The 57,135-nt window shown below is 47.4% G+C and carries 63 protein-coding genes and 1 tRNA gene (2 of these 64 running past the window's edge); 32 read left to right on the plus strand and 32 right to left on the minus strand.

Annotated elements, in window-relative coordinates:
• Both ACBZ72_01470 and ACBZ72_01475 read left to right on the plus strand, forming a co-directional pair.
• Positions 1-704, plus strand: the 3' portion of a protein-coding gene (locus tag ACBZ72_01470) for a molybdopterin-binding protein (protein ID XES77559.1). The gene continues 127 nt to the left of window position 1, outside the view; 704 of the gene's 831 nt are visible here — the last part of the coding sequence; the start codon falls outside the window, past its left edge; it ends in the stop codon at positions 702-704.
• A 69-nt stretch (positions 705-773) separates the two neighbouring features.
• A complete protein-coding gene (locus ACBZ72_01475) occupies positions 774-1,928 on the plus strand; it encodes a hypothetical protein (protein XES77560.1) in 1,155 nt (384 codons plus the stop codon).
• Between the two features lie 110 nt (positions 1,929-2,038).
• Here the strand turns inward: ACBZ72_01475 and metK are convergent, their stop codons facing one another.
• Positions 2,039-3,205 carry a methionine adenosyltransferase gene (gene metK / locus ACBZ72_01480; protein ID XES77561.1) on the minus strand — a complete coding sequence of 389 codons (1,167 nt, stop codon included), beginning with the start codon at positions 3,203-3,205 and terminating at the stop codon, positions 2,039-2,041.
• 219 nt (positions 3,206-3,424) lie between these two features.
• Here metK and ACBZ72_01485 point away from each other — a divergent pair, with 219 nt between their 5' ends.
• Both ACBZ72_01485 and ACBZ72_01490 read left to right on the plus strand, forming a co-directional pair.
• Positions 3,425-4,708 (plus strand): aminopeptidase, encoded by a 1,284-nt coding sequence (locus tag ACBZ72_01485; protein ID XES77562.1) that lies wholly within the window; start codon positions 3,425-3,427, stop codon positions 4,706-4,708.
• A gap of 96 nt (positions 4,709-4,804) precedes the next feature.
• Positions 4,805-5,458, plus strand: a complete 654-nt coding sequence (locus ACBZ72_01490; protein ID XES77563.1) for a DUF4443 domain-containing protein — start codon at positions 4,805-4,807, stop codon at positions 5,456-5,458.
• On the opposite strand, the gene ACBZ72_01495 is transcribed toward ACBZ72_01490, so the two are convergent.
• From ACBZ72_01495 to ACBZ72_01515, 5 genes are all read right to left on the minus strand, one after another.
• Positions 5,455-6,216: an ATP/GTP-binding protein gene (locus tag ACBZ72_01495; protein XES77564.1), complete on the minus strand. Its 762-nt coding sequence runs from the start codon at positions 6,214-6,216 to the stop codon at positions 5,455-5,457. The two genes, ACBZ72_01490 and ACBZ72_01495, sit on opposite strands and share 4 nt — an antisense overlap.
• Before the next feature lie 147 nt (positions 6,217-6,363).
• Positions 6,364-6,537, minus strand: a complete 174-nt coding sequence (locus ACBZ72_01500) for a hypothetical protein (protein XES77565.1) — start codon at positions 6,535-6,537, stop codon at positions 6,364-6,366.
• Between the two features lie 16 nt (positions 6,538-6,553).
• Entirely contained in the window at positions 6,554-6,859 is a 306-nt protein-coding gene (gene eif1A, locus ACBZ72_01505; protein XES77566.1) for a translation initiation factor eIF-1A, read from the minus strand.
• A 649-nt stretch (positions 6,860-7,508) separates the two neighbouring features.
• Positions 7,509-8,189, minus strand: a complete 681-nt coding sequence (locus ACBZ72_01510) for a hypothetical protein (protein XES77567.1) — start codon at positions 8,187-8,189, stop codon at positions 7,509-7,511.
• Positions 8,190-8,389: 200 nt separating this feature from the next.
• Entirely contained in the window at positions 8,390-8,947 is a 558-nt protein-coding gene (locus tag ACBZ72_01515; protein ID XES77568.1) for a helix-turn-helix transcriptional regulator, read from the minus strand.
• Positions 8,948-9,078: 131 nt separating this feature from the next.
• Here ACBZ72_01515 and ACBZ72_01520 point away from each other — a divergent pair, with 131 nt between their 5' ends.
• Both ACBZ72_01520 and ACBZ72_01525 read left to right on the plus strand, forming a co-directional pair.
• A complete protein-coding gene (locus tag ACBZ72_01520; GenBank protein XES77569.1) occupies positions 9,079-9,510 on the plus strand; it encodes a hypothetical protein in 432 nt (143 codons plus the stop codon).
• Positions 9,511-9,640: 130 nt separating this feature from the next.
• Positions 9,641-12,079 carry a plasma-membrane proton-efflux P-type ATPase gene (locus ACBZ72_01525; GenBank protein ID XES77570.1) on the plus strand — a complete coding sequence of 813 codons (2,439 nt, stop codon included), beginning with the start codon at positions 9,641-9,643 and terminating at the stop codon, positions 12,077-12,079.
• A 39-nt stretch (positions 12,080-12,118) separates the two neighbouring features.
• Here ACBZ72_01525 and ACBZ72_01530 read toward each other — a convergent pair whose 3' ends face one another.
• A complete protein-coding gene (locus ACBZ72_01530; GenBank protein XES77571.1) occupies positions 12,119-13,198 on the minus strand; it encodes a radical SAM protein in 1,080 nt (359 codons plus the stop codon).
• 338 nt (positions 13,199-13,536) lie between these two features.
• Here ACBZ72_01530 and ACBZ72_01535 point away from each other — a divergent pair, with 338 nt between their 5' ends.
• Both ACBZ72_01535 and ACBZ72_01540 read left to right on the plus strand, forming a co-directional pair.
• Positions 13,537-14,898: an RnfABCDGE type electron transport complex subunit D gene (locus ACBZ72_01535; GenBank protein XES77572.1), complete on the plus strand. Its 1,362-nt coding sequence runs from the start codon at positions 13,537-13,539 to the stop codon at positions 14,896-14,898.
• Between the two features lie 198 nt (positions 14,899-15,096).
• Positions 15,097-15,807: a hypothetical protein gene (locus ACBZ72_01540; protein XES77573.1), complete on the plus strand. Its 711-nt coding sequence runs from the start codon at positions 15,097-15,099 to the stop codon at positions 15,805-15,807.
• A gap of 125 nt (positions 15,808-15,932) precedes the next feature.
• Here the strand turns inward: ACBZ72_01540 and ACBZ72_01545 are convergent, their stop codons facing one another.
• Positions 15,933-17,234, minus strand: a complete 1,302-nt coding sequence (locus ACBZ72_01545; GenBank protein ID XES77574.1) for a coproporphyrinogen-III oxidase family protein — start codon at positions 17,232-17,234, stop codon at positions 15,933-15,935.
• Positions 17,235-17,404: 170 nt separating this feature from the next.
• On the opposite strand from ACBZ72_01545, the gene ACBZ72_01550 reads away from it, so the two are divergent.
• Positions 17,405-18,295, plus strand: coding sequence for a hypothetical protein (locus tag ACBZ72_01550; GenBank protein ID XES77575.1), 891 nt, complete (start codon positions 17,405-17,407; stop codon positions 18,293-18,295).
• 6 nt (positions 18,296-18,301) lie between these two features.
• Here ACBZ72_01550 and ACBZ72_01555 read toward each other — a convergent pair whose 3' ends face one another.
• From ACBZ72_01555 to ACBZ72_01575, 5 genes are all read right to left on the minus strand, one after another.
• Complete coding sequence (locus ACBZ72_01555) at positions 18,302-19,381, minus strand: radical SAM protein (GenBank protein ID XES77576.1); 1,080 nt, start codon at positions 19,379-19,381, stop codon at positions 18,302-18,304.
• Between the two features lie 105 nt (positions 19,382-19,486).
• Entirely contained in the window at positions 19,487-21,004 is a 1,518-nt protein-coding gene (locus tag ACBZ72_01560; protein ID XES77577.1) for a Kelch repeat-containing protein, read from the minus strand.
• Positions 21,001-22,632: a Kelch repeat-containing protein gene (locus ACBZ72_01565; GenBank protein ID XES77578.1), complete on the minus strand. Its 1,632-nt coding sequence runs from the start codon at positions 22,630-22,632 to the stop codon at positions 21,001-21,003. Before ACBZ72_01565 ends, ACBZ72_01560 begins: the two co-directional genes overlap by 4 nt.
• A gap of 118 nt (positions 22,633-22,750) precedes the next feature.
• A complete protein-coding gene (locus ACBZ72_01570; GenBank protein XES77579.1) occupies positions 22,751-24,088 on the minus strand; it encodes a serine hydroxymethyltransferase in 1,338 nt (445 codons plus the stop codon).
• A 94-nt stretch (positions 24,089-24,182) separates the two neighbouring features.
• Positions 24,183-24,374, minus strand: a complete 192-nt coding sequence (locus ACBZ72_01575; GenBank protein ID XES77580.1) for a hypothetical protein — start codon at positions 24,372-24,374, stop codon at positions 24,183-24,185.
• On the opposite strand from ACBZ72_01575, the gene ACBZ72_01580 reads away from it, so the two are divergent.
• A complete protein-coding gene (locus tag ACBZ72_01580; protein XES77581.1) occupies positions 24,366-24,509 on the plus strand; it encodes a hypothetical protein in 144 nt (47 codons plus the stop codon). The two genes, ACBZ72_01575 and ACBZ72_01580, sit on opposite strands and share 9 nt — an antisense overlap.
• Positions 24,510-24,676: 167 nt before the next feature.
• Positions 24,677-25,315, plus strand: coding sequence for a helix-turn-helix domain-containing protein (locus ACBZ72_01585; GenBank protein ID XES77582.1), 639 nt, complete (start codon positions 24,677-24,679; stop codon positions 25,313-25,315).
• Here the strand turns inward: ACBZ72_01585 and ACBZ72_01590 are convergent.
• Together ACBZ72_01590 and ACBZ72_01595 are read right to left on the minus strand one after the other, a co-directional pair.
• Complete coding sequence (locus ACBZ72_01590) at positions 25,299-26,018, minus strand: aspartate/glutamate racemase family protein (GenBank protein XES77583.1); 720 nt, start codon at positions 26,016-26,018, stop codon at positions 25,299-25,301. The genes ACBZ72_01585 and ACBZ72_01590 overlap by 17 nt on opposite strands.
• A 146-nt stretch (positions 26,019-26,164) precedes the next feature.
• Positions 26,165-26,560: a PadR family transcriptional regulator gene (locus ACBZ72_01595; protein ID XES77584.1), complete on the minus strand. Its 396-nt coding sequence runs from the start codon at positions 26,558-26,560 to the stop codon at positions 26,165-26,167.
• Between the two features lie 300 nt (positions 26,561-26,860).
• Here ACBZ72_01595 and ACBZ72_01600 point away from each other — a divergent pair, with 300 nt between their 5' ends.
• The 5 genes from ACBZ72_01600 (at position 26,861) to hcp (ending at position 33,129) form a co-directional block, all read left to right on the plus strand.
• A complete protein-coding gene (locus ACBZ72_01600) occupies positions 26,861-27,478 on the plus strand; it encodes a hypothetical protein (protein ID XES77585.1) in 618 nt (205 codons plus the stop codon).
• Between the two features lie 3 nt (positions 27,479-27,481).
• Entirely contained in the window at positions 27,482-28,291 is an 810-nt protein-coding gene (locus tag ACBZ72_01605) for a hypothetical protein (protein XES77586.1), read from the plus strand.
• A gap of 97 nt (positions 28,292-28,388) precedes the next feature.
• The gene (locus ACBZ72_01610) at positions 28,389-29,660 is read left to right on the plus strand and encodes a hypothetical protein (GenBank protein ID XES77587.1); all 1,272 of its coding nucleotides are present in this window, start codon (positions 28,389-28,391) and stop codon (positions 29,658-29,660) included.
• Between the two features lie 104 nt (positions 29,661-29,764).
• A complete protein-coding gene (locus ACBZ72_01615; GenBank protein ID XES77588.1) occupies positions 29,765-30,952 on the plus strand; it encodes a hypothetical protein in 1,188 nt (395 codons plus the stop codon).
• 548 nt (positions 30,953-31,500) lie between these two features.
• Positions 31,501-33,129 (plus strand): hydroxylamine reductase, encoded by a 1,629-nt coding sequence (gene hcp / locus ACBZ72_01620; GenBank protein ID XES78710.1) that lies wholly within the window; start codon positions 31,501-31,503, stop codon positions 33,127-33,129.
• 40 nt (positions 33,130-33,169) lie between these two features.
• On the opposite strand, the gene ACBZ72_01625 is transcribed toward hcp, so the two are convergent.
• The gene (locus ACBZ72_01625) at positions 33,170-33,745 is read right to left on the minus strand and encodes a flavodoxin family protein (protein XES77589.1); all 576 of its coding nucleotides are present in this window, start codon (positions 33,743-33,745) and stop codon (positions 33,170-33,172) included.
• Positions 33,746-34,181: 436 nt separating this feature from the next.
• Between ACBZ72_01625 and ACBZ72_01630 the strand changes: the two genes are divergently transcribed.
• From ACBZ72_01630 to ACBZ72_01650, 5 genes are all read left to right on the plus strand, one after another.
• A complete protein-coding gene (locus ACBZ72_01630) occupies positions 34,182-34,730 on the plus strand; it encodes a metallophosphoesterase family protein (protein ID XES77590.1) in 549 nt (182 codons plus the stop codon).
• 165 nt (positions 34,731-34,895) lie between these two features.
• Entirely contained in the window at positions 34,896-35,033 is a 138-nt protein-coding gene (locus ACBZ72_01635; protein XES77591.1) for a hypothetical protein, read from the plus strand.
• Positions 35,034-35,038: 5 nt separating this feature from the next.
• Positions 35,039-35,278, plus strand: coding sequence for a hypothetical protein (locus tag ACBZ72_01640; GenBank protein XES77592.1), 240 nt, complete (start codon positions 35,039-35,041; stop codon positions 35,276-35,278).
• Positions 35,279-35,319: 41 nt separating this feature from the next.
• Positions 35,320-35,991, plus strand: a complete 672-nt coding sequence (locus ACBZ72_01645; protein ID XES77593.1) for a dihydrofolate reductase family protein — start codon at positions 35,320-35,322, stop codon at positions 35,989-35,991.
• A 53-nt stretch (positions 35,992-36,044) separates the two neighbouring features.
• Positions 36,045-36,437, plus strand: coding sequence for a YkgJ family cysteine cluster protein (locus ACBZ72_01650; protein XES77594.1), 393 nt, complete (start codon positions 36,045-36,047; stop codon positions 36,435-36,437).
• Here the strand turns inward: ACBZ72_01650 and ACBZ72_01655 are convergent.
• Positions 36,434-36,601: a hypothetical protein gene (locus ACBZ72_01655; GenBank protein ID XES77595.1), complete on the minus strand. Its 168-nt coding sequence runs from the start codon at positions 36,599-36,601 to the stop codon at positions 36,434-36,436. The genes ACBZ72_01650 and ACBZ72_01655 overlap by 4 nt on opposite strands.
• 110 nt (positions 36,602-36,711) lie before the next feature.
• Positions 36,712-36,897, minus strand: a complete 186-nt coding sequence (locus ACBZ72_01660) for a hypothetical protein (protein XES77596.1) — start codon at positions 36,895-36,897, stop codon at positions 36,712-36,714.
• A 466-nt stretch (positions 36,898-37,363) separates the two neighbouring features.
• Between ACBZ72_01660 and ACBZ72_01665 the strand changes: the two genes are divergently transcribed.
• Both ACBZ72_01665 and ACBZ72_01670 read left to right on the plus strand, forming a co-directional pair.
• Complete coding sequence (locus tag ACBZ72_01665; protein XES77597.1) at positions 37,364-38,362, plus strand: adenylosuccinate synthetase; 999 nt, start codon at positions 37,364-37,366, stop codon at positions 38,360-38,362.
• Between the two features lie 86 nt (positions 38,363-38,448).
• Complete coding sequence (locus ACBZ72_01670; protein XES77598.1) at positions 38,449-39,609, plus strand: S1C family serine protease; 1,161 nt, start codon at positions 38,449-38,451, stop codon at positions 39,607-39,609.
• 15 nt (positions 39,610-39,624) lie between these two features.
• Here ACBZ72_01670 and ACBZ72_01675 read toward each other — a convergent pair whose 3' ends face one another.
• Genes ACBZ72_01675 through ACBZ72_01695 form a run of 5 tightly spaced genes read right to left on the minus strand, consistent with a single transcriptional unit; the run spans position 39,625 to position 42,216 of the window.
• Positions 39,625-39,969, minus strand: coding sequence for a hypothetical protein (locus ACBZ72_01675; GenBank protein XES77599.1), 345 nt, complete (start codon positions 39,967-39,969; stop codon positions 39,625-39,627).
• Between the two features lie 35 nt (positions 39,970-40,004).
• On the minus strand, positions 40,005-40,127 hold the full coding sequence (locus ACBZ72_01680) for a hypothetical protein (protein XES77600.1): 123 nt from the start codon (positions 40,125-40,127) through the stop codon (positions 40,005-40,007).
• Between the two features lie 47 nt (positions 40,128-40,174).
• Positions 40,175-40,507: a ferredoxin family protein gene (locus ACBZ72_01685; GenBank protein XES77601.1), complete on the minus strand. Its 333-nt coding sequence runs from the start codon at positions 40,505-40,507 to the stop codon at positions 40,175-40,177.
• Positions 40,508-40,566: 59 nt separating this feature from the next.
• The gene (locus ACBZ72_01690) at positions 40,567-40,854 is read right to left on the minus strand and encodes a ferredoxin family protein (GenBank protein XES77602.1); all 288 of its coding nucleotides are present in this window, start codon (positions 40,852-40,854) and stop codon (positions 40,567-40,569) included.
• Positions 40,855-40,866: 12 nt separating this feature from the next.
• Positions 40,867-42,216, minus strand: coding sequence for a PQQ-binding-like beta-propeller repeat protein (locus tag ACBZ72_01695; protein ID XES77603.1), 1,350 nt, complete (start codon positions 42,214-42,216; stop codon positions 40,867-40,869).
• Positions 42,217-42,313: 97 nt separating this feature from the next.
• On the opposite strand from ACBZ72_01695, the gene ACBZ72_01700 reads away from it, so the two are divergent.
• A complete protein-coding gene (locus ACBZ72_01700; GenBank protein XES77604.1) occupies positions 42,314-42,643 on the plus strand; it encodes an ArsR/SmtB family transcription factor in 330 nt (109 codons plus the stop codon).
• A 6-nt stretch (positions 42,644-42,649) separates the two neighbouring features.
• On the opposite strand, the gene ACBZ72_01705 is transcribed toward ACBZ72_01700, so the two are convergent.
• Entirely contained in the window at positions 42,650-42,991 is a 342-nt protein-coding gene (locus tag ACBZ72_01705; GenBank protein XES77605.1) for a hypothetical protein, read from the minus strand.
• 196 nt (positions 42,992-43,187) lie between these two features.
• On the opposite strand from ACBZ72_01705, the gene ACBZ72_01710 reads away from it, so the two are divergent.
• Positions 43,188-43,541, plus strand: coding sequence for a PadR family transcriptional regulator (locus tag ACBZ72_01710; GenBank protein ID XES77606.1), 354 nt, complete (start codon positions 43,188-43,190; stop codon positions 43,539-43,541).
• Here ACBZ72_01710 and ACBZ72_01715 read toward each other — a convergent pair.
• Both ACBZ72_01715 and ACBZ72_01720 read right to left on the minus strand, forming a co-directional pair.
• Positions 43,527-44,189 carry an ArsR/SmtB family transcription factor gene (locus ACBZ72_01715; GenBank protein XES77607.1) on the minus strand — a complete coding sequence of 221 codons (663 nt, stop codon included), beginning with the start codon at positions 44,187-44,189 and terminating at the stop codon, positions 43,527-43,529. The two genes, ACBZ72_01710 and ACBZ72_01715, sit on opposite strands and share 15 nt — an antisense overlap.
• A gap of 40 nt (positions 44,190-44,229) precedes the next feature.
• The gene (locus ACBZ72_01720; GenBank protein ID XES77608.1) at positions 44,230-44,760 is read right to left on the minus strand and encodes an Hsp20/alpha crystallin family protein; all 531 of its coding nucleotides are present in this window, start codon (positions 44,758-44,760) and stop codon (positions 44,230-44,232) included.
• Between the two features lie 430 nt (positions 44,761-45,190).
• On the opposite strand from ACBZ72_01720, the gene ACBZ72_01725 reads away from it, so the two are divergent.
• Positions 45,191-47,626 (plus strand): hypothetical protein, encoded by a 2,436-nt coding sequence (locus tag ACBZ72_01725; GenBank protein XES77609.1) that lies wholly within the window; start codon positions 45,191-45,193, stop codon positions 47,624-47,626.
• 56 nt (positions 47,627-47,682) lie between these two features.
• Here the strand turns inward: ACBZ72_01725 and ACBZ72_01730 are convergent.
• The 4 genes from ACBZ72_01730 to ACBZ72_01745 form a co-directional block, all read right to left on the minus strand.
• Positions 47,683-47,760 (minus strand) — tRNA-Pro (locus tag ACBZ72_01730).
• A gap of 102 nt (positions 47,761-47,862) precedes the next feature.
• Entirely contained in the window at positions 47,863-48,141 is a 279-nt protein-coding gene (locus ACBZ72_01735) for an ArsR family transcriptional regulator (protein XES77610.1), read from the minus strand.
• 204 nt (positions 48,142-48,345) lie between these two features.
• Positions 48,346-49,173: a UbiA family prenyltransferase gene (locus ACBZ72_01740; GenBank protein XES77611.1), complete on the minus strand. Its 828-nt coding sequence runs from the start codon at positions 49,171-49,173 to the stop codon at positions 48,346-48,348.
• Positions 49,174-49,192: 19 nt separating this feature from the next.
• Positions 49,193-49,978 carry a helix-turn-helix transcriptional regulator gene (locus ACBZ72_01745; protein XES77612.1) on the minus strand — a complete coding sequence of 262 codons (786 nt, stop codon included), beginning with the start codon at positions 49,976-49,978 and terminating at the stop codon, positions 49,193-49,195.
• Between the two features lie 178 nt (positions 49,979-50,156).
• Here ACBZ72_01745 and ACBZ72_01750 point away from each other — a divergent pair, with 178 nt between their 5' ends.
• The 3 genes from ACBZ72_01750 (at position 50,157) to ACBZ72_01760 (ending at position 51,995) form a co-directional block, all read left to right on the plus strand.
• A complete protein-coding gene (locus tag ACBZ72_01750; protein ID XES77613.1) occupies positions 50,157-50,399 on the plus strand; it encodes a hypothetical protein in 243 nt (80 codons plus the stop codon).
• 130 nt (positions 50,400-50,529) lie between these two features.
• Complete coding sequence (locus tag ACBZ72_01755; protein ID XES77614.1) at positions 50,530-51,324, plus strand: polysaccharide deacetylase family protein; 795 nt, start codon at positions 50,530-50,532, stop codon at positions 51,322-51,324.
• Positions 51,325-51,710: 386 nt separating this feature from the next.
• Positions 51,711-51,995, plus strand: coding sequence for a DUF3303 domain-containing protein (locus tag ACBZ72_01760; protein ID XES78711.1), 285 nt, complete (start codon positions 51,711-51,713; stop codon positions 51,993-51,995).
• Between the two features lie 193 nt (positions 51,996-52,188).
• Here the strand turns inward: ACBZ72_01760 and ACBZ72_01765 are convergent, their stop codons facing one another.
• On the minus strand, positions 52,189-54,645 hold the full coding sequence (locus ACBZ72_01765) for a PQQ-binding-like beta-propeller repeat protein (protein ID XES77615.1): 2,457 nt from the start codon (positions 54,643-54,645) through the stop codon (positions 52,189-52,191).
• Positions 54,646-54,802: 157 nt separating this feature from the next.
• Between ACBZ72_01765 and ACBZ72_01770 the strand changes: the two genes are divergently transcribed.
• The 3 genes from ACBZ72_01770 to trmY all read left to right on the plus strand — a co-directional run bounded on the left by ACBZ72_01770 (position 54,803) and on the right by trmY (position 56,763).
• Positions 54,803-54,958, plus strand: a complete 156-nt coding sequence (locus tag ACBZ72_01770) for a hypothetical protein (protein ID XES77616.1) — start codon at positions 54,803-54,805, stop codon at positions 54,956-54,958.
• A 171-nt stretch (positions 54,959-55,129) separates the two neighbouring features.
• On the plus strand, positions 55,130-55,930 hold the full coding sequence (locus tag ACBZ72_01775; GenBank protein XES77617.1) for a TrmB family transcriptional regulator: 801 nt from the start codon (positions 55,130-55,132) through the stop codon (positions 55,928-55,930).
• Between the two features lie 230 nt (positions 55,931-56,160).
• The gene (gene trmY, locus ACBZ72_01780) at positions 56,161-56,763 is read left to right on the plus strand and encodes a tRNA (pseudouridine(54)-N(1))-methyltransferase TrmY (protein XES77618.1); all 603 of its coding nucleotides are present in this window, start codon (positions 56,161-56,163) and stop codon (positions 56,761-56,763) included.
• Here trmY and thiL read toward each other — a convergent pair.
• On the minus strand, positions 56,753-57,135 hold the end of the coding sequence (thiL, locus tag ACBZ72_01785) for a thiamine-phosphate kinase (protein ID XES77619.1). The gene runs 628 nt beyond the window's last position; only the last 383 of its 1,011 coding nucleotides appear in the window; the start codon falls outside the window, past its right edge — the gene reads right to left on this strand; the stop codon is at positions 56,753-56,755. The genes trmY and thiL overlap by 11 nt on opposite strands.

Consider the following 57,135-nt stretch of genomic DNA (forward strand, 5'->3'; position numbering starts at 1 on the left):
TGGTTGCGGACGTCATTGACGAAATGTCGGCGGCGTTTCAAGAGGTTTTGGCACGCAAACCTAACTTCTTGGTAGTCACGGGCGGTTTGGGGCCAACATTTGACGACAAAACCTTAGAAGGCTTAGCCAAAGCGTTAAACCGAAAACTCACCTTGAACACGGAAGCTCTTGCTATGGTTCAGGCAAAGTACCTTGAATACACCAAAACCCGCAACATACCCCAAGGCAACCTGACTCCTGCTCAAGCTAAAATGGCAACCCTGCCCCAAGGCTCCACACCTGTTGTGAATCCAGTTGGAACAGCACCTGGCGTCCGCATCGATGTTGATGGCTCCGTTTTGTTTTCGCTGCCTGGTGTGCCGCGGGAGATGGAGGCAATTTTTGAGGCTTCAATTGCGCCTTTGCTGCGGCAAGCTGCGGGGGATGTGGGCTTCTTTGAACTTAGCATATACGCTGATGGCATTATGGAGTCTGTGTTGGCTCCTTTGATTGATGAAGTGATGCATGACAACCCGCTGGTTTACATAAAGTCGCATCCTAAAGCACGGGAAAGCAAACCTCACATGGAACTTCACTTATCAACGTCTGGGAAACCTTCGGATAACCCCTCGCAGTGGCTGGCTAAAGCTGCTGTTGAGCTTTCCGCTTTGATTGCCAAGGTAGGCGGCACCGTGACACGGTTAGAATCTCAAGGCATCGTTTAGTTTTCGGAAGCGGATTCGTAATTCGCAACGTCAATAAAGGATTCTGCGCTAAAGAAAAGGGGAGTTACCTTGAAAGCCCAACGTTTATCCTTGTTTACTACTGTTGCCTCTGTTTTGCTTTTGTTGGCTCTGTTTTCTTCGCTACCCGCTGTTCAAGCTCAAGATGTTAACTTGTCCTACAAACTGGTAAACATAGAGGATGGCACTTTTAGCTACAACCTCAACGTGGTGGTGCCCCAATCCCTCACCGAGCACTACAGTCAGAAAAATCACCTCGCCGTCTTTGATTCCTCTTTTCCCAAGTTCGTTACGCCTTCCGCGGTGGAGCCTCTTGCAGATTGCCTGCGGCAGATTTACCCTGACGATGAAGACTTCGTTAACGGTGTCCTTACGTTGGTCCATCAAATTCCCTACAAGGAAGTTAAAGAAGAATACTATCCTGTTGAAACTTTGGTCAGAGGCAGCGGCGACTGTGACTTGTTTTCGTTTCTTGCGGCGTCAATTCTGAAGGCGGGAGGTTTAGACGTTAGGCTGCTGCACTACACGGTCCAAGAGCACATGAATCTGGGGGTTCATTTGGAGCAGCCGCCAAATGATGCCCGAGGCGACTTATACTCGTTTGACAACGAAGGCAAAACCTACTATGTTGCTGAATGCACAAGTTCTAGTTGGCAAGACGGCTGGCGGGTGGGTGAATGCCCTGAGGAGCTCCAAAATGTATCTATGATTGTTATTTCCTTGGAAAATAGCGAGCCGACCTCGCCGGGGCATGTTTCAGCCAGTTTCACAAAGTTACAGTCAACCACGCTTCGTATGGGTGGGTTGCCGATTTTTGCCTCCAAAGGCACAACCGTTAAAGTCAACGGGCAAATTGTGCCCGCGTTGCCTAACCAAAACATCACTTTGTATTTGCGAACTGGCTTTTCTTGGAGAGTGCTGACCACAACCACTACCTCAGCAAATGGGCAGTTCACCTATGTTTGGGACTCTAACCTCACGGGGCTTTTTGGTTTACGGGCAAGTTGGAGTGGCGATGACCAATACGCGGGCGCTATAAGCCAAACCCAAAACACGCTAATTCTGCCCTTCTACTTCTTGGTTCTTGCCAGTGCCGCAACAGTTGCCGTGGGTGTTTGTGTTGTTGTTTTTGTGATAACCCGCAAAAGCCGACAAAAAACGAAAGTGCAACCTCCGCCGAAGGCTCCTGATTTCCACGAAGCCTAACCGACACAACAAACGTTACATCCACAAACGCACAGACTTCATGTGAGTATTGCAGAAAAGTGGCTAATCAACTGTTAGACTGAAAAGAAAATAAGATAGGCTGCTTGAGCCTAATTTGAAAGTGCCTTTTTCAGTTCTTCAGCTTTGTCGGTTTTCTCCCATGGGAACTCAATGTCGTCTCTGCCGAAGTGCCCAAACACAGCGGTTTTGCGGTAAATTGGCCTAAGCAACTGCAGGTGGTCAATGATTGCTTTGGGACGCATGTCAAAAGTTTTATGGACTGTTTCCAGAATTTTTTCGTCACTGGCTTTACCTGTGCCAAACGTGTTCACCAAGACGCTGATAGGCTGGGCAACTCCGATGGCGTAGCTGATTTGGATTTCACACTGATCCGCAAGACCTGCGGCGACAATGTTTTTGGCTATGTATCTTGCCATGTAGCATCCGCTGCGGTCAACTTTGGAGGGGTCTTTTCCGCTAAAGCATCCCCCGCCATGACTGCCAACGCCGCCATAAGTGTCAACGATGATTTTTCTGCCCGTAAGTCCCGAGTCGGCGAGGGTTCCGCCTATGACAAAGCGGCCCGTGCCGTTGATGATGATTTTCGTGTCGTCGCGGAGCAACTCTTTGGGAATAACGTATTTGATGACTTGTTCTGTTATGTCTTTTTTGAGTTCGGCGTCGCATTCTGAGCCGTTATTCTGCGCTGCGATGACCACTGCGGTTACGCATTGAGGTTTGCCGTCAAGGTAGTCAACGGTGACTTGGCTTTTGCAGTCAGGGCGCAGGCAGGGAATGATTTTTTCGTGTCTGCATTCTGCTAGTCTTTTCACCAGTTTATGAGCTAGTATGATGGGCAGGGGCATGAGTTCTTTGGTTTCGTTGGTGGCGTAGCCGAAGACCATGCCTTGGTCTCCTGCGCCTTGTTCGTGGCCTTCGGTTTCGGTGACGCCCACGGATATGTCTGGGGACTGCTCGGTGAGGGAGACCAGTACACCGCAGGTTTCCCAGTCTAAGCCGTCTTTAGCGTTGTCTAACCCGATTTCTTTGATGGTTTTGCGCACGATTTTCGGGATGTTAACGTAGCCTTTGGTGGTGATTTGGCCTGTGACGACGACGGTTCCCTGCATGACAAGGGTTTCGGCGTCAACGCGGGCTTTGGGGTCTTGAGCTAAAATTGCGTCCAAGATGCTGTCAGAGATTTGGTCAGAAACTTTGTCTGGGTGGCCTTCTCCGACTGATTCAGACGTAAAGAGATATCTACCGTCTTTTTTCATAGCAACATCCTTCAGGCTTTCGTATGATGAGAGTTTCTAATACGAAGTATTTTTCTTAAAAGCCTTTCTACCAAAACTGAACCCCAGCAAACGGGTTTTTTCTGGCTGAAAAGAAAACGCGACTTAATGCACCGTTTTTGATGATTCAGTGAGTTGAAAAACATTTGGGCTTAGAATAGCATACTGAATGCTTATCATTAGGCAATGACAATGTTTCAGATGGAGTTTACTTATATGGATGCCTCAACTGCTGCTCAAAACGCTCTTCAATGCGTGCTTCAAGCCAAACAGGGTGACCGCATAGTCATATTTTGCGACGACACCCGTGCTCCCATCGGGGAAGCCTTCGAAGCAGGCGCCCTCAACCTAAAGCTAGACACAACGCTCGTCCTGCTTGAAACCCGCCCCGACGTTTTCCGCACCGAAATTCCTCCGCAACTCCAAAAGTACCTCACCACGGAACGCGCCGACATCTACATCAACCTGTTCCGCGGCACCCACCAAGAAACCCCCTTCCGCATAAAGCTTATCCATGCCGAAACCGGCGACCACCACACCCGTTTAGGACACTGCCCCGGCGTCACGTTAGACATGCTGACCCAAGGTGCCCTCGCGTTGACAGCAGAGGAACACCAGAACATGCAGGGGTTCGCAAAGGAACTTATGGAGAAACTCACGGGCGCGGTCAAAATTGAAATCGCCACGCCCGCAGGAACCAAACTCAGCCTCAATGTCAAAGACCGCCCTTTCTACACTGACACGGCATTGGATTGGGCGCTTATGAAGTGGATGAATCTGCCCACGGGTGAAGTTATAGTGGCGCCAGTGGAGGACTCGCTGGAGGGTAAGCTGGTGTGTGATTTGGCAGTGGGCGGCATCGGACCCGTTGAGTCACCCGTAACCATTAAAGTGCACGCGGGAAAGGTGGAGGCGGTCACCTGCAAAAACCCCGATGTCCTACGCCAAGTGCAAAACGCGCTGCACATTGACGATATGGCAAAGGTGGTGGGTGAATTTGCGTTTGCCATTAACCCCAAAGCCCGTTTCGTCCAGGAGTTTCTTGAGGCGGAAAAGATGCTTGGCACGGTTCACATCGCGTTTGGCGCCAACTTGGACATGCCTGGCGGCAAAAACAACTCCGCCAACCACATGGATTTCATGATGGCTAAACCCACCGTGAAAGTCACCCTGCAAGATGGCTCTGTGGTTCCTGTGCTTGTGGATGGCGTGTTTCAATCCGCCGCGCCAGTACCGGAGGAGCCGTTGCCCATCAGTTCCTTCTACAAAGTCCTCGACTACGTCACTATATACAAGACGGATGTGTGGTGGGAAGCGGTTGTCGTGTTTGAGGCATACGGCAGACGCCAAGTCGGCATGTACCTGTGGCAAAAACGTGGCGACACTTGGAAACGTAAAAACAAGTTTGGCATCCGCAACCTTGACGAATGGGGCAAAATCAAAAACGCCGTCGAGCAACTCTTCCAAAAAATATCCGTCACATAATCCCTTTATTCAGGTTTCGTTCCTGTTATTTATGGAGTTGTGGGTGGTAAATTATAATAGTTAATTGGTTGAATAGAGAGTAAGGCGGATTAAGATATGGCGATGGTAACCTTAGAGTTTAAGAAATATGTCGAAAGTTTAGCCAGCGAGAAAGCTCCTGGACCCTCAACCACGTTTAGCATGTTCCACATCTACTACGCCCTTGAGCTTATGTCACAAAAACCCATCGGACGCAACCGCCTCGCCCAAAAACTCAGCGTCGGCGAAGGCGCCATACGAACCATCGTAAACCGCCTCAAAGACGAACAACTCATAGTCACCGCCAAAGAAGGCTGTCGCCTTACCCCAAAAGGCGTCGAAGTGTGGCAGAAATTTGAAGAACTCTTTCCACAACGCACCGAAGTCGAACAGACAGAGCTTACACGTTCACCGTTTAACTACGCGATTTTGGTGAAAAACAGCGGGCACAAAATTGGGTCAGGCATCGAGCAGCGTGACGCCGCCATCATGGGCGGAGCCAAACGCGCCTTAGCCATCGTCTCCAAAGAGGGGCACCTGATTATTGACTCGGTTAGCGGCAGCGTCGAAAAAGAGTTTCCCGAAGCCTCCGCCAAAATTCTGCACAACCTAACACCCGAAGAAAACGACGTCATTATAATTGCTGGCGCTGAAAACTTGGTGAAGGCTAAACGGGGCGCGTTTGCGGCTGCTTGGGTCCTCATCGGCGAAGGCAGCGAAAAACCCCGTTAGGTTGTGTATTTTTCTCCCTGCATCAAGATGCGTTCCAGCACCGTGTTTACGGCGATTAAGCCCTCGTTAGTTTTTGAGGAGATAGGCGTCAAATGGAACTGCAAACCCAACTGCAAGATGGCGCGCATCATGTTTTGGCTAAAAACCCGTTTGCTTTCCTCCACTTTACCCAGTATGGCGTCTTCTAAGGCGTGAGGGTTGCCTGACCACTCCACAATGTTTGAGGCGTCCTTTTTCGGAAGCAAATCTGTCTTGCTAAGCAGGTGCAGTTGTGGCTGGAAGAAACGGTTGTAAACGGCAGCGGAGAGGAACATGTTGCTGACGTAGTTGAAGGGGTTGGCGCTGAAAACCGCGTCAAACAGGTAAATTAGGGCTTTTGGCTCCGTGGTTAACTCTTGCACAATGTAGGGGCCGCTGGCGCGAAACGCAAACAACTCCATCTGCCCCGGCGTGTCGACAATAACCATGTCGGCGTGGGCTTCGTCTATGTCGCGGGTGAGGTTCTCAATTTCGTCTGCGATGAGGTCAGCAGCCATGATGGCGGCGCCGTTGGGTCCCAACCCATATTTTTCCATGATGTCGGTGGCGTCCACGTAATTGCGGACATCCACATCGGGTGAGTAGGGCAGTTTCAGGGCGCCGGGGTCTAAGTTGACTGTGGCGGTGTCCTGTTTGTTCATTTTAAGCCAGTCGCTTAGGGCGGCGGTGAAGAGGCTTTTGCCGCTGCCGGCGGTTCCGATGACAAATACAACAGGCACTTAAGGCATCTCCAATTGCACGCATTACCGCTTAGCAAGGTAAGAACGTTTCTGTGATGACCCTCCCCTCTATAGGTTCTGCATAGAATTGTTATTTGGATACTAATAGGCGGCAAATAGGTCTGTAGTTTTCTCGTTTTGCCCTCGTTAAAGTTCGCCTGCGTCTTCGTTTTGGTAAATAAATTCTTGAAGCTCGGCTCTTCCGTTTTTAACAATAACTTTGTAGTCTGCTTCACACACTGGGCAGGTCACTACCTCATCGTATGTTCGGCGGTCTTCAATTTTGAATGTGTTCCCGCACTCTAAGCATTTAACTATCATGGTAGCCACCCTTTAATTACATTGTAAGGTAATTGCGGTCTCGTAGCCACGTGACCTGATTTTGTCTGTATCGCCAGAAAATGTCGCCTCGAGTGTCCGACTGAAAATCCCACGGCGAAACTAAAACAACGTCGCCGTCACGTATCCATACACGACGCTTTAGTTTACCACGAATTCGACATAGCCTTTCGTTTCCGTCTTGGCATTTCACCATGATTCGGTCCGCGCCAAGCATCTTCACCGCTATACCTAGAACATCATTTTCAGTTGGCAACACCATCTGGTTAAATTTGCTTTCATGCGTAATTTTTCGTTTTCCCATATTTAACACTCGCGGGGTTGCATTTGCAGTGCCCAATAAATCAGAATAGTGGAGAAAAAGTGAAGCACCCTGTGCTTGAGCCTGTTGTCTCTTCCTCTAAAGATTCTAATCCTGCTAACAATGTCTGCGCTGCTATATAGGTGTACTGTGAAAAATTTGCAGTTGGAATGGTTTTCCAAAACTTTTGCCGTATTGTTTTTTTTTATAATTCTTGTGAGGATTTTATGAGAATTATTTTTTAAATTTAAAAACTGGTTTTTTAGTAAATGCGTTTATACTTGCAGTGCCCCATGTGCGTATGAAGAGTTTCTCTTGTCTGGAGTTTGGCTTCAGATTGCTGATTCTTTTCAAATACGCAAAGGAAGAAAACAAATTGTGTACGATAGGAACTAAGTTGAAAACTGAAGCTGCAGGTCTTAGATTAAATCTACTTGTACTGGAAAAACCTCACAAAGAAAAGGGCACGCTTGGACTACCTTTTTGAGGTGAATAAGAATGTTTAACCGACCTTTAGTTGGCTTCAAATGCAGAATCTGTAACGCTACTTTCGCCACCCCTGAAGAATTAAGAAAGCACAGGATGGAAAAGCATAAAGGATACATGTTGATAATCAAGCGCTAATTCTGTTAACGCCTTCCCATTCTTTGCCTTAAACGCAAACAGCTTTCTTCGTAGTTTCCCTGTTGTCTTCATTATGCTGCATAACTCTGGCAACTGGTAACTGTAGCACGCTAACTGTTCCAGTTTTTCCTATAAACACTTGCCTTTCCCCTCTGAAAGTTGAAACGGACGCATTCTTAATCTGTATGACCTCACCAACAGAAACCAATTTTGCCTGCTCATTCCACAAACAAAGCTTAACTTTTCCTGTTTCATCCGCTATACATGTGCTGCTTACCATTGCGCTGTTCCCATACCGAGTATGCACAAGTGCGGGTTTCGAAATCTCAAGAACGCGTGCTTCCAAGTTCACATTTTTCATTCCATGCCGCAGGTCTTGGATAAGAGTGGCGCATCCTGACCTTCTGGTTTGTCTTGCTATCTGTCTGCGGACGCGTTCAGTGTTCAACCAACTTTCGAAGTGGAGGTTTTTCCTACGCAGAAACTCTTCAGATGCGCGGAACTGCATTACCACAGTGTCCTCTTTGGTGATTAGTAATATTGCCTCTTTTTTTACTACGCCTCGAAACTCGATTTTCAGTTTTTCGCAGGTGGCTTCGCCATTTTCTCTCGCTAACACCATGGCATCAAAAAGTTCCGCTAAGTACACGTTATATTTCACCGAAATAAACGCGAGATTCTCAGTTAATACTGGTTTTTTCTGGTTCAATATCGTCCCTCATCTTTGTCAGAAATGTCCTGAAAGCGTTTTTTCGGGGGCTTTTTCTGAAGAATTCCGACAACGATAATACAATGTGTCTTTGCCTATTTAGGTTAGCTGCCGCGAACCCTCTTCCTCTCTATTCTGGTGTCTTTGAAGAAATTATCCGGTTCAACATCATCTATGCGCTACGTGGAAAATCTGTATCTTCACGTTTTTCGGTTTTGAGTTATCCAATCTGACAAAGTCACCTTTTTTGTGTTGTAATATTTTTCCACATTCACGATGCCTCTAGCCGCAAGCCTAACCAGCACTCGATGAGTCTTCACGCGGGTTAATCCAGCTTTCCAACGGATGTCCCGCTGAAGCATGGTTCCGTCTGGAGCGGCAGCTAAAACTTCAATTATCTTGCGTTCATCTTCGTTGAGAATGCGAAGCACAGCATCAAGCCTCTGGCTGCTGTCTTGCGCGGTGGGCTCTGAAGGCTGGGCAGGCGCAACAGGTAACGATGTTTGCTCTATGGTCTTAGGTGTTTTCTGGGTTTTTATCGGCGGAAACAACACGCCATAAACGGCAACAACCGCTGCAACAGCTAACGGAACAGCGAAGACCAAAAGCCACAATGAACGGGAAACTCCCGCGTCTGTTGTCATTTGTGCTCCGTGTCCTCTCCCGCTGCCAAAGTCCTCTGTGACAAAGTAGAGCGTTAACCCAACAAAACTAACAGCTAACAGCGTAACAACCACGACCACGATAGCTCTTTGCATGGAGGAATCCCTTGAAACAATACGTAAGGTGGGCTTATAAGCTGTTTCAGTTTCTGAAACGCCTGTTACAGCCAACAACTAAACCCCTGTTCAGCCCATTGGTTTCTCGTAGAAAATGGAGGTGAAAAAGAATGAAACTGAAAATGCTTCTGTTGGCTGGCGTCATAATTGGGCTCCTCGCAGTACCCCTTGCAGCTGCGGCTCCTTCGTTTGGGCAGGGAAAGACTCAGAACGGCGACACACTTCAGCTTCAAGACAAGCAGCAGCTTCAAACGCAGGATTGCCTAAACGCTGCGGACGACTCTGTGGAGCCTCTGCAGAGCCAAGACCAAAACCAAACACAGACCCAAGACCAACAACAACTCAGAACCCGAGACTGCAACTGTACGGACGCGTGTGGCGGCGACTGTAACCAAACTCAAACCCAGCAGCAAACTCGGACCTGTCTGCAACAGCAAGCTGGAGTCCAATCATCAACGGGCTACGGTAGCGGTGAACAAACCTGTAACTGCTATGCCTACATTCATGCACACCAGAATCGACAAGGCAACAAAACCCCATAAACCATCAGCAGCCCCACTTTTTTCTTATTTTTTTGCCCCTTGAGTCAGGAGTTAACCTGACGTTTAGGTTTTGTGGATCAAATGTTCTAAACCTGTAAATCGCTCAGTGTCTTTTACTGCTTTGATTTCTTTGCCTAAACCGAACACAGACCCCGACTCTTCACATGCTACGCAGACTGTAGCAGAGACGCTTACTGAAGCACAGATGGAAATGGGGTTAACTTCCGCGCAGGCACAACAGACGCTATTGGAATACGGGTTTAACGAGGTTCCCGAAAAGCGACCTAACCCTGTTTTGCAGTTTGCCAAAAAATTCTGGGGATTAACCGCTTGGATGCTGGAACTCATTATCGTGCTGTCGTGGTTTTTGCAAAAATACGCCGACGTCTACATTGTGCTGGGGCTGCTCATATTCAACGCCATCTTGGGCTTTGAGGAAGAATACCGCGCGTCAGGCGCCGTGGACGCCCTCAAAGACAAACTCCGCGTAAACGCCCGCGTTCTGCGTGATGGCATCTGGCGTCTTCTTCCCGCACGGGAACTGGTGCCCGGTGATGTGGTGCGCATCAGGGCAGGCGACTTTGTACCCGCCGACGTGCAGTTAACAGCGGGTGCTCTCGAAGTGGATCAGTCCGCGCTCACAGGGGAATCATTGACGGTGCAGAAACAGGCTGGCGAAGTGGTTTACTCGGGTTCTATTGTTAAGCGTGGCGAATCCAGCGGTGTCGTTTCGGCGACGGGCGTCAAAACCTACTTTGGGCGCACGGCACAGCTGGTTCAACTTGCAAAACCCAAACTGCACATTGAAAAGGTCATTTCCAGCGTCATACGGTGGCTGCTGGTTATTGACTCCTCTCTTATTGGGGTGGCGTTAGTTTTCTCTTTCCTGTGGGGCTTTGGCATCTTGGAAGTACTCCCTATCGTTCTGGTGCTCCTGATGTCGGCTATCCCCGTGGCTTTGCCCGCTATGTTCACCGTAAGCATGTCTATCGGCGCGAAGGAACTTAGCAAAAAAGGGGTGCTGGTCACAAGGCTTAACGCTGTTGAAGCCGCCGCCACCATGAACGTATTGTGCGCAGACAAAACTGGAACCATAACCATGAACCGGCTATCAATCGCCAAAGTTTTCCCCGCCGACGGCTTTACGGAAAGTGATGTGGTGTTTTATGGCGCTTTGGCGTCGCAGCAAGCAAACCAAGACCCCATCGACTTGGCTTTCCTGAACATGGCTAAAGAGCAAAAGTTGCCGCTTGATTCGTTTGTGCAACGAGCATTTGTTCCGTTTGACGCCAAAACCCGCAGAACCCAAGCCACCCTACAGCGGGGCAACGAAGAGTGCACGGTGACTAAAGGCGCAGTTAACACCATAGCCGAAGCCATCGGGCTCAAGGAGCATGAGCTTTCAAGTTTAAAGAGCCAAGTCGAAGCGTACGCAGCCAAGGGTTACCGCACCTTAGCAGTCGCCAAAACCCTCAGTGAGGGGCGTTTTCAGCTTGTGGGGTTGGCAGCGCTCTATGACATGCCCCGCCCTGACTCCAACCAGCTTATCCACGAGTTGCAGGAGTTGGGGGTCTCGGTGAAGCTGCTTACGGGCGATGCGTTGCCTATCGCGCAGGAAACCGCCAAAAGCGTTGAGTTAGGTGACAAAATCCTAAGTGCCGCGGAACTTAAAGACTACATTGAAGCGGACCCCATTGAGGCGCAGTTGCAGGCGGAAAAAAGTGATGGGTTTGCGGAGGTTTTTCCTGAGGATAAGTACACGATTGTGAAGAGTTTGCAGGCGGGTAGCCGCGTGGTAGGCATGACAGGTGATGGCGTGAATGATGCGCCCGCGTTAAGGCAAGCCGAAGTGGGTATAGCGGTGAGCAACGCAACTGATGTGGCTAAGGGCGCGGCGAGCGTGGTGCTGGTTGATGAAGGCTTAACAGGCATCGTGGACTTGGTCAAAAATGGCAGAGTAATTTATGAGCGGATAACGGCGTGGATTCTGGGCAAAATCATTCGAACCCTGCAGATTGCCCTCTTTGTGGTTTTCGCTTTCATTTTCACAGGTAACTACATCGTGACGGCGTACACGGTGGTTTTGTTCTTCTTTTTGACGGATTTTGTAAAAATTTCCATATCCACCGACAACTTCCGGTGGTCTCAAAAACCCGACACCTGGGACATCAAAGGCGCCGTGACAGCCTCCATGATTCTAGGCGTCGCAGTCACATTGGAGTCCTTCATCCTCTTGTATATGGTGCTTAACTGGTTCCACATAAACCTCAACGACCCTGCGCTTTACACGTTCACTTTCGAAATTCTCTTCTACTCAGCAGCGTTCCTGATTTTCAACGTCCGCGAAAGAGAACACTTCTGGGACTCCATGCCCAGCAAAACCCTGCTCCTCTCCAGCATCATCAGCATAATAACCGCAACCGTCATAGCCACAACAGGACTGCCTGGGTTAACTCCTGTTGCTTTCTGGCAAACCATGCTGGTGTTGGCGTTCTCCGCGTTGTTTGCCCTTGTCGTAAATGACTCCGTAAAGTTTGTTATGGTGAAGAAAGCAGGCATCAAATGGTAGAAACAACAAAAGTTGAAAAATGATGAGAGAAAAAATTGGTTACTGCTTTTTGAGGTAGTTGGGGTCCTCACGCAGAACTTTAGGCACGTAGTTGCACGCGGGGTCAGATTCAAACAAGTCGCCCGTGTAATATTCGGCGCGTGTCCGACAACCCCCACAAATTTCCCGGTACTCGCAAACACCGCATTTGCCTTTGATGTTGCTCTTGTCACGCAGCTTCAAATGCAACTCGCTGTGCTGAATTTCATCCCAGACTTGGGTTAGCTTCTTTTCTTTAACGTTGCCTAACCGGTAACCTTCGTGGAAGCCGCAACTGCGGAAGTCGCCGTTTTCGGTTATGCTGACATAGTTGCCGCCGATGGTGCATCTGCCTAAGTATCCGTTTTGGTACCAGTCCCAGAAGTCCACAGGGTTTTTCTGGCGCACAATTCGCGCGTAGAAGGGTGAGTAAACGTTGATTTTGACTTTGCCCATGAGTTTTCGTTGCAGGTCATAGATTTCGTCAAAAGCTGTTTCGTACTCTTCAGGGGTTGGAGCCAAGTCGGGCATGTTGCTGCCTGCTCTGCCCACAGGGACCAAGTTGTGGTATACAACCATGCGGGCGTTGTATTCTGCGCCTAACGCTGCAGGGTGCGCCATGTCTTTGATGTTGTATTTAGTCATGGTTGTGACGACGCAGTCTAAAATGTCGTTTTCCGACAGCTTCTTCATGGCGTAAAGCGCTTTATCATAGCCGCCTTTGCGCCTGATGATGTCGTTTGACTCGCGGTTGCCGTCCACACTAACAGCTGTATGTACTTCATACTTTGCTAGTTTATCCAGACGCTCTTGGTCAAACGCAAACCCGCTTGTGATAAGACTGACTTCCATGCCATACTCTTTTTCTGCGTAGGCAATTATGTCAAAAATGTCATCACGCACAAGGGGTTCTCCTCCGCTAATTCCAAACCATGGAGAACCAAAATCGTGAATCTCATCAACCATGTGATAAGCTTCTTTGGTGCTTAATTCTTTATCTTTGGCGTATTCTTTGGTGTAACTGCAGTACATGCAGCTACCCACACAATTTCTTGTACATCGCCACGTTACCATGTACAGGGGGGCTTTAGAGTTAGCCATCAAACTCACATGATGATTAGATGAGGCTTTACGATATAAAATTTCCTATTAAAAAAGAAGCCCCTTTTACTCTCCATTTTGACCTGTTTCTGTGCTTTTTGGATAAAAAACCCGTTTCAACACAAGAAGAACTAACACCTGAAGCTGCAAAACTTAACGAACTTGCCTGTGTGTTTACGTTCTCTTCAGAAAGGCGTTTAGCATTTTTTTGTTCAAACAACCCAATAATCGGCGGATAATTGCTTTAATGCTGGTACAAGCCTTTAATGTACTAGAAAATCTTATAAACCAAATGCCATAGAGCTTTTGGTCAGATTTCCAACAAAGGAGATTAGGAAATGTCTAAACCAAAAGAATACTCTTCCATGACTAAAGACAAACTGATGACATATACCTTCGTTGCTCTACTCGTACTCACCATCGTCACCATCGCTCTGTGGTCCCCCATCACCGTGATGCACATTGACGGCTCCCAAGGCTGGAACTTAGGCTTAACCCTTGCAGCATGCGCACTGGTCGCAGTGGGTGTTGCAGTCGGAATAGACGTGCTCTTCTACAAGCTGGTCTCTGATAGTCCTCTGAACATAATGTCCGCAGCAGTCTTCGGCTTAATTGTCACACTTTCATACTCTTACGGTGTACCTTTAATGAACACCGAAGCCGTATTGCCCGTAGAAGCCCCTGGCGCGCTAATTTTTGTTGCCGCAATCGCTATGGTCGGTATGGTTGTATTCAAGAAAGTTATGTCAGGTAGGAAACTTGTAAACCCCGCAGCCGCAGCAAAATTCCTCGTTTTGCTTCCCCTCCTCAACAGCGTCTTCCTCGCAGTAGACCACATGAAAGACAGCATGCTCGGTGTACCCGCCTTGGCTGGTCCAATTGGTCCAGGCTTAACACCCATTAATGGCAACGGCTTTGCCTCGTTCTCCAGTTACCTTCAAAGTTGCTTTGGCAATCCTACCATGGGCGTGGCACCTGCTGACATAAACTGGATTATGATGGTGGAGAAATTCCACGGGTGGGCAGGTGGTGCCTCAAGCATCGCCGTTATAATCGTCGGTCTTGCTCTCTTTGTCGTTGCACGTCGCTACATAAAATGGAGAATTACCCTCACATACTTTGTCGGCATCTCATTAATGTCCGTGTTAATGTCCACTATCTACGCAGACGGAGACCTATTCACACGACTCATCTTCGAAGTCTTCATAGGCAGCTCAATCTTCATGGCGTTCTTCATGGCCACTGACCCCGCAACAACGCCCATAACGCATACTGGACAAATAATCTTCGGCGCTGGCTTAGCCGTCCTGACAATCCTCATTCAGACATACATGAACTTCTTCGGAGGCGCCCTTCTTGCGTTGCTCATAATGAACTTGGTTACGCCAAAGCTTGACGGCATCGGAAAAGGCAAAGCAACAACTGAAACCAAAGAACCCAAGCTTCCAAAACCAAAAGCCTTCCCACCAGAGAAAATCAAAGAATACCCATGTATGCGTTGCGGTGCTTGCATGAATGTATGCTGCCACAAACTGAGCCCAATTCTAATTAAGCAGGCTTTCGACAAGCAAAACTTTGACGCTTTGATAAAACTGCACCCCGACTACTGCACTGGCTGTGGACACTGCACCTTTATCTGCCCCGCAAGAATCGACTTGCGAAAGAGCGTACTCCAAGCTAAGGGCGCGCTACGCGGTTAGTAGCCGTCCCCTTTTTTCCTTTTTTGTTAAGACACCCCGTTTTTGATGTGGCTGATTTTACCCGCGCAAGCAAAATCCCTGTTCATTCCTTCATTTTTTGGTTGAATCATTGTTCCTTTAGCCTTGTTCCGCTTCAGATAGGCATTAAATTTATAAACGCGCCCAAACGTAATAGTTGAATCAAAAGAGGGAAAACATTTGGAAACAGAGAAATTTAAACTAAAAGATATCGCTTACGGTCTCGTAGTACCAGTGCTTGTCGGCTTGATTATCATCGCTTTTCCCGCAATTCTCCGCCCTGCCTTAGACTCATGGTTCCCACCACCAGACATGATGACTGGCTCTGCTGGCTCCCCATACGCTTTCCTGACGGCAATTTTCACTCACGGTTTTGCTCAGATGGTCATATTCGCAATCCCGCTTATCCTCGGCTTAGTTTGGAACAAGTGGGCAGGCGGCGCTGCAGGCTTTCTGATGGGCACACTATACTATGTTGCAAACGCTGGCTACAACATTATGGTCAGCTCAATAACAGGTATACAAGTAGTGCAAGCCTTCGGCATTGAAGCGCTTGACGCAAGCTTGTTCCCGAATTTGTTTGCGGACCCAAGCTTCATCGGAAACTACATTGTCGGCGGCATACTTGTTGGCTACATCACTGGCTCACTCAGCAACGGCTCATACAGCTTTAAACGGATGTTAGGCGCTGGTCTCACTGCTGCAATCACTGTTGGTGTGCTCCAATTCATCCTGAACATGACAGTTGCATACGGCGCATGGATGTCACAAGGCGACCCATTCCAAGCATTCTATCTAGTTATGCTACCCATGGCAATCTTAGGCGTACTTGGACCAGTCATCGCAAAAGTAATGACTTGGTACGGTCTACAACCAGTAAAGCACTACTAAACCAACCTTTCTTTTCTCTTTTTCATTTTACCACAAAAGCTCGCAGCCCTTTCTGTTTCTGACAACAACGCCAGAATTATTAAAGCTGATTAGCCGTGTAAAACAAAAAAAGGAAGAACCTGCATTTAGCAGGGAGCGGTTTTCTGCGCGAATTCCCACGCGATGTTGCCTTTCCAAACTTCACCTTGCTTGGTCAGGCGAACTTCCTTGTCGTCAATTTCAATAAGCCCCTTCGCCTTGAGATTTTCAAGCTGTGGTGCGAAGACGTCTTCGGGAAGTTTGCCAAACTTCTCCATAAACTCTGCTTTACTAACTGGTAACCTGATATAGAGGCGGCTCATTTCCCGTCGCATCATGTCTTCATCAGAGGATTCAGAGAGCTTTTGGATGGGTAGCTTGCCTGACTGCACAATTGCCATGTATTCGTGGATGTCGTCGGCGTTGCTGTAGCTGAACCGCTGCAGGTAACCCATAAAGCAGCCTGCACCCGTAGTGAGGATGCCGCCCCATGGCCAACCGTTAAGGCAGTTTTCCCGCATATGCCACTCGTTGCGGCTAAAGCGGTCATGACCCACAGCTTTGTAGCCGGCATCCGTCAGGAGCTTGTAAGCAGCAAGATACATCTCTTTCTCAAAGTCCGCGTCGGCTTGTGGTGGCACCACACCTTTCTGAATCATCTTTTCCAGCGGTGTTCCGGGGTCAACGTGTAGAGAGTAGCAGTCAATTTCCACGTCTAACTCGACGGCTTTCTTGAGGGTTTCAATCCAGCTTTCCATGGTCTGCGTCGGGAAGTTATACATAAGGTCAACGCAGACACATAACTCAAGTTTGCGGGCGTGACGGATGGCTTTCTCCACATCTTCGGCGGAGTCGGGCAGGCACATCAGTTTTCGTAGCCTGTTGTCAAAGGTTTGGGCACCCATGTCCATTTGGTAGACGCCGTACTCAGCGAGTTTGTCAATTTTTGGCAGCGCCAACGTCTTGGAGGAGCCTGTGACTTTGATAAAGTACTCCTTGTTTAATGTAAAGTTGGCTTTACAGAAGTCAATGAGGTCAATCATTTGTTCTGCCGCGAGCACGCTCGGGGTACCGCCGCCTAAAACAATCTCGTCAAACACGCTGGTTTTGACGTACTTAGTTTTAGCGTACATTGCCAGCTCTTTTTTGAGTTGTTCCATGTAGGGTTCAATTTCCACCCTGCTGGTGGCGGTGGTGGGGAAATAGCAGAAAGCACATCGGCTATCACAAATTGATATCCAAGGTTGTAGCTCCATCAGCCTGCCAGAGGTGTTTTCGGTGTTTAGGAACTCCATGAACGCCTGGTAGGTTTCAGGTTTAATTTCTGGGTAATCCCGGTATGTGTGGGGGGGCCAATTTGCTCTTTCTTCATAAACGTCTGATTTACTTTGCGATGTTGCGTTTTTCATTTTTTTGAAGCCTCAAACGCCTGAATGGAAAAAACGTTTAATAGCAGATAAAGTTTCCGTTACCCCACGCAAGGTGCTTCTGCAATGGTTTTTTGGTGCAGGGTGTTCTTCTGAATAGTCTTAAGTACCTCTTCTCCTGAAACCACATATATTTGCAGCGGTGGACCGAGTTGAAGAGCACTTCCAGATGGGCATTCAAAGTGGGCTTATTTGCGGCGCTGGCAGTCTGGTTTGGCTCCTCCGCCGTTCAGGTCGGCAGAAGCCTCATCACTGGCGTAGCTGATCCCTTCACAGATATCCCCGGTGCCGTCGGGCTAAGCTTTCGCATCGCCGCCGCTTTTGTCGCCTTAGTTGCGGTGCTGTTTTACCTGGCAAAACGCGCATTTTCAGATGTTGAATTGATTACCACTTTTCGCTGGCTGGTTCTGCTTGAAGCAGCCTACTTTGTGCTGTTTTTGCCCTCCGCCGTTTGGGGCTTCCAATACAGCAGCGTCTTGTACTCCCGCGAATTCTTCATCATAGAAGCAGGTTTACCCTGCCTTGTTGAAGCCCTCATAATGCCTACCGTGCTGCTGATGTTCTTCTTTAAACTAAAACCCAACACGCCTGCCGCCCCCGTCATCAAATGGGGTCTGATAACCGCGTCTGCCTACCTTTTTGTCATCTGGTTTAATTACACGGCGCAGTGGTGGAGCGACATTTACCTTCATGGGCTGGGCTTCTTGGAGTCCAACCTGTACCTTTTCGAGTTTGCCTTAACCGTCGGCGGGCTGCTGCTTTTGGCAATCTACACGGTGGTTTACACAAAAAACTCAGTTGGGGCGCAAACTTTGGCGGGGCTGGATTTGCGGCGGGCAGGTGCCATCTTGACAGCGTTGGGCTTGTACTTTGATGTTTTAGTGGTTTTGTGGGTTCTGTTTGGCGACGCCAGTTTTGGCAGGTTAACCGTGTGGCCTGCGTTTTCGGTGCTTCACAACGTTGATGTCTGGATGGCGGCGTTGCCGCTGGTCGGGTTACCGCTTATGTTTTCAAAGAAAAGAAAAACTGCCCAAGAAAAATGATGAAGGTTACTGCGTTTTTTTGCGCAGTACTTCGGGTATGTAGGGGCAGGCGGGGTCGGATTCGTACATGTCGCCCGTGTAGGCGTAGGCGCGGTTTCGGCATCCGCCGCATATGTCGCGGTACTCGCAGACTCCGCATTTGCCCTTGAGGACGTTGCGGTCTTGGAAGCTCGTGTAGAAGGGTGACGCTTTGATTTCGTCCCACGCCGTCTGCAGGCTCTTGTTCCGGATGTTGCCCAGCTTCATGGGTTCATCGGGAGTCAAGTCAGTGTAGAAGCAGGGAATCAGGTCGCCGTTCTCGGTGACGCTCACGTAGCCGCCAAACGCGAAGTAGGTGCATTTGCCGTGGAATTTGTGTTCGTACCATTCATCAAAGTTGGGGATGTTACGTTGCTTGACGACGCGTGCAAAGTGGGGGCAGTGGACGTGGATTTCGAATTTGCCCTCGTACTTTTGGGTTAGGTCCCAGATGTGGTTAAGCGTCCACTCGTACTGCTCAGGCGAGGGGGCAAGCTCCATAGTAACTTTGGCTCTGCCGCTGGGCACCAAGTGGTTATACCAGACAAAGTTGGCGTGGTATTTGTCGGCGAGTTCGGCGACGTGGTCAAGGTGCTGGTAGTTAATGGTGGTGATGGCGCAGGCTAAGCCGTTAAGGATTTTGCCTTTGGATAGCTTCTCGATGGCGGCTAAGGCTTTTTTGTAGCTGCCTATGCCTCGGAGTTGGTCGTTGATTTCTTCTGGTCCGTCGATGCTTACTGACGTCCAGACCTGGTTTTTGACGAGGTTGTCGTATATGCTGCCGTCGACGAAGACGCCATTGGTAAGCAGGCAGACATTGAGGCCTTTGCTTTTGGCGTAGGTTACGATTTCAAAGATGTCGGGTCGAGTGAGGGGTTCGCCGCCTTTGATGCCGAACCACCGCACACCAAACTTGGTGACCTCGTCAACGAGGTGAAAGGCTTCTTTGGTTGTGAGTTCGTTGGGGGCTTTGGCGCCTGTGGCGTCGACGTTGCAGTATTTGCATCGGGCGTTGCAGGCTCCTGTAGCACGCCAAGAAGTCATAAGTAATGGACCTTTATGTACCATGAACAGAATTCCTCTTACATATGTCCTGAATGTGTTTCTAGTTTAGAGTTGTCAACCTAAAAAAGATTATGCGCTTCACGCTTAGCTGGAGGCTGCTTTGTTTTTTTACGGTTGACGGTTTTGGACGCATTTTCTCCGTGTAGCAATTGCTGTAGCCAAACCTGTTGCCGTAATCAAAGCCAAAACGGTGGCAGGCGAAAACTCTGGTACAGTCGGCGACGGCGTAGCGTTCTCAGTTGTTGATGTTGCTGGCGCTGACTCAGAAGACTGGATGTCGTCAGCAGGGGTGTATTGTGCAGTTACTGAGAACATGCTGTAATCCATGTAAACTCCACCAATCGCGTACAGTTTATCGTTTAAGCCCACAACTTCGGCGCCCCCAAAGTCACCTAAGCTGTTGTTTAGGGGAATTGGGGTTCCATTGGTCCACCGTTGGCTTGAGGGGTCGTAGATTTGGTTAAGGTTGCCGCTTATCACATAAATTTTCTTGGTCGCAGAGTTGTCTGTTGTGGTGGCGGCGCTTGCAAAGCTTACGTTGGCGTTGGGGATGGAGGGACCAATTTTCCAGGTGTCAGTTTCGATGTCATAAATCTGGTTTAATGCAGATTGCACCTGTGTTCCGTTTGGGCTACTTGTTACGCCTCCAATCACGTAGATTTTGCCGTCCACCACGGCTGAAGCATAATCGCTCACGGGAACCAGCATCGGCGCTTTCTGGGTCCACCTGTCCGTAGTGGGGTCATAAGCTTCATTTGCCTTGGTTAAGCCTGCGCTGTTTCTGCCACCTATCACATAGATTATTCCATCCACTACGTTTGCCATCGCGCCTGTCCGCGCCGTTGGCATGGATGTTCTGTTCTGGTTCCAAGTGTCCATCAAGGGATTGTACGTCCAAACTTGACGGGTCACTTTTCCCGTTGACTCTGGCCCTGAGCAGCCACCTATAACGTAGATTTCGTTCTCGTAAACTGCTGTTCCGAAATATGCCAACGTGTCGGGCATCGGTTTTTTCTCAAACCACTTATCAAGCGATGGATAATACTGCAGCACGTTTACGGTTGCGGTCTCGACGACGCGGTAACCTCCAAAAACATAAATTTTCCCATTAACTGCCGTGACTCCTTGTCCGTATCTCGTGAGGGGTGACGCTTTAGGTTCCCACGCTCCTTCGGAAGTGAACGTTGGAGTAACGGATGTGTTGTCGTACTCGGCAACCAACGTGTAATTTTGTACGTTTGTGGCGGTTATTTTTATTTCTACGTTACCCTGCACTTGCTCTCTGCCATTATGTTCCAATCCCACGCCCCACGTCATGTTCGCTATACCGTCACTGTCTGACTTTGACCCGCCTGATTGTGAACCAAAATAAATCATCAACTCCGCGGCTCCTGTGGAGACATAGTTGCCGCTGACTCGCCAATGCGCCTGAGTAGGCATAAACAAGTCTACAGTTTGGCTTTGATTGCCTGTTATTGTCTGGATATAAACCCACTGCGGCTCAGCTTGACCAGTAGGAAGAGACGGCGGATACCAGTATGGGTTTGCGGTTGTTATGGAACTTGCTGACGCAGCAAGAAGTACAGCCAAAGAAATCAAGGCAAACGCTGCCCTTTTGTTTTTCAATGTTGCCCCCTCCTTAGAGCAAACGCTGCACTTCCTACTGCGGCTGCCACAATCAACACGGCGAGAGGGCTGAATTCAGGAACTGTCGGAGATGGTGATGCCGCTAAACTCGGGTTTGGTGATGCTAAAACTGAAGCCTCGCTTGGCTTTGACGTCGACACGAGTGGACTTGAACCCGTTCCACTATAACCTATGGGTGTGTATTGGTCATTTACGGAGTAGTACGTTCCGTTTTCGCCTTTGAAGACGCCCCCTACAGCGTACAACTGGTCATCTACGCATGTGACGACTACGTCGGCAAAGTTCTCCATGCGGTTAGTCCTCTGCATGGGCGTAGCCAGCGTCCAGTTGTCCTCTGCGGGGTCGTAGACTTGGTTGAATCCTTTGCCCACAACGTAGATTCTTTTGGGCACCATAACACTCGACGTAGCTGCGGCGCTTAACCCGCTCACCGCGTTCGGAATCGGCGCTCCTAACTGCCAAGTGTCGGTTTTGGCGTCGTAGATTTGAGTCACGTTAACAAGGCTCAGTTTGGTGCTGTTGGCTGCCCGCGTTAATCCGCCAATTATGTATATCTTGCCGTCAACTACTGCCGAAGCGTAATCTGTAACAGGGGTCGGCATTGGCGCCTTTGTGATCCATGTGTCTGTGGCTACATCATATACCTGCGTTGTGTTGGTGACTTCGTATGTTAAGCCGTTGTTTATTCTGATTGCCTCGTTTGATGTGCCGCCCATGAGGTAGATTTTTCCGTCCACGGCATTTGCGTCCATCCCATATCTCTCTGTGGGCATGGGCGTCTTGCTTGTGTTCCACGTGTCGACTGTGGGGTTGTAGACCCAAACCGAGTTTGTACCACTTCCTGACAAAAACCATGACCCCCCAAAAACGTAAATTTCCCCCTCGTTAACGGCTACGCCTGTGCCTCCTCTCATGCTGGGCATTGCTTTTCTGGTGACCCAAATATCCGCGAGGGGGTCGTATTCTTGATTGAAGTCGCATGGAACGCCGCCTTGAATAAACAGGCAACCGCCTAAAGCGTAAATTTTGCCGTTAGCTACTGCGAGACTTACCGCGTATCTTGATGCTTGATAGGCTGCTTTTGTCTTCCATGAATCCTCCGAAGCCGTGGTTGTGTTTGTGGTTTCAGGTGTCAGGTCTAAGGTGAAGTAGACGGTTGAGTTGTTTCCTGTCCAAAACATCGTGCGGTTTCCCGGCAGCACAACGCCCAAAGAGTAGACGGTTAGGCTGTGGTTGCCTTGGGTGAAGTTTAGGGTTTCGGAGTAGCTGTAGTGGTCTACGCCTGGTGGTGGATAATGTGTGCAGTAATAGATACTTTTGGGAAGATAGCCGTCGATGGCGTAGCTGATGCTTGCCACCCCCGCATCAACGGGCAATGGCTGCTGGGGTTTACTGGTGTTGAAGCTAAACGGGATGCTGGCGGAGTGGTAGATTGTGTTGTTTTGGGGGCTCAGAAGCTCGATGCTGGGTGGAACCGTGTCGGGAATAGGTTCTACTTCGCTGAAGATGACCCATGGGTTAGCAGATGTCAATGGTGCAGCCAAGAGGGTAAAGGTTAGGGAAAAGGCTGCCAAAAAGCAAACTGCGCCCCAGTTTTTCCTGAGCATAGGCATCCATGTTTTATGGTGCCTGTTTTTGGGTAAAAGCGTTTTTGTAAAGGTTTATTGTGTAAAGAAAAACCTTGTGTTGTTTTCCTTGAACAAGAAAAGGGACGGGGGAGTGCCCTTATGCTTTTTTAATGTAGTCTAGGGCTTCTTGGGCGCTTTGGAACCCAAACTTTACGCCCACAAACTCTTGACGCAATGCCGTAACGTCTTTTTGCACTTCGGCAGGTTTGCGTTTGCCCTTGATTACTTGTAGCATGAGGTCGCAGAGGTGCTTGATGTCGCCTTCCTTGAAGCCCCTGCGGGTTACGTCTTGGAAGCCTATGCGCAAGCCTGAGGGGTCGCCTTTGCTGCTTTGGTCGTCGTAGGGCAGCAGGTTCTTGTTGCAGATGATGTTGGCGTCTTCGAGGTCTTGGGCGATTTTGTTGCCGCCGCCAAACGCTCGGATGTCTACGGCGATTTGGTGGCTGCGGGTGAATCCTTTGTGTTCACAGAGAACTTTAACGCCGTTCTCGTACAGGTACTGCCCCGCCGTCTGCGCGTTCTTAACAATCTGCGCCGCAAGCTCCTCACCAAACAGCTTCATCTCCAACGCGGCAACGCCCAACGCTGGAAGCCTGCCCAGATGTGTGCTGGAGGCGCTGAGGGGGAAGATGGCGTACTGGATTTTCTTCACCGCCTTATCCAGCCGAGCTCCATCCGTGTTGCCCATAACAACGCCGCCCTGTGGACCCGGGAAGGTTTTGTGGGTGGAGCTGGTGATGAAGTCTGCTCCTTCGCGGAGGGGGTCTTGGAACTGCTTGCCCGCAATCAACCCCAGAACGTGGGAGGCGTCGTAGGCAACGTACGCGCCTACTTCGTCGCAGACCTCCTTAAGCTCCTTGATGGGGTGGGGGAACAAGAAGAGGCTGCCGCCAAACGTGACGATGCCTGGTTTAGCGGAGCGGATGACGTCGGCGGAGCGGTCAACGTCGATGTTCATTTCGTCAATGTTATAGACGTGGCTGATGTTTTCTATGCCCAAAACGGCTCCTGCTAAGCCCGTGTAGTCATGGCTGATGTGGGCACCGCAGCTGAGTGGGGTGACGACCATTTTGCGGTTCTTCGTCGCCAAACTTAACCCCTTGAACGTGGCGAGGTTTGCGTGGGTGCCTGAAACCAAGCGGGTGTCTGCCCAGTTGCAGCCAAACAGGCTCTTCATGAGGTCCGTGGCGTAGTCCTCGATGGGCGACATGTACTTTTGACCTTGGTAGTAACGTTTTTTGACGTGTCCCTGCAGGTCGTTGTCGCCTTCCGCGTACCTGCCCTCCAAATCTGACGCTGCGGCTTGCATTTCTTTGACGGCGGGCGATTTGATGCCTTCGCTGGCAATCATGTTTATGCATTTTTGGTCGCGGTATTCTTCATGGTTACGGGTGGCTTCTGTTAGTTTCAGAAAGAGGTCGTAGAAATCTTCCATTCGTATCGTCCTCAGTGATTACCAATCGGTGAATGCCTTTGTTGTATTTAGCCCTTACTGGAATTGCCCACGGCATTGCGCCATGCATTTTGAGCTAGAGCGAGTCCGATTTTCCTTTGCGGTTTGTCCACTCCAAAACAAACGCGCCCACAGCAGCAAACGGTAAAATCATAAACAGCCACGGGACCGCTGACAAGGCATCATCACCCAAAGCGGCGGGCAACACATCCGCGTCTGTATCTTCTTTCGTGCCGTCGGATTGGGAGGCTGAGGACCCTTGAGCCAAAAACAGGGACAAAACCACCGCCATACAGGCGACGGCTACGGTTACGTAGATGGTTTTCTTTTTCCTGAAGCTTTGCGTTTTCGTTGTCTCTTCGCCAACCTAATACTCACCGCAATGTGGCTCCATGACTCTTAAGCCATTTTGTCAACTGAACTTTGGCAAATTGCAAAGCCTATTTGGCAACCCGCCTGCTTCTGGCTGTCCCGAAAACTCTCGGGAAACCAACAACACCTGCCTGCTCTCTGGGCTAGCTGCATAAGGGTCAAATAAGTTCGCGACGTAGTTTCTGTATTCTGATTAACATGAAGGACCATTGGAGCAAACCCTACCATGTCGTGTTGGAAGTGGAGAACCGCCAATGCGCCATAGCTAAACGCCTCGCGCCGTTGGGGCTAAAGCACGTTAAAGTCTCAGATATCCGTAGCTCCAACCCTGCCTCAGTCAAGCACCTCATCGAACTGGACCCCGCCGAAATACGGCAACTCCCCAACCCGCCCGCCGAACTCAAAGCTGCTGCCCACCAAGGCGAAGGCAAAGCATCCATCTGGATGGAAAGCGAAGGCTGCGGCGTCTGCCACACCATCCTATCCAGCGACGCCTTCTTAGTGTCGGGCAAAAGCATTGAAGGCTACACCATCATGTACAGCTTCATGGTGCCCAGCTTTGAAGCCTTCCAAAAAATCATGTCCAACCTACAGGCGGCAGGGCTTGAAGTGCGGGTTCTCAAAATGGGCAAATTCGAACCCAAAGCGGGCGTGTTGACCGAGAAACAGGAACGTATCTTCTGGTTGGCTTTGAAGGGCGGCTTTTTTGAGTACCCACGCAGAATTGACACCGCTGAACTTGCCGCTAAGCTGGGCATTAGTCCGTCAACGCTTTCTGAGATTACTCGGCGGGGCATGCGGCGCCTTTTGGAGAGCTACTTTAAGAGTGAAACCTGAAAACTTCAAACAGCCGTCCCAATTGCGGCTTAAAACTGCTGTCCAACGCCTTTAGGCTCGCCCACAGCGTTGCGGAGTTGCTGCTGACCACTGGCTTTTGCAGTTCCTCCTCCAGCTCCGTCAAAGCCTCAAACGTGGCAAAGTTGGTGCAGCTGACAAAGAGGGCTTCGGCGAAGTCAGAGTTGGCGCTTCGAGCAAGCACCGCCGCGTCCTCAGCGGTTAACCTGCCAATGTCAAGGTTGCTCTTCAAGTTAAACGAACGCAAGTTCACCACTTCAAAGCCGCTTTTCTCCAAAAACTCCACTTCCTTCCTGTTCACCTCCTCCAAATAAGGCGTAGCAACAGAGATGCGTTGAGCCCCAACATCGCTGAGGGCGTCAACCACGGCGCGCGAAGTCACCACCACAGGACGACCAGTCACTTTCCCAATTTTCTCCGCAAGGGCGGCGTCATGCCCCACGCCTTTGATGAGGCTACCCGACGTGCAAGCAAACACAACCGCGTCCACGTCTGCGTCTTTTAGGAGTTCCGCGGCGGCTTGGGTTTCTTTCTCCATGGCTGAGAGTCCTTTGACGGTTACGTCGCGCAGGGGGATGCGGGTGGTGTGCAGGCTGATTTGGCTGCCTTGAAGGGCGGCGGAGAATTCGGTTTCGACGGTAGTGTTTGAAGACGGCAAGATAACGCCTAAACGCGGCATAGTCATCAATACATTATGGTGCGTATTTCTTATTTTTGTTACGGAATAGGAGGAACTGTTCTTGTTTGCTCAATAAATGTGTTGATTAGGCAGTTTCTTTTTTTGCTGACAGATTAGGTCTGTGGAGTTGAGGGTTCGTCTTCTTTTTGCATTCACAGAATGTGCTGTTCTAATTGTTCCTCGGTAAGCGTTATCCTTTTTCTCTTACCTGCAGTTTTTTGGTTTATCAGCAAATCCTTGACGGATTCATTAATTTCCACAAGTATGACAGGCATCTTCTTCATGGTTTGTTGTCCTTGCTCTGTTAGGCTGTAGATTTTTCCTGACCTGCCCATAACATAGCCTGCTTGTCCTTGTTTTTCTAATGCGTAGAGTTTGGAGTAGATGGTGCTTGGGTTGAGCATGATTCCGGTTTGCTTGGTTATGGCTTTGTTTATTTCGTAGCCGCTCATGGAATGCTGTGCTAGCAGCCGAATAATTACCAAGTCTAAGAAGGCTTTCAGGACTCTTTCCCGAATGCTGCACCTGCACTCAGGTTCGAACTTCACAGCAAACACCCCATGTGTTTCCTGAGCTTTTTCAGCGTCAGTCTGTTTTGGTTGCAATTTGAATTAAAGCTTTTGGATAACTTATGGTTTACCAACTCTTGTGCAACACAGCCACATGTTCAAAAAAAGACTAACATTCAGAATAATAATATGAATCATATTCCACAAGAAACCCTATACCTAACTTCTGCCCATACACGCCAACCAGCCCGAACTACACTGTTCGGAGGCGTGTCACCGCCTTGCCCTAATCGAAGGACAGAAAGAGAACAAAAAATGGAAAAACAAGAGGTAAAATAAATGAAAAAAGGTAATCTCATAGCATACGTAGTGCTAATGATGGCGTTTTTTGCATTGTCTATGATGGCATTAACAACCTCAGAAGTCAAAGGCTTCTATGGTGAGTACACTATTCAACCCATGGAAGACGGGTCTGGCGTCGCTGCTTCTCGTTGTGACCACTTGATTCAACCTCCTTCTTATCAAGATGCATGGACAGCCACCGGTATCGGGGCTTATTACGATGAGGATCCTCCGCCAGCATATGACGGCGCAATATTCCACTTTGAAAGAGGCTATGGCGGCACAATTCAAAATCCACATACGTGGACGATTCGGAGTGATCCTCTCGATCCCCTGATCTGCCAATACCAATATGGTCCATACAGTTTTACTTACTATGACAACCGTACACCCTCATGGGGTAGTGGGGAATTTGGTCTTTACTATGCGTATTACCAAGATTTGCCCATAGACAAAGACCCGTTCTCGCCTTACCCTTACCGGCAGACTACCGTAGGCGCTAATGCACAGTCGTACTTCATAGAAGTAGCGGACCCAAGCAACCGAATTTACATTTCTTCACCTATCAACCCAAATGACATGTATGCGCCAGACCCCAATTGGAGGGATAGCTAGCAAATGAACGAAAAAACGGAGTCTCCAAATCCAAGAAAGGCTAAAGCTTCAAAAGTATTTGAATGGCGTACTTTGTTAACAAGTATAGTTATAGCGATCATAACTGTTGGCCTATTTTCTCTATCACCCATAAATGTACTTTCAGCGAATACTCCTGAAATAACGACCGCGGAATCACAGTTTAATTTAGATACAGCATATGCTTATGTGGGTCGAGGTGCCCCGAATGATACAGTTACTGATTCCAGAGGAACTTTGTTGTCTCCTGTAAGTCAGTATCCTTCAGCCGTATACTTTAACATTACACGACCAGCCGCTGAAAACTTAGCATGTGATGCTCTTATAGAGGTCTATAACATAACTATAGCATCAGACAAAGGTCCCGCCGAATACTTTGTCTTCTTCGCAGGAACTAATAATGACCCTTCTTTCTCAGATGCAGACTTAAACAAACTAACTGAAGGCATTTATGACTTGTTTGATTTAAACTCGTTCGATGGCGTTACTGGTAATTTCCGCTTTAATTGGACTAATGACGAGTCTGTTTTGAGCGCAAAAGTTGGATCCTATGGAATTTACACGAACTACATAAATGGGTTGGGGCTGTGGAGTGCTGGTAAACCGAACATGGTTTCTGTAACTTTTCATAGACTCGGCTACGTAACAATGACTAGCGGAGTTATTTCCGTTCAACCTGATACAATAAATGTCAACAACAAAACACAAGTTCAGCTACAAGAATTTGACGACGGTTTTCTTAAGAATACGATAGGTGAAATCACACAAGCAAACCGATTTCAACCAATAACATAAACTTCAATTACCTCTTTTTTTATATTTTTACACAGTTTAAAGTGGATTAAACACATATAAGGTGATCACTATATCCAAAAAAAAGCTGATGACATTTTTGTTATTAGCGATTTTCGCAATTTTACCAGTTACTATCTTGAGTTCTAACGCTCTTGCGTCTTCCTCACACTTAGAAGGATGGCTTCAAACATATGGTGGAACTGGAACTGGCCAGTTTTACGCCGAGGCATTTGTTCAAGCTTACGATGGTGGATTTGTTATAGCTGGTCTGACAGATTCGGGTACTTTACTTCTTAAAACCGATTCCTCTGGAAATTTGGAATGGAATCGAACGTATGAATCAGGTTCTGGTGTTGCTCATTCTTTGATTGGGACAAGTGATGGAGGGTATGCATTAGTTGCTGACGCACAGTTGGTTAAGTTTGATGCTTACGGTAATATAGAGTGGAACAGGACCCTTATTGAAGGAAATATGGCGTATTCGCTTATACAAACAAGTGACGGCAACTATGCTATTGCAGGTTCTTCCGGGGATGTAATGCTTAACAAAGAGGCTTTTTGGCTAGTTAAGACGGATGAGTTGGGATATACCACATGGAGCAAAACGTACGAAACAGTGATGCAGGGAGCAGCTCATTCGCTTATCCAAACCCTTGATGGTGGATACGCCCTATTAGGATCTAAAAGTCAGGGTCCAGATTTTTTGCTTATCAAAACCGATTCATCGGGCGAGTTGGAGTGGAGTAAAACGTATGGCAGTGAAGATATTGATTATGGTCGGTCCATAGCCCAAAATAGTGCTGGCGAATATGCGCTAGCGGGTACACTATGGAACCGTAGCGGCACTGGACACGGAGGACTAATAAAGACTGATTCAAGCGGGAACATATTATGGATGAGGAATTATCCAGGAGGGTTCCCATTGTTGATGGCGGCTACTGGTGAAGAAGGCTACATTTTATGCTCAAATTTAACGCTGTTTAAGACGGATTCAGAAGGCAACACATTATGGACCAAAGGTCTGGATCTGCCCACAAATTTTTATTATACGTCCGAATTTTCAATAATTCAGACCTATGATAGAGGGTATGCGATTTTGGGAGGTGCATCCTTGCCCGATACTGACGGTCAGAGTGGGATTTCTTATGTATGGCTTTTAAAAACAGATGCAGATGGAAACTATCTTTCGTCCCCTTCGTCTACGGTTGTTGCCAGTAATACTTCAAGTTCATCGCAAGCACTTCAGCCAACGATAACAACGTTGCCATCGCCAACAGTACCCGAATTGAAACCGATTCTAATTTTGGTTTGCGCTGTAGCAGCATGTTTTGCCGCTTTCATCTTCAGGAAAAAGCGTCTGCTGAAATAATCCGCTAGCTGTTCCAACAAGTTTGTTGACATAGTTTTTCTTTACAAAACAAATCTTTACAAACATGCTTTTAGGCAACTTAGGACGTTAGGTGAATGATTGCTATGGGTAAGAAAACTTGGGCAATCGTTGGCTCTTTGCTCTTAAAGCGTTTTTGCAAGGAAAAGTCGCGTTTAGTGATAGTTTTGTCGGTAGTTTTGCTGGTGCTGTTGCCCGTAGGTTTAGTTAGAGCCGATAGTGGGATTGAAGTAGCTCCTGTTTCCCCATCCATTGTGTGGCAGCGAACATTTTACCAAGGTACCTCAACCTCGGCTAGTTCAGTGACACAAACAAGCGATGGTGGATACGTTTTAGCGGGTACAGTGATTTTAAACTCCCTTGGCGAAATAGAATATTGGGTAACCAAAACAGATTCTTTAGGTAACCAGCAGTGGAGTATAAACGGACTCCAACAGCCCGGCTTTGGCCCCGCCAGCTCGATAGTTCAAACTCCAGACGGCGGGTGCGCTTTTGTCTGTAGCTATGGCGGTTTTTATGGTCCCTCTTACCTGATTAAAACTAACTCCCAAGGCGAAATACAGTACAATCAAAGCTACAGCAGTTTCAGCTTTAGCTCTTTGCAGATAAGCGGCGACGGCGACTTTGTGATGGCGGGTTACCAAAACAAGAGTTTCGCGTTAGCTAAAGCAAACTCCACTGGCAATATAGAATGGAGCCACACCTACGGCGACAGCGAAGACAACACGGTTGGGTTTGTATCACTGGTCACCACAAACGATGGCGGGTACGCCTTGGGAGGATGGATATGGCTACGCTCTAATGGCGGGGGGGCAAACAACGCCATAACAAAGACGGATGCAAACGGCAGCGAGCTATGGACCAGATACTTCGCTGGCGACGGCGCTCGTCAAATGATCAAGACAAGCAACGGCGACTTCGCAATAGCCACTTCCTCTGGCATAGTAAAGGTGGATGGTAATGGTAGTGAGCAATGGACAATAAGCAATTTACCCGCGCGTACCGCTTGCCTGGTTCAAACGCAAAATGACGGTTATGCCATTGCAGGCGAGATGCCATCTGGTGGCAGTAAGCCTTGGCTGGCCATTGTAGAAGCTGCAAATTCCAACCCAACAACTCAGCCTTCTGGGCTGCAGTCATCCCCACCAACTATGACGACCGCGTCGCCATCTCCATCAATTCCTGAATTAACACCTTGGGTGCCCTTGGCGTTAGCTGTTGTAGTTTGCGTTGTTGTAGTGGTCTTGAGAAGAAGGCTTAAGCTTGTGGGATGACCGCTTTAGGTGACAATCGTTTCGTCTTTAAAGTGGGCTTCTACAGTTTTTCTTTTTAGCAAATTGTTCTATTGCCGTGGTGTTTAGAGGGTTTTGCGTTCGGTTGCTGTTTTGTTTTGGCGGTTCAGGGTTGTAGGTGGTTACTTTCTGGGTTAGTGTTGCTTTTGTTGTCTGCTGTAGTTGTGGTTGTAGGCTGTCGAGTTTTCATCGAAGTCGTTTTGCATATGTGGAAGAAAACGGTTGAGTGTTCAACGTTCCTTCCTTGTTAGTTTATTTCTTTGGGGGATGTGTTGACGCTTCGCTATCGATGATGAGCAAGTGCTGGGCGTATAAATAGAAGCTATTGTTTTTGCCAAGCAAATAGCCCTTGCGCCTAAGGGCTGAACAAACCCTTTAAATCACGCGCGTTTCTCTCTTAATTAGGCAAACCGCTTCAACATCTTTTAAAAATCCCTGAAATGTTCGGGACAAACGCTATCTCTGCCCAAACCTAATTAACCCAACAGGTAAGGTGAACAAATATGAGTCAAACTCAACCTGAAACCGCCATGTTCTGTTGGCAATGTGAACAAACCGCCCAAGGCAAAGGCTGCTCCACCTTTGGCGTATGCGGCAAATCCCCTGACGTAGCCTGCCTCCAAGACCTCCTAATTTACCTGCTTCGAGGAACAAGCCAAATCGCCGTGGAAGCAAAAAGAGTCGGCGTAGCAGACGAACAAACCGACCTCTTCATAGCTGAAGCCGCCTTCGCAACCCTAACCAACGTCAACTTTGACCCAGACGACCTCATAAACCGCTACATCAAAAAAACCCTCGAGTTACGCGAAGACCTCAAAGCGAAGGTCAAGGCTGCAGGAGGAAAAATCGACTTCCAAGGCGCCGCAACCCTCATCCCCGAAGAGACCCTGGAAGGCATGGTTAAGCAGGGCAAACAAGTCGGCATCCAGGCAGACTCAGCCGACAACCCCGACCTGCAAGGGCTTCACTGGCTGCTCATCTACGGCATCAAAGGCGTCGCAGCCTACGCATACCACGCCTACCACTTAGGCAAAAAAGACCCCACAGTCTTCGAATTCATCGAACAAGGACTCGCCGCAACACTGGACAAATCTTTAGGCGTAAACGACTTTGTGGGTTTAGCCCTAAAATGCGGCGAAATCAACATCCGCGCCATGGAGCTCCTCGACGCAGGACACACCGAAACCTACGGACACCCAGTCCCAACCAAAGTGCCTCTGGGACACAAAAAAGGCAAAGCCCTTCTCGTCTCAGGACACGACCTTATGGACTTGGATGCGCTTCTGAAACAGACTGAAGGCAAAGGCATCACCGTCTACACGCACGGCGAAATGCTCCCTGCCCACGGCTACCCCCAACTCAAAAAGTACCCCCACTTCTACGGACACTACGGCACCGCATGGCAAAACCAAATCCGCGAATTCCCCCAATTCCCCGGCGCCATTCTCATGACCACCAACTGCATCCAAAAACCCGCCGAAAACTACAAAGACAACATCTTCACCGCTGGACCCGTCGGCTGGCCAGAAGTGACGCATATCCCCGACAGAGACTTCACCCCCGTAATAGAAAAAGCCCTCGCCATGCCCGGCTTTCCTGACGATGTGGAAGGCAAATCTGTAATGGTGGGCTTTGCCCGGAACGCCGTTCTCGGAGTAGCAGACGCGGTGGTGGGCGCAGTCAAGCAAGGCAAAATCCGACACTTCTTTCTGGTGGGCGGCTGTGACGGCGCAAAACCTGGACGCAGCTACTACACCGAATTCGTCGAGAAAGCTCCCAAAGACACCGTTATCCTAACGTTGGCATGCGGCAAATTCCGCTTCTTTGACAAAGACCTTGGTGAAATTGGCGGAATTCCAAGACTGCTGGATATTGGGCAATGCAACGACGCCTACTCAGCAGTTGTAATTGCGCAGGCGCTGGCAAAAGCCTTCAACGTAAGCTTAAACGAGCTGCCTTTGTCGATGATTCTGTCATGGTACGAACAGAAAGCATGCGCCATTCTACTATCCCTGCTGTATTTGGGCGTTAAAAACATCCGCCTTGGCCCCAGCCTACCCGCATTCATTACACCAAACGTGCTGCAAGTGCTTGTGGACAACTTCAACATCATGCCCATAAAAACCGCCGACGAAGACCTCAAAGCCATCTTGGGCTAAACACCCTCCTCCTTTTTTCGGTAAAAGGGGAAAGAAGTGGTTAGGCTTTTATTTTCTTAAGAAGCCACGCCATGTTTCTGCCCAAATCCTCCATGGTTTTCATGCCTTCCTCATCCGCAGTGATTTCGCCTTTTTTATGTCCAACCCCAACATTCCAATAAGACGAACCTGGAACAATCATCTCGTTAATGAAGAAGAAATGGTTTATCGCATCAAACGTGGGCATTCCACCCGCACGCCTAACCGCGACCACGGCAGCTCCAACTTTACGCCTCAGGATTTCAGGCTGCGCTCGAGCAACAAACCCTGCCCGGTCAATGAGCGCCTTCAACTCGGGCGTCATCATCGAAAAATACGTCGGCGAACCCAAAAGCACACCGTCAGCCTCCGCCATCTTTTGGATGTAAAGATTCACGTTGTCCTCCTCGATGATGCAGCGTTGGTTCATTGTTTCAAAACATTTTCTGCAGGCCGTACAGCCGCGGATTTGTTGTCCCGCAAGCTGCACCAGCTCGGTTTCGATGCCCTCAGATTCAAGAACATCTAGGACACGTTTAAGAAGCAAAGCGGTGTTTCCGTCTTTTCGGGCACTCCCATTAAAAGCTACAACTTTCACAACAACACACTCCAATAACTACAGCAATTCGCGCAAGGCATCATAAAAAAGTACCGTGCACCGTGCAACCACGTGTTAGTTTAAAAGTGTGGGTTAGTGGATCAGGCTGTTAAGAGCCGCGGGCTGAAAAATTTTTTTGGGGGATGAGGGGACTTGCTTCCGCGTCTTGTTAACGCCCGACCCACCAAGCTTCACGATGGCTTCAGGACATTATACTACTTCGTTTCAAGGCTTATAACAAGTTGTGACAACCTCATGTCTACAACACAAATTTAATACCTCAGCGCCGTCCTCTGCAGGAGACATAAACAATTAATTGCGAGCGTCACCTGACTCTGTAAATTATAGCCTTCGGCGATTTGGTCAATTTGAGACAAAAAACCCAAATAGCCAAGACACTAAAAAATAAATCGAAAACCCAAAAGGTTGCCTAACAATGGCGTTTGACCAAACACCGCTTCCCACAAACCTGCCAAAATCAAGAACAGTGAAAACCCTAGGTCTAATCAGTGACACACATATTCCCTCTCGCGCCAAAGCCCTTCCCAACGCGGTTTTCAGGGTTTTTGCAAACGTAGACTACATTATTCACGCTGGCGACATTGTCGAACTAAGCGTTATTGACGAACTGGAAAAAATCGCACCTGTGCTGGCAGTTCATGGAAACATGGATGGACCCCAAATTCAGAGTGTTTTTCCCAAAGTTAATTCCCTAAAAGTTGCAGATTGGAAAATCGGCGTCACCCATGACCCAGGTGGCTTTCAGGGTTTATGTAAGATGCGGGAACTTGCAAACCAAAACGGTTTTGATGTCGTGGTCTTTGGGCACACGCATATGTCTAAAGTGCGTTGGGAAGGTCAAACCCTCTTCATTAACCCCGGCAGCCCTACAAACCCTGAACCGCCTTTTCTGTGTAAACCTACGGTTGGCATTCTTAAGCTGACTGCCGATTCTATAATTCCTGAGATACTTGAAGTGACCTAAATCGACCCCCGTTGTCACCAAATTTTTCGGGTTAACTGATTGTGGCGGCACTTGGCAACGCACTGATTTTTCATTTTAACTGACCCCTCCCCAGTGCGTTGCAAAGTCTTTTCAAGAGGCGTTTTAAAAGCAACTTTAACAGATTGGCAGACAGGAGGCAAAAAAATGGAGCACTGTCAAAACCCATGGGAAGATAACTGCAACAGCGAAAACATAAAACTATACATAGTAGTGAACGGCGCTACGCTGCCCATCTGCAAAGAATGCTGGGCTAACATAGCCGACAAAGAAATAGAATGGTGAGCACCTTGGAAAGTTTTAGTTTAAACAGCGCAAAATCTTTCGTAGGAAAAAACGTAAACCTACACCTCAAAGATGGCTCGGTCATTATAAACATACATTTAGTTGGCATACGGAAAGGCGACTTCGGCAAAGGCAACCTAATCGAATACACACCGTATGGCTTTCACAAAGCAACTCTTATACCCCTTCGAAGCGTCGCCTGGGCTGAATTATTAAACATTAATCTACTGAGATTTGCCAACTAAGCAAGCAAAAAGAGGCGTTAAAAACCGCGGGAAGTAAAGCTATGCTGCCGAAAGTTATCATACATAACTCAATCAGTTTAGACGGGTCGCTGGTAAATTTTGTTCCCAACATGGAGCTACACTATACAGTTGCTGCCCGGTTCAAACCAGATGCTTATCTCGTGGGGTCAAACACAGTCAAAGTTGGCATCCAAATGTATGAAAACGGCGTTCCTGCTGAAGAAGAAAAAGATTTCTCAAAGCCAAACCGTGACAAAGCGTTGGTTTACTGGTTTGTTCCTGATTCAGGTGGAACCCTAAAGGGGTTACTTCATGTGTGCAGGCGGTTTGAATACTGTAAAGATGTAATCGTGTTAGTTGCAGAGCAAACCCCGTGCGACTACATAAAGTACCTTAAAGAAAGAAACTACGATTTCTTGATCGCCGGAAAAACAAAGGTTGACCTCAAAAGGGCACTCGAACTTATTGCCAAAAAATATGCTGCTAAAACTGTGGTGACGGATGCTGGCAGAGTTCTAAGCAACTTGCTGTTGGAGCAGCGATTAGCATCTGCAGTAAGTTTGTTGATTCACCCGTCAATAGTAGGCAGAGAACCCTGCCGCATTTTCGACCAAATCAGTGAAAGATTCGATTTGACCCTGAAAAGCAATGAGACATTAAACCAAAACTACGTTTGGTTGATTTACGCCGTAAATGGCAGTAACCCCACGTGACTTTCGCTTGCATTAAAATAAATCCTGATATATCGCTGGACCAGAATAAACCTATGCGCTGTAATAGATGTGGAGTCTGTTGCCAAGAAACCGACATGCTCCTTTGCTCCGCCGACATTGCACGTTTAGAAAAGCAGGGCTACAGCAAGGCTTCATTTGTACGGTTCGACCAAGAAGGTTACGCCCTTCTACGAAACCGTCAAGGGCACTGTGTCTTTTATAACCCTCAAGCGTGTCGCTGTGACGTTTACGCTTCTCGTCCTTTTGGCTGCCGCGTTTACCCCGTAATTTTGGATGAAGGAAATCGTGTGATTGTGGACGCTATTTGTCATGCTCAGGAGACGATTTCGGAAGAGGAAAAAGCTCGGCGTGGTGAAGTGGTGCGCAAACTCTTAGAACAAATCGATGAAGAAGCGGCAAGACGCAGAAAAGTTAATTCATTTTAAATTTGCTTGGCTTCTTTACAGTTTTGGCAAAGCACTTTTTCGTTTCTTTTGTTCTCAATTTCTGTTAGAAGCATTAATCGACCGCCAATCAACCTGCCGCATTCATCGCATATGACTCGAACTTCTGCAACTCGACTGTTTGAATCCATAATTTGATACGGCATAATAGAGCCTCCTTAATTCCCTGTGAGTGTGTATTGTGTTGGAGCGCTTTGATTATGCTGAAACGTAACGCATGCATACTTTTTAACGGTTGAACCGCTTTTGGGTGCTATTATGTTTTTTGTTTGTCGTCTTTTTCTAGTAGATAATTGATGTATTCTGGTATGGTGCGGTTAGTTTCTTTGGCTTTTTTTTGAACGTTCTGGTAAACTTTGTCGGTGACGCATATTGTTCGGTACCCTTTGCGCGGCAACTCTTGGAGTCTCCTGTTATGTTTCCGTACTTTACGGTACTTCAAGATATAAACATTTATTGATTTGCATAAACTCAAAAATCTTGTCCGAAGCCGTCATAAGAACGTAGACTCGCGTCGCATTTCAAGTTAAACCTTAAATATCGAAGTTCCGTACAATACGAGATGTAGAGGGGACATTCAACGCCAAAAAGTGGATTCAAAAGCATTACGGTAAAGGCAGAAATCTACGACTACTTCTACAACGAATGGCTAACCGTTAAAGAAGACTACACCATAAAAAAAGGCATCCGAAGCTTCTCAGCATACGTCACCTACCGCCTATCCCAACTAATGAACGACGACAAAAGAGGCAACCTAAAGGAGTAACCTAACAATCAACGCACCCCGTTGTTGGAAGGTACCTTGTGTCTCTCCTTTTTTAAGGCACAGTCCCCACAAGCGTTGTTGCTGGTTTAGGTGCCAACAATTTTAAATAAGTCCTATTTGACCCTTAAAAGGGTGAACTATCATGCCATGCAAAGTTATTGTCGGCGCATTTTGGGGCGATGAAGGCAAAGGAAAAATCATCAGCTACCTCGCCCTCAAAGATAACCTTGATTTTTGTGTACGAACGGGCTCCGTTAACGCTGCGCATACCGTTTGGTTCGAAGGCAAAAAATATGCCTTGCACATGGTTCCAGCAGCGTTTGTAAACCCAAAAACCCGTCTGCTTGTCGCGGCAGGCGCAAATGTTCATGTCGCCAAGTTTTTTGAAGAACTGGAACTAACCAAAGTTCAGGGCCGCGTCGCAATCGACATGAACGCATCAATAATTGAGGAAAAACATAGTGCTGCTGACAAAGCCAGCGCCGTTAACAAAGGGATAGGCACCACCGGTTGGGGTGTAGGACCCGCAATAGAAGAACGCGTAAGGCGCACGGCAAGACTTGCAAAGGACCTTCCCGAGCTTAACCCGTACCTCGCTGACACCATAACTGAAATTAACGACGGCATTGACCAAGACAAACAAGTTCTGCTGGAAGGTACACAAGGCTTTATGCTCTCCCTATTCTTAGGCGGTGACTACCCATACGTGACGGGGCGCGACACAGGTGCTTCAGCAATCGCTTCCGAAGCAGGCGTCGGACCCACCCGTGTGGATGATGTGCTCATTGTTTACAAGAGCTTTATAACTCGCGTCGGAGCTGGACCCTTACCAGGCGAAATCAGCCGAGACGACGCACTTTCACGGGGTTGGTTCGAAGTTGCCGCAGGAACTGGCCGCGAGCGTCGCAGTGCTCCTTTCGATTTTGATTTAGCCAAAAAAACCGCGCGAATTAACGGGGCAACTCAAGCTGCTTTAACAAAACTTGATGTGCTCTTCCCTGAATGTCAAGGGAAACGAAGTTTTGATGACCTTTCGGATAGGGCAAAAGCGTTTGTTAAAGAAGTTGAGGCTCGAACGGGTGTGCCTGTGACCTTAATTGGCACGGGACCTGATGCGTTGGACATCGTTGACCGCCGTTAACGCTTTTTCCTTTTTCCACTTTTTGGAGGAAACTGGGAATAATTTTATCTATTTGTTTCTAAAAATGTGACTAAGAGGTTATGCATATGGCCCTTTATAGCATAGATTCCCGTAAGGCAACTACCAGCCTTTTTGTTTTGCTTTTCGTAATGGGCGCACTTGTTGGGGGCATCGGCAGCTTTTACCTCAACAACCGCCAAATCACCAACCTATCCGGTGAAGTTACCGACTTGCAGAGCCACGTTTCTTTCCTTAACGCATCAACAAACCAAACCATCTCGAACCAAACAATCACAATCTACCAAAACGGGACATCCCTTGTTGACATCTACGCTAAGTCCAGCCCTTCGGTTGTGCTCATTCACGGCTCTACGAGCAGCGGTGCAGTGCAAGGTTCAGGATTTATCTATAACTCCTCCGGCAAAATGGTGGTCTTGACAAACTTCCATGTGGTGCAAGACGCAACTGACTTAAGTGTTACCTTCTCCAACGGCCACGGATACGCAACTACCGTTTTAGGCTCAGACCCCTACTCTGACTTGGCAGTTCTTTCAACTGACGATGTGCCCGCAAACGAACTTAAACCCCTCAACATAGTGAGCTCCAGCAGCCTTCGCGTCGGTGACCAAGTGGTGGCAATCGGAAACCCCTATGGGTTAGTCGGCTCTCTAACCACCGGCGTTGTGAGTGCACTTGGGCGCTCCGAAACAGCCGAATTCACCCAAAGCTTCTCAATAAGTAACCTGATACAAGTCAGCACACCAATCAACCCAGGCAACTCGGGTGGTCCATTGCTGAACGCTGTGGGTGAAGTTGTGGGGATAACGAACTCGGTGATTTCTGATTCTCAAGGTGTAGGCTTCGCAGTGCCTTCAAATGCTATTCTACGGGAAATCGCCTCTTTGGTTACAACGGGCAGCTACACCATGCACTCTTTGCTTGGTATTGCTTCTCAGCCAGACATGTCCGACATGACCTACAATTTAGCAAAACAGTTGAATGTTGACGTTACTTACGGAAGATACGTTGGCACAGTGTCCGAAGGCGGACCTTCCGATGGGCACCTTCAAGCCGGAGACATAATCATAGCCATGAACGGAACCGTTATCCGAAACAGCGATGACTTAGGCAGCTTCTTGGCAGAAAAGACCTTGCCTGGCGATGTAGTTCAGATTACCGTGGTTAGAAACAACGCAGAAACAACAGTCAACGTGACCCTAGGCACCCGACCGCAACCAAACGTTTAACCCCAATTTACATTTCTATCTTTTTTCGCAGTCCATGCAGACCTTGCTTTGCCTGTTTGTCCAGTATTTTTTGCCACATTTTTCGCAAGTGGTTTTCCAAAGCATTTCTTTTTTGTTTTCAGCTTGGCGAGAGGTGTTTGTGGAGTTGGGGAAGCTTATGGCTTTTTGGTGGCAAAGTGATTCGCAGGAGCGGCATCCATTCACGCAGTTTAGGGGTTCTGTTACGTAGGCTTTTTCGTTTTGGAAGGAAAACACGTTGTTTGGGCAGTATTCTACGCACCGCGGTTTGCCTGTTTTAGCGCAGCCATCGCATTTGTCGGGAAAAACTGTTGGAAACCAAATGGGTGCTGAATTTGCCATGAGTTTTCACCTTGAATGGGGAGAAAAAGGGTTTATTATGGGGTTTGGTTTTTCTGTTCCCGTTTTTGGAATTGTCTTGCTTGATAGGTTCGGCAGGTTGGGCTGTTGCAGCATTGGTCTTCGGGGATTCCGTATGGGCATTCTAAGTTGTTTGCCATTTTTTATCACTTCTAACGTATAATAAGGTTAATATATATAAATATTGTTATGTTATTTTCTTGGTCGACCCATCCCCTTCCCCCGCTTTCGCAGCCCTGCGCAGCTCCCCAATCAACTCCTGCGTTTCTTTCCTCGAGGGGTGCGAAATCGCGCCTGCCGGACAAACATCTTGGCAACCTTTACAAAAAACAACACAATTATTAGGTCTCACGACGACGGGCTTCTTTTTTCCCTCTGCCTCCTCAAAATCGTAAATGCCCAACTTGCAGTAAGTCACACATTTGCCGCAAGAAACACATTTCTCATAATTCACCTTTGGACCCCACGGAATCTGTTCTCTAGGAATTCCATGGAAAGTTTTTCCATTCACTTTAAGCATCTCCCTTAATTTTTCATTTTTTAGTTTTCTATTGGAAACAAACTATGCGCTTGAACGAACTAAGCCTTATTTCTTCTTAATTTCTCAATTATCTGTTTTGTTTTTTCTTCTGACGGGTGAGAAATAGCGCCAGTTGGGCAGATGTCCTCACAACCCCTGCAAAACACCACGCATGTGCTGGGGTTTTTAGCCACAGTTATTTTCTTTCCATCTTTTTCTTGAAATTCGAATGCCTCTTTATGGCAGAATTCAACGCATTTTCCGCATGTGACACATTTCTCGTAATCTATTTTGGGGCTCCACGGTATCAGTTTTCTGGGTATGCCTTCATAAGTTTCTTCCGACATTTGGGTCTCCTCTCAATCATCTGACAAGCTTGTTAACGGATTATATACACTCTTTCCTATTCTTCTGACTATGATAATAGTTAAAGCCCCCATCATCACAACAATTGCCCCAACCAAGGCACTGCTGGGAAATTCTGGAATTGACGGAGAAGGTGCAGGATACGATGTATCGCCAGTTGATTGCACTCCAAACGCATACACCATATGGTCCCATGACCCCACATAAACATCGTCGCCTACAACGGCAGGGGAAGAATTCACATGGTTTCCAGTTGCATAACTCCAAACCTTTTCACCTGTTGATGCGTCGAGGCAATAGACCTTTCCATCCCATCCTCCAACATAGACATGGCCGCCCGCAACGGCAGGGGATGAATTCACGCCGCCGAACGTTAGATAATTCCAGATTTCTTTGCCTGTTGCCGCATCAAGACAATACACTTTTGAAGCAATGTCATAAGAATCTGCACCTAACTCCCATGACCCAACGTAAACGTAACCGTTGGAAACCGCTGGCGAAGAGTCAACCCATCCTGGAGTGGTGTAATTCCAGACCTTGGACCCATTTAACGCGCTAAGACAGTAAACATTGTTGTCTTCGGAGCCAATATATACGTAATCTCCAACAACTGTGGGTGAGGACTGCACGACATTTCCAGTTTTGTATGTCCAGATTTCGGTTCCCGAAGAAGCATCTAAACAATAAACATTGAAATTTGTTGAACCTACAAAGACTCGACCGTTGACGACTGCAGGAGATGACTCAATGAGTCCTCCAGCTGTGAAGTTCCAGATTTTGGCCCCTGTACCTGCATCAAGGCAATATATGTCTCCGTCCCAAGACCCAACGTAGACACGGTTATCAGCAACGGCTGGGCTAGATTGAACAGAGTTGTTTGTAGTGAAATTCCAGATTTTTTCGCCTGTGAGGGCGTCCAGACAATATATGTTGCGGTCGTAACATCCAAAGTAAACAAAACCGCCTGCAACTGCCATTGAAGAACCAATTGCCGGACCCGTTACATCTGGTCTATTTCGGCCTGTTGAAGGAATTGTGTATTTCCATATCAGGGTGCCCTCAGATGAGTTGAGGCAGTATGCGATTCCGCCATCGGAGCCTATGTAAAGGCGTCCGTCAACTATTGCGGGGGAAGCCCAAACTACGTGGTTAGTCATATAACTCCATAACAAATTATCTGAAGCTGCCGTTGGAGCGTTGGTTGTGAAGCCTGTGTGAAGAAGGTCATGATGGAACATTGGCCAATCCTCCGAAACAGAACTGGCTGTTTCTTTTGATGCGGCACTAAATGAGAGTAACGCTACGACCATTAGAACAAGCAAAATGCTTTTTTTAAGTTTCATTTTTCTCGGATTCTCCGCCGGCTTTCTCAAATCAATCAATCTTAGTTAACTGAACTGCTATGTCAATATTTAAATATTGATATGCATTGTTGTTGGCATGTGCCCAAATGCAGAAAACAGTCTTCGACTAAAAGCCCGCGTATTTTATGCCCTCTCAGACCCAATAAGGCTAAAAACTCTTGAGTTCTTGCGCGACGGCGAAAAATGCGTCTGCGAAATTGTGCCCCACATAAACCTGGTTCAGCCAGTGGTTTCACGTCACCTCAAAATCCTGCGGGATTCAGGACTGTTGCGGTGCCGAAAAGAAGGCACTCGACGTCTTTACTCAGTGACCGATATGCGAATCTACAACATTTTGGATGCTTTATCGCCGGATTTTTCAGAGTTTTTAACTAAAGAAATCATGGAACACGCCGTCTGCCGATGACTACGCTTAGGTGGTCCAAAAACTGTAAATTTCCAGTTTCATATCCGCAAACTCGCCTTTCAAATAATCCTTGACTTCTTGGTCCTCTAAGTATCGTGTCCCAGTTTTGTCCTTATGCAACGGTATCCCCGTTTCCCTTAGCTGGTCCGCTTTAGGCGAGTCAATAAAAATGTAGTACTGCTGCTCATGCAGCATGATTATGCGCAGGATGGTCACTTCTTTGTTGGCGGCAAACCCATTCTGCTCCAAAATGTAAACAATACTTTGCGGCTTCTTCTCTCGGACTGTCTGCTTAAATTCTTGCCACGTCCGTATTCTGACTTGCCCGCTGTCTGGGTTCAAACTCACATGATGCCCTCCTGCTTGGTTTGTTATATAACTATTAATATTCTCGTCCATTTTTTCCTTTAGGTAGCCTTTCCTTTCCATAAAGGAGATGCCGCTCTTGAATTGTTGTAGCCTTGGGACTACAACATGGTTTTATTATCTGCAGTATCTAATCTTAAGATATTGTCTATTGCTTTCTAACGGTTGGTGCCGTGTTTTGAGTAAGAATCTGTTGCGTGGTGCCTTGCTGGATGCTGTTCTGCTAGGTCTCATCCACGATGCTTCAAGCCATGGTTTGCATGGGTATGCTCTTTTGTTGATGATTGAAAAACAGTATGGTGTACGTTTAGGACCATCAACCGTATACCCCGAGTTAAAGGTGCTTGAGCGCCGTGGCCTTATCGTTTCCCGCTGGGATTTCACGTCAAGCAAAGCCCGATGCCTCTACCGCATAACCAACAAGGGACAAAATCTGCTAAAAACCTACTCGGTTCAGTTGAGACTTGTAGTCCCAACTTTATTGACTCAAAAATCATCATTTCAAAGAGGAAACGCCTTAAGTTTGAGGTAGGTCATTTTTAAGTTTAGCCAGCAGCATCCGAATTGTTGATTCTTGCAAGTTCAACGCTTCCGCTATGTCTTCAATGTCGGTGCTTCTTTCATCCATAATGAAGTGGAGCACTCTTTTCTCGTTATGTGTCTTTTCTTGGATTTCGAGTTCTTCGCTCGCGTGCTGCATAGTCAAGTTTCGGATGCAGAGCAAGACCCTTTTTTCGTCCTCAAGCCGGGAAAGTTTTTCATCAATGTCTGAAAGAAGATTTGATAAGGGTTCAATTTTAGTTCTTTTGGTTAGTTGAATTTTGTTGATTCTCTCTAAAAACTCCGTGGCGTCCTTAGAAATCTCAGGTGGCAAAGTTTCAAATGTTAGCAGCTGCTCGTTGTACAGGTGGGGTCCAAAACTCACCGTCAGATAAGCTGACTGTTTGAGAAAATAGAGTTTTCGTCTGGGTCCGATGGGGCTTGCTTCTGTGCTTGAACCCACAAACCCTTCTCGCTCCATCAAAGCCAAATGTGCAGTCACTAGCTGTTGGGCTTCTCGAATTTCTTTAGCCAATTCCAAAGCGTAACTCGGCTCTTGGCTAAGGCGTTTGATGATTTTTCTGCGGACGGGGTTTTCCACAATTTTTAACATGAAGTCGATTTGTGATGGTTCAGACATGCAGATACTGCTCACTTAAAAAATAAAAATGGGTGGGGAACTATTTAATTTCGACCTTGTGCGGTTTCTCTTCTGGTTTAGGTTCCTTCTTGGGGACTTTGAGTTCCAGCACGCCCTCTTTCATTGTGCCTTCGACTTTGTCGGGGGTGACTTCTTCAGGGAATGCGATGAATCTTTGCATTGAAGAGTAGGCTCTTTCTCGGTGTAGGTAGTTTTTGCGTTTGTTTTCGTTTTCCTCTCTGCATTCGGCTCTGATTGCTACGCCGTCTTTGTTGATTTGCACGTCCACTTGGTCTTTGTTAAAGCCTGGCAGTTCGGCGGTTACGGTGTAGGATTCGCCGTTATCTACGAGGTCCACTTGGGCATATCTGGCTGGGAGTTCCATCCATTGTTCCATTTCAACTGGGAACGAAAAGAATGGTTTCATGAGGTCGTCAAATGACCTGCGGAATTCGCTAAACATGTCGTCTATGCCTCTAGCTAATCCCGCTTGTTCGTGGGTTTTTGTTATTGAGGTTCCAGGTGTTGCTGAGGATACATTTGTTTTCTTTTTTGTTTTGTCTTCAACCATGTATACCACCTCTATACAATCCAATGTTGTATAGCTATATTGCGTGCTCTGACAACATAAAAACCTTATGGAAATCAAAACCGCTAACTATGTTCCCGCAACAAAAAGAAACCAAAACCGCCTCCTTTAGCAACTCAACCGACACATGTAGCACTTAACATGTCCGCTTTCCATCTGCCTGACGGACGGGCTACATTCTGCTGTTTTTCCAGTGAGCTTTTCTATGTTTACGGTGTTTGTATGTTTAGTTTTTTCAATAATTCAGAGAAAACTGGAAAATTTTTTATAGTTAAAGGTCTGTGACTGAAGATTTAGGAGAGAGATATACGTGAGAACCAAACTTAATGTGAAACAATCAAAACCTAAAAGAGAGTGGTTTAAAACATTTTCTGCCGTTGCTTTGCTTTTGCTGTTGACTGTTTCTGGATTGATGGCTACACTCCCCGTTTCTTCTGCACAGACTGCTGAATCACCAATACCCACCAATGCCTACCTCGCAGTTTCGCCCAACCCCGTCGGTGTCAATCAAGACGTAACCTTCCTGATGTGGCTAGTCCAGATTGAACCAACAGCCATGGGCACCGCAGGTGGAAGATGGGATGGCTACACTTTGCAAATTTCAAAGCCGGACGGAACCGAGCAGGCACTCGGGCCCTTCACTGCTGATGATGCTTCCTACGCGCATGCAATCTACACTCCCGACACACTTGGCACATACACAATAACCTTTAACTTCCCTGGGCAACACGTCTCTGGCGTCGGCATGGGCGGCCCAGTTGACAGCTACTACGGAGCCAGCAGCTTCACCGTCACCCTCACAGTGCAACAAGAAGCCGTAACAACTACACCTCAAACTCCAATTCCAACTGGCTACTGGACGCGACCAATAAACGCTCAAAACCAAGAATGGTACACGATTTCAGGTAACTGGTTTGGAATCGGCGCAGGCTCATTTGGTCTTAGCATGTACAATGCAAGTGGCAACTTCAATCCATACACCACCGTTCCTGACACTGCACACGTTGTGTGGACCAAGCCACTAGTGTTTGGGGGCTTAATTGGGGGTGAATTTGGAGGCACTGCAACAAGCAACTACTACAACGGAAAATCGTACGAACCCGCTTTCGGTCCCCCAGTAATCATCAACGGTGTACTTTACTACAATGACCCCGCCACCCCCAGACAAGGCTTTTACGCGGTAGATTTGCGCACAGGCGAAACACTATGGCATCAAGAAAGCGCCGTCGGCATCACCAATGGGCAGATTTACAATTTCATGTCCCCAAACCAACAAGGCGGTGTCCCCTACCTATGGTACATGAGCGGCGATCCATGGTACATGTACGATGCAGTAACTGGCAACTTGATACTGAAAATCGAAAACATAACAACTGGCACCACCGCACCAATGACTTCAGGCAGCACAGTTCAAGGACCCAACGGTGAACTGCTCGTCTACGTGATGGACTCAACCGATAACTGGATAGCAATGTGGAACTCATCCTTATGCATACTCAATTCAGGCGACATCACCGCAATGTCACCCTGGATGTGGCGACCTCCAGCTGGGGCAACAATTAACTGGGAAAACGGCGTGCAGTGGAATGTGACGATACCTTCGTATCCAAACCAAGCAATTATGCGCATTAATTCAGGCGTCATATTAGCCATCACAGGCTCAATTAGCGCAGGAAACAACTGGCAAATGGAAATCGGCTACGACATGAACACGGGGCAAAAACTCTGGGCTGAAAACCGCACAACTTTCCCTGGAGCAACCATCTGGGGTCTAATGGGGCCAATAGCAAACGGAGTTTACACAGAGTTCCATTCCGATACAATGCAGTGGTACGGATTTGACGTGTACACTGGCCAGCAAATTTGGGGCCCCTCCGACGCCTACACCAACGCTTGGGGATCCATGGCTATGAACGATGTCTTCTCCGAAAGCGCTTATGGTATCCTTTACGGGTTTTCCATTGACGGCATACACGCACTGGATCTCATGACGGGTGATAGCTTGTGGACCTTCTACGGTGAACCTTCTGGCGCCGATTTCCCAGGCTACAGCACTCTGCCTTTCGAAACTAACATGCTCTTCACAGTTGCTGGCGGAAAAGTCATCGCCACCACAGGCGACTCTCACGGTGTTCCGTTGTATCGCGGAGCCAAAATGTACGTTGTTGACGCTTATTCAGGAAATGAGGTTTGGAGCATAAACGGCTGCTTTGAGCAATCACTGCCTGTCGCAGACGGTTTCCTAGTAGGGTTCAACTTGTATGACAACATGCTTTACTGCTTTGGCAAAGGGCAAACAGAAACCACAGTTTCAGCGCCAAGTACCGCCGTGCCTAAAGGAACACCCGTACTAATACAAGGCTCAGTAACCGACCAGTCCACAGGGGAGACCTGCCTTGGAATTCCAACCGCAGGAACACCTGCCGTCTCTGATGATTGCATGACCGCTTGGATGGAGTACCTCTACATGCAGCAGCCAAAACCCAACGACGTGACTGGCGTTTCAGTGCATCTGACTGCTATTGATTCAACGGGGCGGACCCAAGACATTGGCTCAGTGGTGACTGACGAAAAGGGGAACTTTATGACTTCTTGGACACCCTCCGCAGAAGGGTTGTACAAAATCGTAGCTGACTTCGACGGAACAAAATCATACTACAGCTCCGACGCCGAAACCGGTTTAGTGGTTTCAAATGCGGCAGCAACCGCAGCCGCTTCACCTTCGCCAAGCATGGCAGTTCAACCTCCAACCAGCAGCACACCAACAACAACCTACATCGCAATCGGCGCAGTAGCAGTGATCATCGTTGTAGTCGCGTTAGCGGTGTTGCTTAGACGACGAAAATAAAAATCTCCTCCCTTCTTTTTTCTAATATAAAAAAACTTTTAAATTTGATGTGTTGATGGTGGGGCTGCCCGGATTTGAACCGGGGTCTATAGAGCCCAAGTCTACAAGCCTAGACCAAGCTAGCCGACAGCCCCTTAAGTGGAGAGTTCAGAGAACATAATTTATCATGAACCATAAAAACCTTAGCTCACCCGAGTGGGTGTTCTTTCCTTTTTTGTGGGTTGAGAATTTTAGGTTTAAGGGGCGAGGTTGTTTGGGTCGTTTTTGATGGGTTCGTTTAGGTTAAAGAATTTGAGCACTTTGATGCCGCGTGTGGATGCGGTGTATGTTGGTGGACTGTTTTCGGGTTGTTTTTGGGTGTTGATGATGCCTTGTTCAATTAGGAATTCGATTTGTTCTTTTAGTTTTGGGGGTTCGATGTCTGTGTGTTCTGACAATTGTTGAAAGTTCAGTGGTCCTTGGTGGGCGACAATTTTTGTAATGGCTATGTATTCCTCTAGCTTTGTGTTGGTCATAAGGTCTTCCTGTTGTAGTATTCGTTTTAATGTTATAAGTTTTGTGTAGTTCTGTTTATCTCGTACAAAATTGTACGTTGAGCAGTAAAATTTTTTACGTATATATATTTTAAATGATTCAATATTTTGTTTAGTTTGTTTGTGGTGACACATGCTTTCATGTATCGTTCAGGAACCTCCCTTTAATCGCGGTCACGTTCCCGTTCACAACGGAATAATTTTCATAAGAACCACTATAGGAAACCACTGGCCATCCACCAATACCTCTGCCAAAAGTCTTGGGCAGTTACCGCTCATGAAATGCCAAATCAGCACGTAAGTGTAAAACACCCCAAACCCAAGCGCAGGCAAATACTTAACAAATATACCTTCTAATCCGCAGAAAACCAACCACACACACAAAATAGAGTTTGTAACTACAAGCAAACGCCTCGTACGGTTCTTGCCCAGAATTATAGGAACAGTTTTCATGCCTGACGCCGCATCTCCTTTGATATCCAAAGTGTCAAAAAGAATAGTGTTCACAATCACCTGAATGAAGATATAACAAAAAACCAAACCGATTCTATAACCATCCGCGTAGCCCGTAGTCAACGGTAAAAACGCCCCCGACAAGCTCCAAGTGAACGCCACAAATATGCTTTTTGCCCCCACTATTTCTTTAAGTCTTGGCAGCTTGTGTGTAATTTTAACGCTGTAAAAAAAACCCACAACAATAGGCGTCATAAGAATTAAAAGAGCAAAAATATTCACCGCGAATGCAATTATGAAACTTGCAATCATAGCTATAAACGAAGGAATAACGTAGTAGCTTGTCGATTTTGTTGCTGCGCCCGGTCGATTGATAGCGTCTTCTGTTTTGTCGGTTGCCTTGTTAAGGTTGTAAACCGAAAAAACCGCCAGAAATGAAGCGGCAACAATTAGGAAGTTTATTGAAATGCCGTAAAGTAAGTACCCAAAAATAACAATGAGCGGACCATCCAACGCGAGAAGCAGCGAAGTAGATGTAAGGAGGGTGGCAATTCGTTTCAAAAGCGCCGTTTATTCCTCCTTACGCGACTGTTTCTGGTGTAAGCCTCCTGCTTGTTTTGAGGTATTCCAGAAAAAGTTGCTCTCCCCAATGTATGGCGTGTGGACTAAGCGATATAAGGTCCATTCGGTCATCGTATTCCCCGTTTAAGTTAAAAAGGCCCAAGGAAAAATTTTTTTCCGTAACTGTGAGAGCAACCTTTAACCCCTCTTGGAGATAGATTTTGAGTTTTTCATTCTCTATCGCTGATTTTATCGGAGTTGTTTCCACCATCGAGTAAATTTTGTTCAGGACCGGTGTGGTGAGTATAAGCTCTACCGTGTTTCCTTGACCAATAATATCTGCTATGGCTTTTACATAGTCGGGGTGGAAAATGGGTGAAATGCCAATGACTCGATTTGAGGGCATCAAGATCTGAAGGTATGTTTCGTAGACCTTATCCAGTTCAAGTGTGTCGGTGCGGATTAAGGTGGCTTCTTTGAGGGCGCCAATTTTTGACATTAAACTAGCCGGTAAAGCCGTTATGTCATGCTGTAGCCAAAAGTCTTTAAATTTTTCAAGCACCTCAGCGGCTTCAGCGGCTTCCTTGCCTATTTGTGCCGTTAACAAACCTAGCGAAGTCAACTTGTAGGTTCCCGCGGTTTTTGTTGTGAGGTTTTCTGCTTCAAAATCTTTGAGAACATGTAGGATTGTAGTTTCTCTAACGTCGATTTCGGTTTTTAATTCCGATATTTTCTTCTCTCCACTCAAAAGGCTCAGCAGGATTTTCAGCTTGAGTTCTGAACGGAGAGGCGCAAGATACTCCAAGCAAATCCCGAGGAGTATGTAGCTGGGTGCATATTTAAGGGTTAATTAGCGTTTGTGCATTAATTAATGGAGTGTCGTGGATGGATTTTCATTGCTTAAACTGAGCAATTTTGCTGGGTTTTGACAAGATTTATATTGGAATCTGCTTACCTTTTGATTTCTGGAGGGCGAAAGGAGATTGAAGGCAATAGAGAGCTACTGGTATTCGAAAGAGCGTTTGCCCATTATAAAATGTGAATGTGGTGCAGAAATTTTGCTAGTTCCCGACCTAGCACTGATGAGCCACGCCATTGAAGACCACCTTGAAGAACACAGAAAAATGGAGCCTGACCCAAATAAAGCAGACGCTTCAGCTAAGCGGGTCAGGTTGCTCCTAATAAAACAGGTTCTAAAAAAAGCTGCGAACTACACCGAACTTTAAACTATCTATTTTAGATTCCTCTAGTTTTTTTGTTCAACACCTATAGTACTTCCTGTTAGGAACGGGAAGCTTGATTACTAAGCTTAATCTTCGATTATTAAACCCTAAACTAGGCAGAAGGAAAGAAGTAATGCGAAGTATAGGAACAGCAGTTCTTCTTGTGGTGCTTGTTTCATGTGCCTCAATCCTAATAGCTACGGGAATAACTGGCGTCCCCGTTATGCCCCCGTCAGTGCAAGAATATGTTTATGCGCCGACGGTTCCCTCAGTGGATGAAAAAGTTGTTTGCATCGTGTTTGATGATGGCTGGAAGTCTCAGTTAGAGGCGTTACCCATACTGAAAAGCCATAACTTTACTGCAACCTTTGCCTTAGTTACCTCCTACATCGGATACCCCGCATACATGGATTGGACTGAGGTCGCTTCTGTTGCCCAGAACGGTAACGACATCGTAAGCCACACTTATAGTCATCTGAATCTTTCGGTTGTGAATGCCGAAGTCTTGGACCGGGAGATAGCCACAAGTCAGCAGATGCTTCGCTCTAAAGGTTACGCTGCGGATATTCTTGTTTACCCGTATGGTGAAGGTGATGCGAACCAGACTGTTCGACAGAAAGTTGAGCAGTATTACCTGCTTGCACGAGGCGTAAATGAAGGCAAATGCAATTTGGACGCCGTTGATAGGTATAACTTGTGTTCATATGGCGTTTATAATGATACTACTTTGGAGGCGTTCGCTGCCTACTTAAACGGCACTCAAGGCAACACCATAACCATACTGTACTACCACAAAATAGGCAATGAACCTGTGAACATGGCAGTTACCAAGGAAGCTTTCCAGACCCAAATGCAGTATCTCGAAGACCACAACTACACCGTCCGAACCCTGACCCAGCAATTCCTAAAACCCCAACCCAAACCATAACTACGCCAAATCCGCAACCCTTGCAACAGGTTTCACGTGTGAGCGTCGATATAGTGGTCCTCGTAGGTGTCCTGCTCAGAAAATGTTTCGCCACACCATGGGCACTGCATCATGCCATCAGACAGCTTTTCCTGAGGCTACAAGTTTGGAGAGGTTGGGTTTGCTGGGGCTCTGGAACGGAACATTCTAGGAGAGAAAAGTTGAAGACCCAACGAGCAAAGTTGGAAATCAACCTCCAAAGCCCACTCAGGCTAATTTGGCGCTCAAAATTTTTTCCATAAAAAAGGAAGATTGAGGTTGTTGCTGTGCGTAGTCACAAAAGTTAATGATAAACCATCGGCCTCTGTGGCCTCTGTGTTACTGAGAGGTGATTTTGTTTGTTGTTTATGGTGACTTTGGTTCATCCTCAGGAGTTGTGTTTTGGCAAAAAAGAATACAATGAGGAGGGTAAACGGTGGTTCAATGGCATGAAGGCTTCAGCGGAAAAGTACGGCGTGAAAGTACATGGCGCTTGGGTCTGTCCAATAGAGCATGTTTTCTACATTATGTTGGAATCAGACGATTTCAAAGCGGTTTCAGGTTTTCTAAGCCCGCCAATGTTGACACATCATAAAGGGAAAATTTCGCCGCTTATTACTTGGGAAGAAGCCTACGAAGCAGTAAAACCATAACTAAAAAGAAACGCTCGCAAAACCTGACCTCGCAGAGAATTTATTGTGGAGGGTTTGCTGGGGTTCTGGAGACGGAAATCTTAGGAGAGAAAGAAAAGGAGAAACCAACGAGCAAAGTTGGAATCATCTTCTCCAAAACCCACTCAGCCCCATTTGTTCGCCAATATTGAAGAAAAAAGGAAAAGGGGTGTTTTTATTTGCGTTTTCTAAGGAGCAACATTGCGACTGCAACGACTGCGATGACAATTACGATGCCTATTGCTACGTAGAGCGTTGTGTCAGGTGAGGAAACTGTTGGTTCTGGCGTCGGCGTCTCTGTTGGCTGGGGTGAAGGAGTTGCGGTGGAGGTTGGTTTGGCGGTTGGTGCAGGTGTTTGTGTGGGGGTTTCGGTTGGCGTGGATGTAGCTACTGGTTCGGGTGTCGGAGTTGGGGTTTCGGTTGGCGTTGGTGTCGAAGTGGGCTCAGGTGATTGTTCCGTCGTAGCTGCCGTCATCAAACGTTCATCGCCGAAGCAGTATAAGTTCCAGTCGTAGCATCCGATGTACAGGAAACCGTTGTATGGTGTTGGTGCTGAGTGTGTCTGGCTCCCGAATTGGTCATAGTATGAAAGTTTGGCGCCTGTTTGGGCGTCTAGAACATATATCATTCGTGCTTCGTTAACGGTGTATATTCGACCATACGAGTAGGTCAGGCTCTGGGCAAGGTTCTCACGATTTAAATATGTGTGCCAGAGGCGCGTTCCGTCCGTTGCGTTAAGACAGCTTACTCCGTAGTAATCATTTAGGTAGACTTTGCCGTATTTGCATATCATGCTGCCCATTTGTGCCGCGCCGTTTGCTTGTTGTGGAGTTGATGGATTGTTCAATGCTTGATATGTCCATACTGTTGCGCCTGTTGAAGCGTTTAATGCATAGTTTAATCGGTATCCGTCACGTACAAACAGCAAATTTAAGTCAGGTGCCAGTGTCGGCGATGCCACTAGATACGGTCCAACTAAGGTGTAGTATGCTATGGTCGCATTCCAGATAATGTTTCCAGTTGCTGCTTCTAAGCAGTAAGCGCTGCCGTTTGGTTGAGTGCTTGAAGTTATGTAAACCGCGTTGTTGTAGACAACAGGTGTTGCGAGTATGGATGCGCCTGTTTGGAACTTCCAACTAACTGCTCCGCTGTTGGCATCTATGCAATACAAATTGCCATCAAGTGCGCCCACGTAAACCTTGTTTCCAACTACCACTGGAGAGCTTCGGAAGTCACTGCCGCCAAGTTGACTATTTGTTATGTTGCCCGCGTCCGTCTGCCAGATTTTGGTACCTGTAGCAGCATTGAGGCAGTAAACGCTTCCATCGTCAGCTCCTGTATAAAGCATGCCGTTAACCACTGCTGGTGAAGACTTAACAGCGAAGTTTGTTTTGAACGCCCAAAGTTTACTACCAGTAGCCGCGTCTATAGCATAGATGTTTTTGTCAAAGCATCCAAAATAGCATATTCCGTTATCTAAGGTCGGATTTGACACGATTGCGGCGCCTGCTTCAAATTTCCAGTTGAGCTTCAAATCTGTTGGTCCAGCGCCTTCAGCAGAATGTGCAGAATCTGATAGGAACATGGACCAATCGTTAACTTGGCTACTTATGCACCATAATTCGCCAACAGTTAGGTCGTAGGAATATGTGTATTCTCCAGTTGGATTTGTTGGAACTGAAGTTGGGACCACATAGAGGTTGCCATATGCGATGCACTGGTAATTCATGGGGTCGTCGTTTTGCATTGGAAGAGACCAGATAAGCTGCCCTGTGAAAGCATCATAACAGTTGAATTCGTCGTGACCATATTCTCCTGTAGCGGGGTCTCGGTAAACACTAGAACCCATCTCACAATAGACCTTGCCATCAGCAATAGAAAGAATACCCGAGTATCCAACGCCTGGTCCTTTTTGTCGCCAAATTAATTCACCCGTAGACGCGTTAACTGCGTATAAATATGCATCTTGGTTGTGCTCGTAGACTATCCCGTACGCGTAAGCTGTTGAAGAAGCCCACATGTTGTAGAATGAATGAGGGTTATAGGTCCAAAGTAGTTCACCATTGGTTGCGTTCCAAGCACGCATGTTACCGTCGAGACCACCATGAAAGACTCTGCCTTCAGCGTAAGACATACCGTATATGAAATTGTTTACAGTCGTCGGTGTTTCCCATAGTAAATCTCCAGTCTTTGCATCACGACATCTTAAGAATGCATCAGAGCCGCCTATGAACACTTTTCCGTCACCGTAAACAGCATAACCCGAACCAATATCCACCTCACTTGCTACGCTCCATGCGAGTGTAGGGGGCTGAGAGGGGTCAGGAAGATTCCAGCCTGCGGTTGCATCGACGAACATTTTTAGTTCTGGAACGTAGCCAGCGCCGTTGAAAATCAGATATGGCACGCTAAAGCCTCGGGATCCAACCCAGACTACTGAGCCGTCGGAAATCTTGACGCATGTGTTGTAGATTACCATGTAGTTATCGTCGATTTTGGACATGCCAATACCCCAACCATATCTGAAAAGGTCACCGCCAACATTGTTCCGCCATACGACCTCGCCAGTTGTGCCGTTGATAGCTACGGTTCCGTCGCTGACAGCAGCAAATACTAATCCATTAAAAGCCACTAAGGGGCCTCTTATCCCAGGTACTGCACTCTTCCATTGTATTCCCGGTGAGCTTGGAGCGGGACCTGCACTGTAAAAAGAGCCGGTATTTGAACCACGAGCGGTTGGCCATTCATACTGAAGCAAGTTACTGTTTTCTGTTGAATTGGTGGTTTGTGTGTCGGCAGCTGCAATTGAAAAATTTGGGGTGACAGCAAAAGCTAAAGAAGCGATCAGCAAACATAGTGTAATTACCAAAGCTTTTTTCCGTATAGATTCAATTTTTGTCAAATTTTTCTCTCCGTTTTCATTTCTTTTAGGTAGCAAAAAGTAGCTCATGAAAACTTTATAAAAAATTGTAAGAAAAAGTTTTTCATACCACACAATTGTTGTATAAAATTCACAAATTTCTTATAAACAACTGTCTGAAAAAAAATTTCAGACAACTATTTTGTAAAAATAAATATAAAAATCAGCCCACCTATAGAGAGGTGGAGATTCACGCATGGAGAGAGAAAACACATCGGAAGATACTGCTGAAACGTTAGTTGATTTAGGGTTAACACCCGTACAGGCCAAGATTCTTCTTGCTCTCAAAAGGTTTGATTATGCTGCTGTAAAAGAATTAGCAAACGTCACAGAACTTCACCGACAAGAGATTTACCCCGTGCTAAATGAATTGCAACAACTCGGTTTAATCGAAAAAAAACTTGGAATACCAAACCAATACAAAGCAATGTCCTTGAGTAAAACTCTAAGAACCCTACTTGATCGTAAAAACGCATGGATTGCTAAGTTACAAAAGACAACAACAGAATTAATCAAAACGGCAGATTTTGAAAAGGAAACAAAAACGTGCGACAGCAAAGATTATGATTTCACATTAATCACGGGTATTGAAAGGTTTGGTCACGCATTAAAGGATTGGATAAAGACTGCACACACAATTGATGAAGTAGTTAAATACGATAGGTTTTCATATCAAATTGCCGAGCGCCTAAAAGCGTCATCCGAGTTTAGGTACCAGAAGGATGTAAAAATTAGGTTAGTGACTTGCACAAGAGTAGATGATGCAACAAAAGCGGAACTCAGAGAGAAAAATATTGAATTCCGCGTTGCCGAATTTGAAACTCCAGTGGATATTGCTATCTACAATGGGAAAAGAGCACATTTAGCCATTTACTCAGACAGAAATAATATTTTGCAGACTGAGGTGGCTGCGTTAACTTCAAACAATCCATGTTTTGTCCAAATGCTCCAAAACTATTTTGACGTATTATGGAAGCATGCAAAGATACAAAAATGATACAAGCAAAAATGACGAAAAACCATTTTTAACCAATTATAACCATTTTTTGCCTGTTCTATCCTTTTCTAACCGCATGTTACGCCCAATTCAGACGCTGAAACACAAAAGCACCCCAAAATGGAGTTTTCAAAAAAAGAGGGGGTATAAACCAAAAATCGCACGTCAGTAGGTGTTTTCACATCAACCCATATTAACCTGCGCTGGAAATAATCGTGACTGTGAAGCGCATGAGGGAATTTCTGATTTACTCACGCATGGGCAAAACCGACCCACACTGGAAAAACCTCCACGACGCAGGACGACTCGACATAGTCTACGAATGCATAGTCGCAGGGCTTTTTCTCTCGCATGGCTTGCGCAGAGACGTGACCCTGCATGCAATCCTCAACGGCGCGCCTAATCCACCTCTGCACCTACAAATCAACGGCAAAGAACTCTTCGATGTCCGCACCGACATCGACACTTGGGACGCAATCCTGAAAAAAGCCCTTAGCGGCAAAACCCACCCCGGCGTGAAAACCGAAAAAGCAGGTTTTGAAGCTCTCCTGAAATCTAAAGCCGAAAACTGCCCTGTCTACATTCTTGAAGAAGGCGGAAAAAACGCTCACAACATAGAGTTTGCGGCAAACCCGCTTTTTGTTTTGGGGGACCATGTGGGTTTGCCTAAGAAGGCAGAAGCGTTTGCTTTGCGGTTTGGCGAAAAAATCAGTCTTGGAAAAACGCCGTATCTGGCGGCTTCATGTGTTAACGTGATTAACTATTTGTTGGATGTGCAGCAGAAGGAAAACAAAGTCCCGCCTCAAGAAGGCGAAGCTGGCTTCAAGTTTTAAAGTGTTCATACCCCTGTGCTTCGATTTTCGTTTTTTCTCCATCACGGCAGAGCAGAACCTGATTGTTCGATGTTGCCTCTCCAATGCGTAAGAGTTTGCCGCCGACAGCCTCCACCGCCGCTTCTGCAGCAGCCCACATCTGAGGCTTAACTGTCAAAACCAGCTCGTACTCTTCCCCGCCATGTAAAGCCAAAGTTGCCGCATCTAACTCATTCAAGGCAGCAAACTGTCGTGCCTCATCCGCAACGGGCAGCTGGGAAACCACAAACCCGACCCCGCTTGCAGTAGCCAACTCATGCAGGCACCAAGCCAAGCCATCGCTGCTGTCCATGCATGCGGAAACTGCCCCCGACGCGCGCAGCGCCCGTCCTT

The sequence above is a fragment of the Candidatus Bathyarchaeia archaeon genome (assembly GCA_041447175.1).
In the GTDB taxonomy this organism is placed as follows: domain Archaea; phylum Thermoproteota; class Bathyarchaeia; order Bathyarchaeales; family Bathycorpusculaceae; genus JADGNF01.

Bases quoted from the DNA above. Each gene is read 5' to 3' on its own strand.
- ACBZ72_01535 (XES77572.1), top strand. From the start codon at position 13,537: ATGTCTAAACCAAAAGAATACTCTTCCATGACTAAAGACAAACTGATG.
- ACBZ72_01775 (XES77617.1), top strand. From the start codon at position 55,130: ATGGAGAGAGAAAACACATCGGAAGATACTGCTGAAACGTTAGTTGAT.
- trmY (XES77618.1), top strand. From the start codon at position 56,161: ATGAGGGAATTTCTGATTTACTCACGCATGGGCAAAACCGACCCACAC.
- ACBZ72_01645 (XES77593.1), top strand. From the start codon at position 35,320: ATGCTGCCGAAAGTTATCATACATAACTCAATCAGTTTAGACGGGTCG.
- eif1A (XES77566.1), bottom strand. From the start codon at position 6,859: ATGGGAAAACGAAAAATTACGCATGAAAGCAAATTTAACCAGATGGTG.
- ACBZ72_01630 (XES77590.1), top strand. From the start codon at position 34,182: ATGGCGTTTGACCAAACACCGCTTCCCACAAACCTGCCAAAATCAAGA.
- ACBZ72_01655 (XES77595.1), bottom strand. From the start codon at position 36,601: ATGCCGTATCAAATTATGGATTCAAACAGTCGAGTTGCAGAAGTTCGA.
- ACBZ72_01600 (XES77585.1), top strand. From the start codon at position 26,861: ATGAAAAAAGGTAATCTCATAGCATACGTAGTGCTAATGATGGCGTTT.
- hcp (XES78710.1), top strand. From the start codon at position 31,501: ATGTTCTGTTGGCAATGTGAACAAACCGCCCAAGGCAAAGGCTGCTCC.
- ACBZ72_01665 (XES77597.1), top strand. From the start codon at position 37,364: ATGCCATGCAAAGTTATTGTCGGCGCATTTTGGGGCGATGAAGGCAAA.
- ACBZ72_01585 (XES77582.1), top strand. From the start codon at position 24,677: ATGAAGGACCATTGGAGCAAACCCTACCATGTCGTGTTGGAAGTGGAG.
- ACBZ72_01490 (XES77563.1), top strand. From the start codon at position 4,805: ATGGCGATGGTAACCTTAGAGTTTAAGAAATATGTCGAAAGTTTAGCC.
- ACBZ72_01675 (XES77599.1), bottom strand. From the start codon at position 39,969: ATGGCAAATTCAGCACCCATTTGGTTTCCAACAGTTTTTCCCGACAAA.
- ACBZ72_01685 (XES77601.1), bottom strand. From the start codon at position 40,507: ATGCTTAAAGTGAATGGAAAAACTTTCCATGGAATTCCTAGAGAACAG.
- ACBZ72_01565 (XES77578.1), bottom strand. From the start codon at position 22,632: ATGCTCAGGAAAAACTGGGGCGCAGTTTGCTTTTTGGCAGCCTTTTCC.
- ACBZ72_01695 (XES77603.1), bottom strand. From the start codon at position 42,216: ATGAAACTTAAAAAAAGCATTTTGCTTGTTCTAATGGTCGTAGCGTTA.
- ACBZ72_01555 (XES77576.1), bottom strand. From the start codon at position 19,381: ATGGTACATAAAGGTCCATTACTTATGACTTCTTGGCGTGCTACAGGA.
- ACBZ72_01680 (XES77600.1), bottom strand. From the start codon at position 40,127: ATGGCAAACAACTTAGAATGCCCATACGGAATCCCCGAAGACCAATGC.
- ACBZ72_01715 (XES77607.1), bottom strand. From the start codon at position 44,189: ATGTCTGAACCATCACAAATCGACTTCATGTTAAAAATTGTGGAAAAC.
- ACBZ72_01690 (XES77602.1), bottom strand. From the start codon at position 40,854: ATGTCGGAAGAAACTTATGAAGGCATACCCAGAAAACTGATACCGTGG.
- ACBZ72_01515 (XES77568.1), bottom strand. From the start codon at position 8,947: ATGCAAAGAGCTATCGTGGTCGTGGTTGTTACGCTGTTAGCTGTTAGT.
- ACBZ72_01485 (XES77562.1), top strand. From the start codon at position 3,425: ATGGAGTTTACTTATATGGATGCCTCAACTGCTGCTCAAAACGCTCTT.
- ACBZ72_01760 (XES78711.1), top strand. From the start codon at position 51,711: ATGGTGACTTTGGTTCATCCTCAGGAGTTGTGTTTTGGCAAAAAAGAA.
- ACBZ72_01570 (XES77579.1), bottom strand. From the start codon at position 24,088: ATGGAAGATTTCTACGACCTCTTTCTGAAACTAACAGAAGCCACCCGT.
- ACBZ72_01545 (XES77574.1), bottom strand. From the start codon at position 17,234: ATGAAAAACGCAACATCGCAAAGTAAATCAGACGTTTATGAAGAAAGA.
- ACBZ72_01590 (XES77583.1), bottom strand. From the start codon at position 26,018: ATGACTATGCCGCGTTTAGGCGTTATCTTGCCGTCTTCAAACACTACC.
- ACBZ72_01725 (XES77609.1), top strand. From the start codon at position 45,191: ATGGCTACACTCCCCGTTTCTTCTGCACAGACTGCTGAATCACCAATA.
- ACBZ72_01735 (XES77610.1), bottom strand. From the start codon at position 48,141: ATGACCAACACAAAGCTAGAGGAATACATAGCCATTACAAAAATTGTC.
- ACBZ72_01700 (XES77604.1), top strand. From the start codon at position 42,314: ATGTGCCCAAATGCAGAAAACAGTCTTCGACTAAAAGCCCGCGTATTT.
- ACBZ72_01670 (XES77598.1), top strand. From the start codon at position 38,449: ATGGCCCTTTATAGCATAGATTCCCGTAAGGCAACTACCAGCCTTTTT.
- ACBZ72_01520 (XES77569.1), top strand. From the start codon at position 9,079: ATGAAACTGAAAATGCTTCTGTTGGCTGGCGTCATAATTGGGCTCCTC.
- ACBZ72_01500 (XES77565.1), bottom strand. From the start codon at position 6,537: ATGATAGTTAAATGCTTAGAGTGCGGGAACACATTCAAAATTGAAGAC.
- ACBZ72_01720 (XES77608.1), bottom strand. From the start codon at position 44,760: ATGGTTGAAGACAAAACAAAAAAGAAAACAAATGTATCCTCAGCAACA.
- ACBZ72_01635 (XES77591.1), top strand. From the start codon at position 34,896: ATGGAGCACTGTCAAAACCCATGGGAAGATAACTGCAACAGCGAAAAC.
- ACBZ72_01605 (XES77586.1), top strand. From the start codon at position 27,482: ATGAACGAAAAAACGGAGTCTCCAAATCCAAGAAAGGCTAAAGCTTCA.
- ACBZ72_01755 (XES77614.1), top strand. From the start codon at position 50,530: ATGCGAAGTATAGGAACAGCAGTTCTTCTTGTGGTGCTTGTTTCATGT.
- metK (XES77561.1), bottom strand. From the start codon at position 3,205: ATGAAAAAAGACGGTAGATATCTCTTTACGTCTGAATCAGTCGGAGAA.
- ACBZ72_01615 (XES77588.1), top strand. From the start codon at position 29,765: ATGGGTAAGAAAACTTGGGCAATCGTTGGCTCTTTGCTCTTAAAGCGT.
- ACBZ72_01650 (XES77594.1), top strand. From the start codon at position 36,045: ATGCGCTGTAATAGATGTGGAGTCTGTTGCCAAGAAACCGACATGCTC.
- ACBZ72_01530 (XES77571.1), bottom strand. From the start codon at position 13,198: ATGGCTAACTCTAAAGCCCCCCTGTACATGGTAACGTGGCGATGTACA.